This is a genomic window from Aurantivibrio plasticivorans (genome assembly GCF_055392955.1).
This window is the reverse complement of sequence record NZ_AP036020.1, coordinates 4257706-4315024: the sequence shown is the minus strand read 5'-3', so window position 1 is coordinate 4315024 and position 57319 is coordinate 4257706. Positions and strand designations below refer to the sequence as shown.

54 protein-coding genes are annotated in these 57319 nt (G+C 46.1%); 34 read left to right on the top strand and 20 right to left on the bottom strand.

Annotated features, from left to right (window positions below; genetic code table 11):
- Nucleotide 1: 1 nt before the first annotated feature.
- The 11 genes from ACZ5NB_RS19440 to ACZ5NB_RS19390 all read left to right on the top strand — a co-directional run bounded on the left by ACZ5NB_RS19440 (nucleotide 2) and on the right by ACZ5NB_RS19390 (nucleotide 7017).
- Entirely contained in the window at nucleotides 2-631 is a 630-nt protein-coding gene (locus ACZ5NB_RS19440) for an HAD-IA family hydrolase (RefSeq protein ID WP_464107773.1), read from the top strand.
- Nucleotides 632-701: 70 nt separating this feature from the next.
- A complete protein-coding gene (locus tag ACZ5NB_RS19435; RefSeq protein ID WP_464107772.1) occupies nucleotides 702-956 on the top strand; it encodes a hypothetical protein in 255 nt (84 codons plus the stop codon).
- 499 nt (nucleotides 957-1455) lie between these two features.
- Complete coding sequence (locus ACZ5NB_RS19430; RefSeq protein ID WP_464107771.1) at nucleotides 1456-1755, top strand: hypothetical protein; 300 nt, start codon at nucleotides 1456-1458, stop codon at nucleotides 1753-1755.
- Between the two features lie 121 nt (nucleotides 1756-1876).
- Nucleotides 1877-2224, top strand: coding sequence for a hypothetical protein (locus ACZ5NB_RS19425; RefSeq protein ID WP_464107767.1), 348 nt, complete (start codon nucleotides 1877-1879; stop codon nucleotides 2222-2224).
- Nucleotides 2225-3540: 1316 nt separating this feature from the next.
- The gene (locus tag ACZ5NB_RS19420; RefSeq protein ID WP_464107770.1) at nucleotides 3541-3906 is read left to right on the top strand and encodes a DUF6794 domain-containing protein; all 366 of its coding nucleotides are present in this window, start codon (nucleotides 3541-3543) and stop codon (nucleotides 3904-3906) included.
- A gap of 83 nt (nucleotides 3907-3989) precedes the next feature.
- Nucleotides 3990-4229, top strand: coding sequence for a hypothetical protein (locus ACZ5NB_RS19415; RefSeq protein ID WP_464107769.1), 240 nt, complete (start codon nucleotides 3990-3992; stop codon nucleotides 4227-4229).
- 79 nt (nucleotides 4230-4308) lie between these two features.
- Nucleotides 4309-4794 (top strand): hypothetical protein, encoded by a 486-nt coding sequence (locus ACZ5NB_RS19410; RefSeq protein ID WP_464107768.1) that lies wholly within the window; start codon nucleotides 4309-4311, stop codon nucleotides 4792-4794.
- A gap of 80 nt (nucleotides 4795-4874) precedes the next feature.
- The gene (locus ACZ5NB_RS19405) at nucleotides 4875-5222 is read left to right on the top strand and encodes a hypothetical protein (RefSeq protein ID WP_464107767.1); all 348 of its coding nucleotides are present in this window, start codon (nucleotides 4875-4877) and stop codon (nucleotides 5220-5222) included.
- 147 nt (nucleotides 5223-5369) lie between these two features.
- Nucleotides 5370-5888, top strand: a complete 519-nt coding sequence (locus tag ACZ5NB_RS19400) for a hypothetical protein (protein WP_464107766.1) — start codon at nucleotides 5370-5372, stop codon at nucleotides 5886-5888.
- Between the two features lie 116 nt (nucleotides 5889-6004).
- On the top strand, nucleotides 6005-6637 hold the full coding sequence (locus ACZ5NB_RS19395) for a hypothetical protein (protein WP_464107765.1): 633 nt from the start codon (nucleotides 6005-6007) through the stop codon (nucleotides 6635-6637).
- A gap of 65 nt (nucleotides 6638-6702) precedes the next feature.
- Nucleotides 6703-7017, top strand: a complete 315-nt coding sequence (locus tag ACZ5NB_RS19390) for a hypothetical protein (protein WP_464107764.1) — start codon at nucleotides 6703-6705, stop codon at nucleotides 7015-7017.
- A 418-nt stretch (nucleotides 7018-7435) separates the two neighbouring features.
- On the opposite strand, the gene ACZ5NB_RS19385 is transcribed toward ACZ5NB_RS19390, so the two are convergent.
- Entirely contained in the window at nucleotides 7436-8590 is a 1155-nt protein-coding gene (locus tag ACZ5NB_RS19385) for an IS110 family RNA-guided transposase (RefSeq protein ID WP_464107763.1), read from the bottom strand.
- A gap of 133 nt (nucleotides 8591-8723) precedes the next feature.
- On the opposite strand from ACZ5NB_RS19385, the gene ACZ5NB_RS19380 reads away from it, so the two are divergent.
- The 5 genes from ACZ5NB_RS19380 (at nucleotide 8724) to ACZ5NB_RS19360 (ending at nucleotide 11797) form a co-directional block, all read left to right on the top strand.
- On the top strand, nucleotides 8724-8954 hold the full coding sequence (locus tag ACZ5NB_RS19380) for a hypothetical protein (protein WP_464107762.1): 231 nt from the start codon (nucleotides 8724-8726) through the stop codon (nucleotides 8952-8954).
- 83 nt (nucleotides 8955-9037) lie between these two features.
- The gene (locus ACZ5NB_RS19375) at nucleotides 9038-9379 is read left to right on the top strand and encodes a hypothetical protein (RefSeq protein WP_464107761.1); all 342 of its coding nucleotides are present in this window, start codon (nucleotides 9038-9040) and stop codon (nucleotides 9377-9379) included.
- A 562-nt stretch (nucleotides 9380-9941) separates the two neighbouring features.
- Nucleotides 9942-10385, top strand: coding sequence for a hypothetical protein (locus ACZ5NB_RS19370; RefSeq protein ID WP_464107760.1), 444 nt, complete (start codon nucleotides 9942-9944; stop codon nucleotides 10383-10385).
- A gap of 543 nt (nucleotides 10386-10928) precedes the next feature.
- Nucleotides 10929-11126 carry a hypothetical protein gene (locus ACZ5NB_RS19365; RefSeq protein ID WP_464107759.1) on the top strand — a complete coding sequence of 66 codons (198 nt, stop codon included), beginning with the start codon at nucleotides 10929-10931 and terminating at the stop codon, nucleotides 11124-11126.
- Between the two features lie 353 nt (nucleotides 11127-11479).
- The gene (locus ACZ5NB_RS19360) at nucleotides 11480-11797 is read left to right on the top strand and encodes a hypothetical protein (RefSeq protein ID WP_464107758.1); all 318 of its coding nucleotides are present in this window, start codon (nucleotides 11480-11482) and stop codon (nucleotides 11795-11797) included.
- A gap of 100 nt (nucleotides 11798-11897) precedes the next feature.
- On the opposite strand, the gene ACZ5NB_RS19355 is transcribed toward ACZ5NB_RS19360, so the two are convergent.
- Nucleotides 11898-12806, bottom strand: coding sequence for a dienelactone hydrolase family protein (locus tag ACZ5NB_RS19355; RefSeq protein WP_464107757.1), 909 nt, complete (start codon nucleotides 12804-12806; stop codon nucleotides 11898-11900).
- Between the two features lie 419 nt (nucleotides 12807-13225).
- Here ACZ5NB_RS19355 and ACZ5NB_RS19350 point away from each other — a divergent pair, with 419 nt between their 5' ends.
- The 3 genes from ACZ5NB_RS19350 to ACZ5NB_RS19340 all read left to right on the top strand — a co-directional run bounded on the left by ACZ5NB_RS19350 (nucleotide 13226) and on the right by ACZ5NB_RS19340 (nucleotide 16317).
- Entirely contained in the window at nucleotides 13226-14305 is a 1080-nt protein-coding gene (locus ACZ5NB_RS19350) for an endonuclease/exonuclease/phosphatase family protein (protein WP_464107756.1), read from the top strand.
- Nucleotides 14306-14579: 274 nt separating this feature from the next.
- Nucleotides 14580-15545, top strand: a complete 966-nt coding sequence (locus ACZ5NB_RS19345; protein ID WP_464107755.1) for a lipid A deacylase LpxR family protein — start codon at nucleotides 14580-14582, stop codon at nucleotides 15543-15545.
- A gap of 121 nt (nucleotides 15546-15666) precedes the next feature.
- The gene (locus ACZ5NB_RS19340; protein WP_464107754.1) at nucleotides 15667-16317 is read left to right on the top strand and encodes a response regulator; all 651 of its coding nucleotides are present in this window, start codon (nucleotides 15667-15669) and stop codon (nucleotides 16315-16317) included.
- A gap of 13 nt (nucleotides 16318-16330) precedes the next feature.
- On the opposite strand, the gene ACZ5NB_RS19335 is transcribed toward ACZ5NB_RS19340, so the two are convergent.
- Nucleotides 16331-18091, bottom strand: a complete 1761-nt coding sequence (locus ACZ5NB_RS19335; RefSeq protein ID WP_464107753.1) for a sensor histidine kinase — start codon at nucleotides 18089-18091, stop codon at nucleotides 16331-16333.
- Between the two features lie 323 nt (nucleotides 18092-18414).
- Between ACZ5NB_RS19335 and ACZ5NB_RS19330 the strand changes: the two genes are divergently transcribed.
- A complete protein-coding gene (locus tag ACZ5NB_RS19330; protein WP_464107752.1) occupies nucleotides 18415-22194 on the top strand; it encodes a hypothetical protein in 3780 nt (1259 codons plus the stop codon).
- A gap of 440 nt (nucleotides 22195-22634) precedes the next feature.
- Complete coding sequence (locus tag ACZ5NB_RS19325; RefSeq protein WP_464107751.1) at nucleotides 22635-23702, top strand: peptidase M42; 1068 nt, start codon at nucleotides 22635-22637, stop codon at nucleotides 23700-23702.
- A 2-nt stretch (nucleotides 23703-23704) separates the two neighbouring features.
- Here the strand turns inward: ACZ5NB_RS19325 and ACZ5NB_RS19320 are convergent, their stop codons facing one another.
- The 4 genes from ACZ5NB_RS19320 to ACZ5NB_RS19305 all read right to left on the bottom strand — a co-directional run bounded on the left by ACZ5NB_RS19320 (nucleotide 23705) and on the right by ACZ5NB_RS19305 (nucleotide 26661).
- Nucleotides 23705-24292 (bottom strand): DUF938 domain-containing protein, encoded by a 588-nt coding sequence (locus ACZ5NB_RS19320; RefSeq protein ID WP_464107750.1) that lies wholly within the window; start codon nucleotides 24290-24292, stop codon nucleotides 23705-23707.
- A gap of 47 nt (nucleotides 24293-24339) precedes the next feature.
- Nucleotides 24340-25275 carry a response regulator gene (locus ACZ5NB_RS19315; protein ID WP_464107749.1) on the bottom strand — a complete coding sequence of 312 codons (936 nt, stop codon included), beginning with the start codon at nucleotides 25273-25275 and terminating at the stop codon, nucleotides 24340-24342.
- A 76-nt stretch (nucleotides 25276-25351) separates the two neighbouring features.
- Nucleotides 25352-26125, bottom strand: coding sequence for a peroxide stress protein YaaA (gene yaaA, locus ACZ5NB_RS19310; RefSeq protein WP_464107748.1), 774 nt, complete (start codon nucleotides 26123-26125; stop codon nucleotides 25352-25354).
- A gap of 53 nt (nucleotides 26126-26178) precedes the next feature.
- Nucleotides 26179-26661 (bottom strand): DUF4265 domain-containing protein, encoded by a 483-nt coding sequence (locus ACZ5NB_RS19305; RefSeq protein WP_464107747.1) that lies wholly within the window; start codon nucleotides 26659-26661, stop codon nucleotides 26179-26181.
- Between the two features lie 58 nt (nucleotides 26662-26719).
- On the opposite strand from ACZ5NB_RS19305, the gene ACZ5NB_RS19300 reads away from it, so the two are divergent.
- The gene (locus ACZ5NB_RS19300; protein ID WP_464107746.1) at nucleotides 26720-28000 is read left to right on the top strand and encodes a M48 family metalloprotease; all 1281 of its coding nucleotides are present in this window, start codon (nucleotides 26720-26722) and stop codon (nucleotides 27998-28000) included.
- Here the strand turns inward: ACZ5NB_RS19300 and ACZ5NB_RS19295 are convergent.
- The 3 genes from ACZ5NB_RS19295 to ACZ5NB_RS19285 form a co-directional block, all read right to left on the bottom strand.
- The gene (locus tag ACZ5NB_RS19295) at nucleotides 27997-28248 is read right to left on the bottom strand and encodes a hypothetical protein (RefSeq protein ID WP_464107745.1); all 252 of its coding nucleotides are present in this window, start codon (nucleotides 28246-28248) and stop codon (nucleotides 27997-27999) included. The two genes, ACZ5NB_RS19300 and ACZ5NB_RS19295, sit on opposite strands and share 4 nt — an antisense overlap.
- Before the next feature lie 95 nt (nucleotides 28249-28343).
- A complete protein-coding gene (locus ACZ5NB_RS19290) occupies nucleotides 28344-30275 on the bottom strand; it encodes a sensor domain-containing diguanylate cyclase (protein WP_464107744.1) in 1932 nt (643 codons plus the stop codon).
- Nucleotides 30276-30378: 103 nt separating this feature from the next.
- Entirely contained in the window at nucleotides 30379-32319 is a 1941-nt protein-coding gene (locus tag ACZ5NB_RS19285) for a sensor domain-containing diguanylate cyclase (RefSeq protein ID WP_464107743.1), read from the bottom strand.
- Between the two features lie 333 nt (nucleotides 32320-32652).
- Here ACZ5NB_RS19285 and uvrD point away from each other — a divergent pair, with 333 nt between their 5' ends.
- A complete protein-coding gene (gene uvrD, locus ACZ5NB_RS19280) occupies nucleotides 32653-34821 on the top strand; it encodes a DNA helicase II (RefSeq protein ID WP_464107742.1) in 2169 nt (722 codons plus the stop codon).
- Between the two features lie 73 nt (nucleotides 34822-34894).
- Nucleotides 34895-36022, top strand: a complete 1128-nt coding sequence (locus tag ACZ5NB_RS19275) for a TRAP transporter substrate-binding protein (protein ID WP_464107741.1) — start codon at nucleotides 34895-34897, stop codon at nucleotides 36020-36022.
- Nucleotides 36023-36096: 74 nt separating this feature from the next.
- Here ACZ5NB_RS19275 and ACZ5NB_RS19270 read toward each other — a convergent pair whose 3' ends face one another.
- The 3 genes from ACZ5NB_RS19270 to ACZ5NB_RS19260 all read right to left on the bottom strand — a co-directional run bounded on the left by ACZ5NB_RS19270 (nucleotide 36097) and on the right by ACZ5NB_RS19260 (nucleotide 38539).
- Nucleotides 36097-36498, bottom strand: a complete 402-nt coding sequence (locus ACZ5NB_RS19270; RefSeq protein ID WP_464107740.1) for an acyl-CoA thioesterase — start codon at nucleotides 36496-36498, stop codon at nucleotides 36097-36099.
- 138 nt (nucleotides 36499-36636) lie between these two features.
- Nucleotides 36637-37977, bottom strand: coding sequence for a TRAP transporter large permease (locus tag ACZ5NB_RS19265; protein ID WP_464107950.1), 1341 nt, complete (start codon nucleotides 37975-37977; stop codon nucleotides 36637-36639).
- A 73-nt stretch (nucleotides 37978-38050) separates the two neighbouring features.
- The gene (locus tag ACZ5NB_RS19260) at nucleotides 38051-38539 is read right to left on the bottom strand and encodes a TRAP transporter small permease subunit (RefSeq protein WP_460234379.1); all 489 of its coding nucleotides are present in this window, start codon (nucleotides 38537-38539) and stop codon (nucleotides 38051-38053) included.
- A 227-nt stretch (nucleotides 38540-38766) separates the two neighbouring features.
- On the opposite strand from ACZ5NB_RS19260, the gene ACZ5NB_RS19255 reads away from it, so the two are divergent.
- From ACZ5NB_RS19255 to ACZ5NB_RS19215, 9 genes are all read left to right on the top strand, one after another.
- Nucleotides 38767-39810, top strand: a complete 1044-nt coding sequence (locus ACZ5NB_RS19255) for a PstS family phosphate ABC transporter substrate-binding protein (protein ID WP_460234378.1) — start codon at nucleotides 38767-38769, stop codon at nucleotides 39808-39810.
- 160 nt (nucleotides 39811-39970) lie between these two features.
- Nucleotides 39971-41356 (top strand): phosphate ABC transporter permease subunit PstC, encoded by a 1386-nt coding sequence (gene pstC / locus ACZ5NB_RS19250; RefSeq protein ID WP_464107739.1) that lies wholly within the window; start codon nucleotides 39971-39973, stop codon nucleotides 41354-41356.
- A complete protein-coding gene (gene pstA, locus ACZ5NB_RS19245) occupies nucleotides 41349-42635 on the top strand; it encodes a phosphate ABC transporter permease PstA (RefSeq protein WP_464107738.1) in 1287 nt (428 codons plus the stop codon). The genes pstC and pstA overlap by 8 nt, the downstream gene beginning before the upstream one ends.
- 98 nt (nucleotides 42636-42733) lie before the next feature.
- Entirely contained in the window at nucleotides 42734-43585 is an 852-nt protein-coding gene (gene pstB, locus ACZ5NB_RS19240) for a phosphate ABC transporter ATP-binding protein PstB (RefSeq protein WP_460234413.1), read from the top strand.
- Between the two features lie 28 nt (nucleotides 43586-43613).
- Nucleotides 43614-44330, top strand: a complete 717-nt coding sequence (gene phoU / locus ACZ5NB_RS19235; protein WP_460234375.1) for a phosphate signaling complex protein PhoU — start codon at nucleotides 43614-43616, stop codon at nucleotides 44328-44330.
- A 256-nt stretch (nucleotides 44331-44586) separates the two neighbouring features.
- Nucleotides 44587-45612, top strand: coding sequence for a hypothetical protein (locus ACZ5NB_RS19230; RefSeq protein ID WP_464107737.1), 1026 nt, complete (start codon nucleotides 44587-44589; stop codon nucleotides 45610-45612).
- 298 nt (nucleotides 45613-45910) lie between these two features.
- Complete coding sequence (locus tag ACZ5NB_RS19225) at nucleotides 45911-46384, top strand: hypothetical protein (RefSeq protein WP_464107736.1); 474 nt, start codon at nucleotides 45911-45913, stop codon at nucleotides 46382-46384.
- Between the two features lie 316 nt (nucleotides 46385-46700).
- Nucleotides 46701-47174 (top strand): hypothetical protein, encoded by a 474-nt coding sequence (locus ACZ5NB_RS19220; protein ID WP_460234371.1) that lies wholly within the window; start codon nucleotides 46701-46703, stop codon nucleotides 47172-47174.
- Nucleotides 47175-47233: 59 nt separating this feature from the next.
- Entirely contained in the window at nucleotides 47234-47782 is a 549-nt protein-coding gene (locus ACZ5NB_RS19215; RefSeq protein WP_460234369.1) for a DUF2726 domain-containing protein, read from the top strand.
- A 63-nt stretch (nucleotides 47783-47845) separates the two neighbouring features.
- Here the strand turns inward: ACZ5NB_RS19215 and ACZ5NB_RS19210 are convergent, their stop codons facing one another.
- The 4 genes from ACZ5NB_RS19210 to ACZ5NB_RS19195 all read right to left on the bottom strand — a co-directional run bounded on the left by ACZ5NB_RS19210 (nucleotide 47846) and on the right by ACZ5NB_RS19195 (nucleotide 49719).
- Complete coding sequence (locus ACZ5NB_RS19210; protein WP_464107735.1) at nucleotides 47846-48490, bottom strand: hypothetical protein; 645 nt, start codon at nucleotides 48488-48490, stop codon at nucleotides 47846-47848.
- 78 nt (nucleotides 48491-48568) lie between these two features.
- Nucleotides 48569-48943: a hypothetical protein gene (locus tag ACZ5NB_RS19205; RefSeq protein ID WP_464107734.1), complete on the bottom strand. Its 375-nt coding sequence runs from the start codon at nucleotides 48941-48943 to the stop codon at nucleotides 48569-48571.
- Nucleotides 48940-49161: a hypothetical protein gene (locus tag ACZ5NB_RS19200; RefSeq protein WP_460234365.1), complete on the bottom strand. Its 222-nt coding sequence runs from the start codon at nucleotides 49159-49161 to the stop codon at nucleotides 48940-48942. Before ACZ5NB_RS19200 ends, ACZ5NB_RS19205 begins: the two co-directional genes overlap by 4 nt.
- A gap of 435 nt (nucleotides 49162-49596) precedes the next feature.
- Nucleotides 49597-49719 carry a hypothetical protein gene (locus ACZ5NB_RS19195; protein ID WP_464107733.1) on the bottom strand — a complete coding sequence of 41 codons (123 nt, stop codon included), beginning with the start codon at nucleotides 49717-49719 and terminating at the stop codon, nucleotides 49597-49599.
- A 213-nt stretch (nucleotides 49720-49932) separates the two neighbouring features.
- Here ACZ5NB_RS19195 and ACZ5NB_RS19190 point away from each other — a divergent pair, with 213 nt between their 5' ends.
- Nucleotides 49933-52074 (top strand): hypothetical protein, encoded by a 2142-nt coding sequence (locus tag ACZ5NB_RS19190; RefSeq protein ID WP_464107732.1) that lies wholly within the window; start codon nucleotides 49933-49935, stop codon nucleotides 52072-52074.
- Nucleotides 52075-52155: 81 nt separating this feature from the next.
- Here the strand turns inward: ACZ5NB_RS19190 and ACZ5NB_RS19185 are convergent, their stop codons facing one another.
- The 3 genes from ACZ5NB_RS19185 to ACZ5NB_RS19175 all read right to left on the bottom strand — a co-directional run bounded on the left by ACZ5NB_RS19185 (nucleotide 52156) and on the right by ACZ5NB_RS19175 (nucleotide 57275).
- Complete coding sequence (locus ACZ5NB_RS19185) at nucleotides 52156-52788, bottom strand: hypothetical protein (protein WP_464107731.1); 633 nt, start codon at nucleotides 52786-52788, stop codon at nucleotides 52156-52158.
- A gap of 235 nt (nucleotides 52789-53023) precedes the next feature.
- Nucleotides 53024-55267, bottom strand: coding sequence for a TolB family protein (locus ACZ5NB_RS19180; RefSeq protein ID WP_464107730.1), 2244 nt, complete (start codon nucleotides 55265-55267; stop codon nucleotides 53024-53026).
- A gap of 37 nt (nucleotides 55268-55304) precedes the next feature.
- On the bottom strand, nucleotides 55305-57275 hold the full coding sequence (locus ACZ5NB_RS19175) for a hypothetical protein (RefSeq protein WP_464107729.1): 1971 nt from the start codon (nucleotides 57273-57275) through the stop codon (nucleotides 55305-55307).
- Between the last annotated feature and the right edge of the window lie 44 nt (nucleotides 57276-57319).

Sequence of the window (57319 nt, the reverse complement as noted above, 5' to 3'; positions counted from 1 at the left end):
AATGAACTATTTTTTTGACCTTGATGATACCTTAGTTCATACATCTGAAATTGTTTTTCGCTCGATGAATGAATGGTGTGTAGAGAACGCTATCGACATTGGCAAAGCGATAGAGCATGGGAAGGGGCGCCGAACCGAGGATACGGTTGCAATTTTAGCGCCTCACCTAAACGCGAAACTAGAAGCAAAAAAAATAGAAAAGCGCGAAGAGGAACTGTTGCAGTTTATACAACCCTTAAGTGGCGCACTAGAATTCGTTCTAAATCTTCCTGAATCGAACTGGGGAGTTGTTACCTCAAGTTCTCATGATTTGGCAATGCAAAAAATTAGAATTTGTGGTTATCCTATTCCTAAGATCCTAGTATCAGCGGAGAGTGTGGAGAGAGGAAAGCCTAGCCCTGATCCTTATTTAAAGGCAGCTCAATTAATGGGGGTCAATCCAGGCGATTGTTTTGTTTTTGAGGATGCCGAAAGCGGCATTGAATCTGCATTTTATGCCGGTTGTAAGGTTATTGCGGTCGGAGAATACCGTGGAAAATTTGATGAGAACATTTATGGTCGAATAGAAACATTCGATCAGCTTGAATTCGCGCAAGGAGACCTCTTTGGTACTGAAAAGAAAAACACGTAACAAACGCAGGCACACGGACAAAGTTTCCGCTGCGCTTCAACCTTGCCCGTGCTGCGGGCGTTAAATGTATATGAATAATCGAGACTTGATCATAGCCAACCTGGAAGAAGCAATTGAGCAGCTTCAAGAAACCATATCGGAAATCGGTTCTAATAAGGAATATGATGAAGTTGAGCTACGCATTGATATGGAGCATGCGTATCATCATTTGAATTATGCATGGCATATACGCAACGTATCCGCTTCTGAAGCGGAAGAATGCTCTAAAGAAAACTATGTGAAATGGTCAAAGTTTCCTTTGGGCGAAATTCATGAGTATGAATAAAACATTTAACAAGGCGTGGTTGTCGCCTTCGGCTGGGACTGCTGCGCTTTCGCTCCGCAGCCCCAACACTTCGCGTTAGTTGGCCTGCGAAAAAAGAGAGCACCACATTGAGGGATTTTTAGGATAACCCATATAGCTGTATAAACAAACAGCATAAGCGTTATCTTTATGTGAGCGCAAAAGATCTAGAAGGGAGATTGACGAGAGCGCATTTGGTTTTTACAGTAAGAGCACCCCCGTGCGGCTTAGAAACACTCTTGGAGTGTTGTCCAAGTCCGCGGGGGTGCTCTTACTAAAAGCGTATCTCGCCATCTTCATTTCCTTTCTATTTTTTCGCACGCAGATGACCGCGGGGGCTGGATGTCAAACACGCTTGTTGTTCTTCCGAACAAGTCGCTAAGTTTGGCACTATCGTCGTCGCAACTAACAACCCGTTTCAGTTGATCAAGCAAACAACGCATGACAACTGAACTATATTCGTTATGTGTAAGTGAGAAATATGGGGAATTTATTTGAAATTGGCGGATTAATTTTGGGGTTGCTAGTGGTTACTTCTACATTCTTAATCATTTTATTCAAGTTTGCATTTGGTGACAAAAGTAAAATACCGGGCTCAAGCTTTACCGAAAAGAATATGTTTGCGTCAGGATTGAGTGGTAGGGAATATGTACAAAAATGTATTCCTTCCAAACAACAAAAGAAATACCAAATGTTGCTAAACGTGCAAAAATATAGCGCATTGGCACTATTTGCTTATATGGTTTTAGGGTTTTTAATTTACTATGTGGTAAACACATAACAAGCCGGTAAAGTCGGACGCTCAAAGCTCCGTTCCGTTTTTGCAATGGCTACGCCATTTTAATACAAAAACTTCACTCCCGCTTTGGCGCCGCTTACCGGAGCGTTATGTTTAATTGAGTATGAACCCAGAAGAATTCATAAGCGCAGTCGAAGAGTTGGTACTTGGTAACGAAATTCCTGACCCTACTCTCATAGAAAAAGGTGAGTTTCCTACTGGCTGGGTTGAGGCATATACGCTCTTGCTAAAAGAGAATAGGTTGTATTGGCAAAATATAAACACTTGGCCTCGTTCGCTTACAGCTCTTTTTTATAGAGTTGGCTTTAATATTCCGTATGCATATCGAGAGTGGCAGAGGAAAGCAAACCTCTCAAATCCGCAAACGGAAAAGCTATTACATTCTGTACATTTTTGTACAGAGCTATTTCTAAACTGTTCACCATCGGCAGAGTGGCCAAATGAAACATAACAAGTCGCCCAAGTCACTCCGGGCGCTAAAAAACGCGCCCTCCGCGGGACACGCTATGCTTCGCTCCGCGTGCCCCTTGGCTCAGCGTTATGTTTTTGAGTGCCAAATTCCCCGTCTGGTAAATCTGGCTTCGTAGAGCCAAGTCGGGTAAGGTACTTCGTATCCATTAAGGCGGTGCAGGGAAGTGAAAGCCTCATTCCACTATCCATTTTCCTGCATCAAAATATGTGGCTATAGCAGCCCAGTACACCGTCGCATTGTGCCACGAGTGTATGTGCCGGTTTTTGCATAGGCGTACTTAATGTGTATCGTGACATGCGGGTAAACATAACAAGCGTAGGTTGCAACGCCAAAGCTACGCTTTGGCTGGACCTCCCTTTGGTCGGCCGCAACTACGGGCGTTAGTTGGCCTGCGAAAAAAGAGAGCACCACATTGAGGGATTTTTAGGATAACCCATATAGCTGTATAAACAAACAGCATAAGCGTTATCTTTATGTGAGCGCAAAAGATCTAGAAGGGAGATTGACGAGAGCGCATTTGGTTTTTACAGTAAGAGCACCCCCGTGCGGCTTAGAAACACTCTTGGAGTGTTGTCCAAGTCCGCGGGGGTGCTCTTACTAAAAGCGTATCTCGCCATCTTCATTTCCTTTCTATTTTTTCGCACGCAGATGACCGCGGGGGCTGGATGTCAAACACGCTTGTTGTTCTTCCGAACAAGTCGCTAAGTTTGGCACTATCGTCGTCGCAACTAACAACCCGTTTCAGTTGATCAAGCAAACAACGCATGACAACTGAACTATATTCGTTATGAGTAATCACGAGATGATCAACACTGTGCGCTGGGTTCTAACTATACCCTCGGCGATTGCGGGTTTCTTCTTTGCTTTAATGTTGGCAATAGTATGCCATTCGGCTGCGGTTTCTTTTTGTCCTGAGTCGCAAATTATCTCTGGCCTTTGCACCGCTCCGTACATGAAAATAGTAGATGGCTTTGCCGAGGTGTTATTTCCAACAATTGCTGCGATCTTAGTGGTATGGCTCCCGTATTTTTGTGCTCCTAAGCACAAACACATTGTGGTGGTTTCATGTTACATAGTTGGCTCAATAGTGGCATTCGGCTTAGCGTTAAGCACTCAACTCTGGGTTACGTTATTCTCGGTAATCACAAGTGCAGGTCTACTAACCTATGTTTTACTGCGCATACAAAAATACTCATAACAAACGCGCCCATTACGCCGCAAAAAACGCGGCAGGACGCATTCCGCTGCGCTCCATGCGCCCATGGCGCGGGCGTTACATACCCAGAGGTTAGGTAGTGAAAATATTGTACGTGGTTGTTTTAGCGCTGATCATATTTGGGTGTGCATCTAAACAAAAAGAATCGCTTCAAGTTGAGAACGGGCTTCCAACCACTTGTGAAGAAGCAATAAAAGCAATTGCAGAAGGGCTGGACGAAGAAAGTATCACCACGCTGAGGGAAACAAAGAAAGAAGATCTAATAATGTTTCACTTCTCATGGGGCATGGGAAGTCGCAATAGTTATGGGTTATGGTCGGAAAAGTCACCTATTCGAATTTCATGTGCTAAGAGGGTTGGTGAGAAAGATATTCACCCAGACAACGCATCTGGCCTTATCATCGAAGGTGTTTGGGAGCTTGTCCATGAGAATAATGGTATGTAACAAACGCAGGCACACGGACAAAGTTTCCGCTGCGCTTCAACTTTGCCCGTGCTGCGGGCGTTATGTTTTTTTAGGAGAGATAGATGAAGCTATATAAGTCTGTGCCCGTTGGTGAAATAGGTGATGAGTTTGAAACGGAAATTTTATCTGAATCAGATGATATCGGAGCTTTAAAAGCACTCGGTTTTAGTCATGCTGAGGAGTTGGGTATCGAAAATAGGCTATGGATATCAGAACCGGTAATGGGCGACAAGAAAATAAAAGATGCGGGTAGGTGGTTTATGCACCTTCCAAACGAAACAATATTAACCATCTGTGAATAAACATAACAAATCAGGGTTGTCGCCGTTGGCTGGGACGCTCCTGACGTCGCGCCCCAACCTGAGGCGTTAAGCGCTAAATATGCAAAGAACAGAAGAAATAGAAATTTCAAAGATTGGCGATATTGTTAGCGCAGTATTTCAAGAGCCTGCAATAGCATATGAAGATTATTCAGCATTTGATACTGAGCTACAGATATACGATAGCGAGAGCTCTCTAAATAGTGTGATTGAAGAAGCAGTGAAAAACAATGACCATTCGGCTAACTTTGCAATTTACTACCCGGAGGCCAAAGGCTATTTTTTCAAAGAGAGAAAGACATTAAATCCTGAGAAGTGTAATGGGGCCACATTTCGTTTTGTTTCAAGTGGCTGGGGATTGGTCCATTTGCAAATAGATTTACGAAATAAACCAAAAGTAGTGGTGCGTGTTACTGTAAATTCAGCAAAACGCGCCGAAGCATGGTCGCATACGTACCCCGAATTTAAAGAGCCAGAACTCTGGGATTGGAAGTACGTAGAAAAACAAGCAAGACGTATAATTAGGGTGCTAAAGAAATGCGCTTAACAAGTGTAGGCAACATCGCCCCTTCGGGGCTGGACCTCCTTTCAGTCGGCCGTTGCTACAGGCGTTATGTTTAATTGAGTATGAACCCAGAAGAATTCATAAGCGCAGTCGAAGAGTTGGTACTTGGTAACGAAATTCCTGACCCTACTCTCATAGAAAAAGGTGAGTTTCCTACTGGCTGGGTTGAGGCATATACGCTCTTGCTAAAAGAGAATAGGTTGTATTGGCAAAATATAAACACTTGGCCTCGTTCGCTTACAGCTCTTTTTTATAGAGTTGGCTTTAATATTCCGTATGCATATCGAGAGTGGCAGAGGAAAGCAAACCTCTCAAATCCGCAAACGGAAAAGCTATTACATTCTGTACATTTTTGTACAGAGCTATTTCTAAACTGTTCACCATCGGCAGAGTGGCCAAATGAAACATAACAAGTCGCCCAAGTCACTCCGGGCGCTAAAAAACGCGCCCTCCGCGGGACACGCTATGCTTCGCTCCGCGTGCCCCTTGGCTCAGCGTTAGCATTCCAGTGATAAAGATACGATGTAGTTAAATGAATATTTAGGAGGCGGTTTTCTATGAGTGGTAATGAAGAAAATGATGTAAAAACAACCTTTCCAAAAGGTGTCATATTTCTTATTGTAATTTCTAGTATATATGTACTTTATAAAGTGTTTTTGAACTCCATTAGTGGTTGGGTAGAGATTACTGTAACTGCTGCATTTTGCTTATTTATAATATTAGCACTTACTCGGTTCAGAATATTTAGAATCGCAGCGCCAGTATTGTTCGGAATAATATTTTTAGTTCAATCTCCCAATATTTTGATTGTAAATTATACATTTTCTAATCCTCCATTATCAGCAAATATTGAACTAAATGCTATGGAGTCATTTATAATTACTCCAGAAGAGGCGTTGAAGGAGATATTTCCTAAATTTGATATTGATACAATGAAGAAAACCAGTTCTGTGAACTTAAATATGCTATTGCTAATATATCTACCTATAATTTGGTACCTTTGTGATTCGGGAAAAATAAAAAGCAGATACTCGCGGAGCTTTAAAAATAGTAACGAAAATGAAGAATACGCATAGTGCTAACAAGTCAAATCACGCGGACTTGGCTAAGCTGTCACCTTTTTTGTTCCAAAAATGTCGCCAACTTTACCAATCCGGTGTTTGAGGCGTTATGTTTCCGTGAGTTCAGAGCAATGAGTTACATAGATACATTTGATAATGAATTCGTAGGCTTTCTTGCTGGTTACCCTGTATATAGGCCGTTAGTTGTAAATGATTTTCACGATCACGAAGTTGGAGATTTTTCCTGTACGCCAAATGATTTTGTGGTTGGTGGTGGAGGTGGTGAACATCCGGGCGTAGTAGTAAAAAATCCCAATGGAGCAGTTCTTTACTTCTTTTACGAGTGGCTAGAAGAAATTTCAAATTTAGAAAAAAGTGAAATCGAAAGGCTTACATCAGCTCTTCCGGAATATCCGGGAGGAGAGGCACTTCACTTTTGTGGGTGGAAAGTTGACCACTATCATAAATTCTATCAAGCTTGCTCTTCTGCGAGTCTGGTCACTCCCTACAATGAGGAGCGCTTTTGTACTTTAGATCAATGGCTATATACATGCTTCGGTGAGCTAATATTTTTTTCTTATCCGGAGCTCGCCGAAAAAATTATTACGGAGCAGCAAGAGCTTCACAAACTGATTACTCATCCCTTTTTGAACAATATACTTGTACAACCGGCAGGTTTTAAACCCACCGGGGGTAGAATTATTGATTCTTCTGGTAAATTACAATGGGGTTTATCTGCATGGAAAATAAATCGCAGAACATAACAAACACGTCAATTGGGACGCTCGCAAGCTCGCGCCCTTTACGTGGGCGTTAGGTTTACATGGTCATGAAGTTACTTACTGACGAAGAATTCCATAATACGTTTTGTGATCCGATGAGAAATATTACTGGATCACCATTACTGGCTGATATTTGGGATTATGCTGACGAAATTATCGAGTCTGAATATCAAAACTTTTCAGAGTGGGATTGGAATATTCAGTATGTTTATGAAACCGGTGATAAAAAATATCACCATATTTCAATACCTGTTCCAAAAGATAATACCTATTTGGTCATCGTTGTAGACTCACAAGCGAAAAAGTTTGTCGGACATCATATATTAGACCTAAATGAGAAGTACGGATTAAATGAAACCTAACAAGCACATCAAAAATCGCTCCACTTCATTCCGCTGGACCTCCTTACGCTGCGCTCCAGTCGGCCCTTTATGTGGGCGTTGATATGACACCCCCTGTCAATTAAAAACGTAGAAAATCCTACTCAAAAATCCAGAGCATATATTTACATTAGATTGAGTTAATGCAGAGAGATGGAGTCAGTATCTCGTCGGTTTGCTTGCTGATATCCGTGGGTTATCAATAAATACATATTAACCTATCCAACCTTACTTTTTCCGTCGAGGTGCCTGTCTTCTACTCTATGCTCGTGGATCAATAGGCTTACGCCTACTGCCTACCTAACGCCGTCGTGTGTTACACCTCCACCGGGACTCGACCTGCCACTGCATTAACTCAAAACTGTTTATCACGTGTGTTGCCGCTTACTGCTGTGCTGTTTTACACACGTGGCATTCTGACTAACCGGGTTTTAACATCAACCGGCGTGAGGACGACTTCGTTGGCAATGACCCAGATATAGGCCACCATTTCTCGCGCAATGGCTGATACCACCAAGTTGTAATGTTTTCCACGTTTCATTAATCCTTGATAGCGCCGGCACAAGCGTACTTGCGCTTTCCACGCAATATCGACAATGTCTTTTGGCAAACCTTCTTGCCGTTTTTGTAATTCCGTCGAGACATTGGCCGCGTAGCGATAACTGTGCGCACCTTCCGTCAGCAAACGCCTTGCGCGGGTATTTCCGGTTTTAGTGAGACTGCCCACTGTTCTCTTTCCGCCGGTTGAATGTTCACTCGGCACTAAGCCAATGTAGGCCATCAGCTTACGGGGATGATCAAAGCGCGATAGGTCACCTAATTCTGCAATTAACCCAGTGGCCACTAATAAACGTACGCCACGCATCGCCTGAATGGCTTTAACGACAGGATAGTAGCGCCATTGCTTCACTTGATAAGCTAACTCCTCATCAAGGCGCTTTAATCGCGACATACGTTCGGTGATAGTTTGAATCATTTCCTGCAATACAAATTGTTGTGCAGGATGCGGGAGAATTAACTCTGTTAGCCAGCGTAAGTGTTTGAGTGACCAATTAGCCGTGCCACCGTATTGAATGTGATTGCGTAATAGAAACGCTTTAAGCTGATACTTGGCATCGTTCAGATCACGCATAGCACGCTCGCGCGTCCGGGATAAATCACGAATGGATTCATCTTCTGGCTCAGGCACATAGATGGACTTCACATCGCCTGACTTAAGATGTTGAGCCAACATCATGGCGTCGCGGCGATCGGTCTTAATCCGCACGCCAGGCTTTTTAGGTACCAGCGATGGGGCGACCACAAAGCATTGATGGCCTAGCTGTGTTAGCAGTCGATAAATCCAGTAGCCGCAAGGGCCTGCTTCGTAGCAAAAGATGAGTGATGCGCCAGGGAATTTAGACTGCATTTGCCGTGCAAACTTTGTTACCCCTTCCTTGGTGGTTCTAATGCGCCCAATAGGCGATGGTTGAGCCTTAAAGCCGTCCTCAACATACGCCGCTTCTGAGTGTTCTTTAGCTGTGTCTAAGCCTATAAAAATTATGGTATTGTTCATATCGCTAGCCTCCAGTGTTTATATGATTCCAACATATAGTATGGCTCTGGCTTTCTAGCTAACCCACGATAACTGGAGGCTAGCACCCTAGGGGTTGTCATAATGTCTATGAATAAAGGTATCTCAATTGAAAATGTATAAAGTGCTAGACGATGAAGAGTTTGGTCTTTATGTCAATATTCCTGATTATGATATATATGATGAGCTAGAAGATTTTTTTGTAGAGGAGCATGATATTGTTCCTCTAGCGGTGCAAGAGGTGAAATCCAAGCTAGCTACTACTTATAGACTATGGTTCGATCATGGCGCCAATGCCCAAGAAATACAGAACGTGGTGAATCACTATTTTGAAAACAATTCATAACAAAACGGGGTTATTGCCGCAAAAAACGCGGCTGGGACGCTCACTGCGTTCGCGCCCCAACCCTTGGCGTTATACGTAAAAACATGAAATACATCGTACTTACAAAAAGCACTTTTACTTGGGAATTATCAAATGATGATTTTGAAGCTGATGACTACCAAGATAAATTGGATGAATATATTGAGGCTCAGAAAGAGTTGGCTCAAAAGTATGGTATGAGCCATTTATATTCTGAGTCGAATTTCATTCAAAAAGCAAAGCACAGCATTGAAAGATGTTCTTCGTGTAATGAATGGACAATGGATCGTGTAGATAATCCTGTAAAAGAAGATGACTATGAACCGATCCGAGATGGCGCTTCGGTTAAAGGTAAGCTCTTATGCTACGAATGTCTTCCAGAAGGACATAGGTGGTCATGGTCGTAACGTATAACAAACAGCAGCACTTAAGCCCGGCAAAAAGCGCCGGGCCGGACGGCTTACATTACGCTTCGCTTCATTTCAGCCGCCCGTGTGCTGGGCGTTACGTGTACAAATGAGACTGAGCATAATCTTACTAATTACAGTTTTTTGTTCTACGGTTTCCGCCGAAGAAGCAAAGTTATACTGTGGACTCTTATATGGTGACAATATAATCACTCCGTATGGTGGAGTAGCAAGTAAGCTGATCGGCGGTCCCTCGGATATGGCTAAATTGGAGAGTGAGCGAAAGAAGGAAAGGAGCGTCCCTATCTTCGTCAAATTTACGGGCTATAAAAGAGAGTTTCCACGAGCTGCAACTTACCAATATGTATATCAGATTCAGCAACTTATTCTGTATCAAAAGTTTGGGTCGAACCATGAAAATGATGATTGTATTAAATCAATACGTGAGGGTAATACGTAACAAACAGCAGCACGTTAGCCCGGCAAAAAACGCCGGGCCGGACGGCTTACATTACGCTCCGCTACATTTCAGCCGCCCGTGTGCTGGGCGTTAAGCATAAGCATGAAAAATATATCTCTACGTGCGCTAAATATTGTTGTCTTGATCGGTATAGCAGTTTGTTACGCCGAGCTGGTTAAGTACTTTATGAGTATGTATTACCCGCTATTTCAAGAACCGCTACCGAACTTCTACAAAATGTTCGTAACGTTCTCTTCAGCGGTATCTGCTGCCCTAATCGTCTTTACCCTCAACGCTACAGTGGTCAGGCAAAGCATGCTGGCTGTTGGTATCGCGTCTGGTTTAGGGGCTTTCACTTGGTACTACATTGTCAGAGGCTACCCCGATATTTTGAAAAACATAGTAGCAGCCACCATGTCAGTACACAGCCTATTTGCTATGCTCGCATTTATTATGGTTCCGCTTATCTTTGCTTATGCATTGAAATCGCGTTTTAGTTATCGGGGCCTACTGGTTCTTTTAGAATCAAGGAGAGAAAATGCTTAACAAACACGCGCAGCGTGCCGCAAAAAACGCGGCGGGACTGCCTACGTTTCACTTCGGCAGCCCCTGGCGTGGGCGTTGAAACTGTAGAGAAATTAAAATAAATTTTTGTGGCGAGCGATTTTTCGTGCGGAGAGTAGCATCGAATTATTTTTACGGCGATTAAACCAAAAAGATTTGCGAAAACAGTCCTATTTTCTAGTATATAAATTGGACAAAATGGGTTGTTTTAAATTTTCTACAGTCTCGTTAAGTGTCCAAGGATATGCACGAAAAATTATTTAAATTTTATGGGGGTATGCTGCTAGCGGGGTCTATTTATTATCTTAGTTTGCTTTTTCTGGCTTAGTTGGCAAGCTACTATTAGTGGTCGGAACTGCTCTTTTAATCTTTAATAGGTTTTATCATGGGGCTGACACTTAACAAACACGCGCAGCGTGCCGCAAAAAGCGCGACGGGACTGCCTACGTTTCACTTCGGCAGCCCCTGGCGTGGGCGTTACATTTCCAGAGAGATCAGATGTTAATTAATAGAGCAGCTATAATTTTGAAGGCAACACAGACAGCCGTGGACTGGATAAATAATGTTGATCCGTATCCCGATAGTAGCCCGCTGACGCTAGAGCAAGTAAGAGAAGATTGCTTGGTTTATCTCGTGCCGGAAGAAGTTGAAACAGATTCACATGCAAGCATCTGGGCATTGAATAATGCGGAAGTGTTACTTGAAGAGTTCATGCATGGCTGATATCAAGATGATAGTTTATGGCCTAAACAGTATGGCCCCAAACTGTTTGAAAAATGGTTTATCGTTGAGTACCACAGTATGATTATAGATACCATCGATGAGCTAATTCTTAAAGAAGAAATGTAACAAGTCGGGGTTGTCGCCTTGGGACCTGAGGCGTCAGCAAATAGCGGTATGTTTGTACCAACCTACTCCCCTCTTTTTCCAACAACTAACCTTTGCTAAATAGCCATTTCATTTTCTTGTTTTTGACAAGTAATGTAAGTCGGCCGTTCAATTATTGTGCTACGGAAAGAATTGTGCTTTTATAGACAGATACCTCAAAAAATAACGCTAAAAAGTGAAGGTTTGTTATGAAAGTTTTTTCGCTAGCAGCGAAAATTATGCTGCTATCCAGTTTATCGGTTGTCTCTCTTGCAAAGCCTGATGGGAATCCGGATAAAAGCGATAAGTCATCACTCAACTTAGAAAAAGAATCGACGCGAGAAGGCGTGTTGCCGCTGAACTGGGAGCAAAAAGTGGTGGCCGGTGAGTGCTTAGACGATGAACTCTTTGCGCATGGTATTGTGCTTTCTGCGGTCGATGTGGATGATATTGTAAGGATGAAAATTAAAAGAAAGATTTTTCATATAGATACAATAACTCGCGAGATTCTCGACGTATTGCACTAATGCAGTGCCTATTTGTTGAGTTTGCGACAAAAGTCGATTGATAAATACTAAAAAGCCGCGACAGGGTTCGCGGCTTTTTATTGGGTTCCCTAGCTCAGCGCTATGCAAGCGCTTTTTCAAATAGCGCGAGTAGTCTTGCCCACGCTTTTTCCGCCTGTTCTTGATGATATACACGGGAGTCTGGTGGGCACCATCCGTGCATCGCGCCTTCATATACTTCGATTTCTGCCTCTAGGTTCGCTTTTGCGAAGTCTTCTTTTAGTACACCTTTAACGTGCGGTTCCCGCTCGTCGTCGTTGTCCGCCACTGCAATTAGAAAATCCGCTTTCATATCGGGAATGAGACGATGAGGGCTGTTCTCTGCATCGGTCACCAGGCCTCCACCGTGGAATGTCGCGGCTGCCTTAACACGATGCGCCATGCTGGCTGCTGTACGGAATACTATAGGGCCTCCCATACAGTAGCCGGTGGTACCAACGCCACGGCTGGTGTCGACCGCTGCCTGTGCATCGAGAAAATCAATAAAGGCTTTGGCGTCGGTGACATGGGTCTCTGGGGTTAGTTGTCTGGCTAGGCCAATGAGCGTGGTTCGCGTGTCTGGGTCTGAAAAACTCGCGCCAGCCGCGACGACGGGTGCTTTTTTGACACGGTAAAAAGGGTTCACGACGAGCACCGCATAGCCAGATTGCGCGAGTCGTTTACCTATTTCCCGAAAGGCTGGGCGGAGGCCGATAATATCTGGCCATACTAATACCGCTGGGTGTTTACCTTCTGCCGGGTGGACGAAATAGCAGTCAGCATCACCATCGGGCGTAGTGACAGTGACATCGCTCTCGCTGATGGTTAAGGCGTTAGCCACTGGTGGCAGCGCCATCATTAAGCTTGCACTAGCGGCTAAGCCCCCGAATTGGCGGCGAGTAATACCGCTGGAATGGGTGGGGTCTTGATTTGCTTGGGCTTGTCTGTTGAATAATGCTTGGTTTTCTTTTTCGGTTATTTCATCACACATAAGCGTCGCTCCAGGATGCTTGTTATTCTTGAAAAAGGAAGGCTGATATCTTGCCTGTTTATTACCCGCCTTCGCTAGGTGCTTCGTGGTTAAGAAATGTAGTGGCCACAAGATTGCCGTTTTATTGTGCCCTGGTCGGGTTAAACACCAGTCGTTTACAGTGACAGCGGAGACGCCCAATGGTTTGGCCGCTGACCGTTTGCGGGTTGGTTGTTGTTTGTAGGTTATCGTATCCACTAATGAGGCGTGTCGCCAATTCCTTTATTACGGTGTTGTGTCTACTGGCAGGTTGTGGCGGCTAAAAGGCTTTATTATTTTGCAGGCCGAGGCTCGCGAATTACTTCCGAAAACCACTTTTAAATGTTTAATATTGCGCAAACGTGTAGACTGCTGTCAGCTATATTGACTTGGGAATTGTCATGCAGGTTGTCAGCCTTTTCGCCACGGCGTTGATCGTTTTAGTGACGGTAATACCTTTTTCACGCTTAAAGTATTGGTGGGTTCGTGATTTTGACTTTCCACGCTTTCAGTTTTTTACCGTTGCGGTCTTGGTGTTATTGGTACAGTTGGTTTGGCTGGATTTTCAAGACATCACGACCTGGGTTTGCTTTGGGTTAAACGTGTTGTGCTGTCTTTATCATGGGTGGTGGATTTATCCCTACACACCGTTTCATCAGCGCGAAGTTCGTGATGCCTCGCACGGTGCTGACAACACATTAAAAATTATTTCCAGCAATGTATTGATGACGAATCGTGAGGCGCAAAAGCTGCTTGACGTAGTGAACGATATTCAGCCAGATATTTTAGTGACATTAGAGTCTGATCGTTGGTGGGAGGAGCAGTTAGATAGTTTGGGCTTTACGCATAGTGTGAAGTGTCCGCTGGACAATTTATATGGTATGCACGTGTATTCACAACAACCACTCATCGACCCACAATTAGAGTTTTTGGTAGAAGATAATATCCCCTCGGTTCATGCCGCCGTTAAACTGAAAAATGGTCAAGAGGTTTGCTTACACTTTTTACACCCAGCCCCACCTAGCCCAACCGAAAATGACACATCGACAGCGCGTGATGGTGAATTGTTTATCGTTGCGAAAAAAATTGCTGAGACCAACAAGCCAACCATTGTCTGCGGTGATCTGAATGATGTGGCCTGGTCTCTTTCGACACGGCTTTTTCGTAGAACCAGCGGCTTGCTTGACCCTCGTATTGGTCGAGGGATGTTTAATACCTATAACGCAAACTATAAAGTATGCCGGTGGCCTCTGGATCATGTTTTTCACAGCGAACATTTTACCTTGGTTTCATTGCAGCGGCTGCCGCCTATTGGTTCAGACCATTTCCCTCTTTATTCAGCGTTAGCTTTTGAGCCTGTCGCGAAGTATGAGCAGGGCGACAATGGATTAGATCAGGAGGCTGAAAGCAGCAAAAAAGTAGAAGAAGATATCGATAAAGTGCGCGCTAGCAAGGAGGATGTCCCTAGTCCAGCTGAGTAAACTTTATTGGCAGGTGGTGCGTACTACGTAACATCGTAGGTTGTACTTCAGCTGTAAAACCTTCCGTCTCAATGACTTTATAGCGGCTGGCCGAATACGCTTGCTGTGAAATATATAGAACATTCATCATCGCTTTTGGAAGCGTAGTAAAGCCATTTCATTAAAGTTGAGTATCAAAGTGAAATTAAGGTTAAGTAGTCACGTTTTTCAGGCAATCCATAGTTTTAAAGCACAAGCTGCATACCCTTCGCATTTATATTGGAAACCTTACATTATGTGCGGACTGTGCCTTGCATTGTTCAGTACATCACCGGCGTGGTGTTCTGACAGAAAAGGTACATTATCGATCGCGTTAGAAAACGATCTATTCGGCGCGGGCACCGATAAACATTACACGCACGGAACTGAGATATCCTATGTTTCCGATACCTACGTGCCTAAATGGTTAAGGTCGACGGCGGATGTTATCTGGTTTTACCAATCCAATGACGAGACTCGTTTTTCTTGGTCTCTCGGTCAGAAAATTTATACCCCGAATGAAATAACGGAGCCAGAGTTAATCGTTGATGATCGTCCCTACGCTGGTTGGACGTATTTAAGTTTAGGGCTAACAACTAATGACATTGAAGAGACCTACCGAACGGTCGCTTCCTTTGAGCTTATTGCGGGGATCGTTGGCCCCAACTCCGGGGCTGAAGATGCTCAAATTAAAGTGCATGAGCTGATTGGTTCAGATATTCCAGAAGGCTGGTCTAACCAGCTGGATAACGAGTGGACAGCGGATCTACGTTATCGTCGTTCGTGGCTGTTGCCGATATGGCAGGATAACATCGACGTTATTCCCAACCTTGGTTTTACTTTGGGCTCATCCCAGCGCAGAGGTGGCGGTGGTTTTACGTTGCGAGTGGGTTCTGGTCTGGCCTCAGATGATGGGCCACCGTTAATTCGTCCGGCACCTTCTGGCTCTAATTATTTCAAGCCCGATCAAGCTTTCTACTGGTATTTCTTTGTCGGTGCCAATGGCGAGTATGTTGACTACAACATTTTTCTGGATGGTAATCGCGACGGAGCGAGTCACAGCGTCGAGCGCATTGCCGAGCAGGGGAATATTCAGGCTGGATTGGTAATGGGAGGGGGTAATTGGCGTTTGTCATTCACTAACATATACAAAACCCGTGAATTTGAAGATCAGGCCGAGGCCGATGAGTTCGGCTCTATTTCACTCTCTTATCGCTTTTAATCGTGCAGTGTTGTGCGCGGTTTGGCGCTGAGGCATTAAAAGCAAACTGCGACGTCAGACATGTTTTGTTAAACTAGGGTCTTTCAACCCATTCAGAGTCGGTAGCCGCGTCGTGAAAATAATGATAATTGACGATCACCCCTTGGTTGCAGAGGGTATCGCTGGATTGCTTGCAGAGTTCGGCGAAGCGATTACCACCGAAGTGGTAGCGGCTGGGCGTGCTGGAATAGACCATGCCATTGCGGCAAAGCCGGATCTCATTTTGTTGGATTTGCACATGCCTGAGATCGATGGCTTCGCGGCTCTCGAAATCCTTGGGGAAAGCCTTCCGACGACGACCGTGGTAGTCGTATCCGGGTCGCTGCAAAAAAGTGATATGGAACGCGCCATTGGTATGGGCGCCGCAGGTTATATTCCTAAATCGGCATCGCCAAATATCATGCGCAATGCGCTGCAACTGGTCATGTCCGGTGGAATGTATTTGCCGCCAGAAATGCTCAGCTTGTCGATGTCCGCCGATGCTCATGCGCAGACAGCGAGTATTGCTTCAAACTCCGGGCCATCTCTACCGCATAATGTGGTGCTCACGCCTCGGCAGCTCGAAGTGCTAGGCCTGCTCAGTGAAGGCAAAGTTAATAAAGAAATCGCGCGCCTACTAGACTGTGCAGAAACCACCGTTAAAGCTCACATCCGTGCGGTGTTTAAAGAACTCAATGCGCGCAACCGTACCGAAGCTGTGGTCAACGCGAAGAAATTGGGTGTTATTGACTAAGCGATTCGCTCATTCAATTTGCGCCTGCTTCATTTTTTAATTGCTGTACGGTCCGCGTTAAATAGGCGCGCAGTTGCATCGGTTGCAATGGTTTATGCAGTAACAAATAACCGCTGGACTCGGCTTCTCGAATTCGATCAGGTGCCGTATCGCCGGTAATGATTGCGGCGGGAATCGGTGAGCCAATGATGCGGACAATATCGTTAATTGCCTGTACTCCAGTTTTGTCATTCTGCAAGCGATAATCGGCTAATATGATGTCGGGTGCCTGCCCGCCACTGGCTAAATAGCCCAGCGCGCTATCGGCATCGCTAAATGCGTTTGCTTCACAACCCCAAGATGCTAATAAACTTTCCGCGCCTTCTCGGATTGTTTCTTCATCATCAACGATCATAACCCGAATACCCTTAAGGGGAGACATGCGTTGGCTAAGCTCTGCAATACTGGGGTTATGAGTGGGTAGTTGCTCGCCAAGTGGTACGGATAAACTAAAGCACGTTCCCCGCCCTGGCGTCGATTCCAGTGTAAGCTCGTAGCCCAACATATCGACTAGACGTTTAACAATCGCCAAACCTAAGCCGAGGCCTTTATTGCGGTCTCGTTCTGGGTTATGCAACTGCACAAATTCATCAAAAATAATGTCTTGGCTTTCAGCGGGGATACCAGCCCCGGTATCCTGTATGGATAATAGAACGTTGTTTCCTTCACTAGTGCAGCGCACTGTGACTGCACCCACGTCGGTATAGCGCACCGCATTGGATAATAAATTACGTAGGATTCTGCTCAATAAATCGGGATCGGTATGCACTATGGTATCCGGCATATCAATGTGTAAATTGATATTTTTTGCCGACGCTTCTAATGCACATTCGTTATAAATTGGCTGCAAAATTTGGCGCATTGAAACATTGGAAAATTCAGGCGTGAGTGTGCCCGCATCTAACTTTGAGATATCTAGCAACCCGTTAAATAAGCCCTGTAACGCATTAACCGAGCGATCAATGTTGTCGACGGTTTTAATAGAATCAGGCTCACTCACTTTAGTTTTAAGTACGCCTGTGAACAGTGCTAAAGCATGCAAAGGTTGGCGTAAGTCATGACTAGCGGCAGCCAAAAATTTTGACTTGGCAATATTTGCGCGTTCGGCTTCATCTTTTTGTTCCGCCAATTCAAGTCGCAGCCGTAACATTTCTTCAAATCGTTTGTGGCTATCCCGCCCGACAACAAACATCATGCCGACAAAAACAATACTCATAAAGGCGAGTGCGTAAAAAATGGCGCCTTGTAAAATAAAGCAGTTGATAAACACGCACCCCATTGCTGGGATGTAATACGCTTGTCCTAGCAGCGGATAGGTGGTACTGGCGTGTGCTGCACCGATACACATCGCCACAATCACAATCATAAAGACGGCTTCATAGGCGAGGTGATTTGGGTCGGTCAACACGAATAACGACGACCCCCAAATGAGTGCAACACTTGCGACCACTATGGCATACCCGACGCCCCATTTAGGATACTCGCTGAGAGATATGTCTGAGTGACTAAAACGCCACCACAACAGCAAGCGTATAGACGATGCAATGCTCAACGCCATAAACCAAAGGAAGGTTTGGCTGAAACTCACAGCGGGGTTAGGTATAAATAAAATAAACAGACCGATTCCCCAGCTATTGAGGCTGGCCATGACTGCTTGCTCGTAAATACCTTTGACCTGCTCCGATTGGATGATGTCTTGCAGATTGTTGGGGGTGGAAGACAGCATAATGCGCATTAAGTCTCTGTATAGATGAATAAGGTAAGGATAGCGTTGATGCAAAGTCTCGCAATGGACCAAAAGGCGTAGTCCTTTTGATCGCAATGACGCTGATGGTTGTGTTCGCCCCTATCATCGATGCTAGCTGGCATGGGGTCAACTTCTTGGCGAGCTGTGTACTTCATTCTGTGCTCGAGAACATGGCGATTGTGTACGCCTCATGACTTTGGCGTAGTCCTTATAACCGCCGCACTTACGCCTTCTGAGCAATATTCTCTCATCACCACCTCCTCTACTGTAGCTGTATCAAAACATTTATCGAACAGAGGATGGAGGTCGTTATGAGTGGTAATAAGAGAACTAAGTCAGCCGCAACCGTAAAGGTCGCAATGGGAGCTTGCTGCGCCGTGTGGCTAACCGCCTGCGGCGGTGGCGGAGGTGGTGGAGATAGTAGCCCACCGCCCTCTTCCGGCGGTGGGGGTGGTGGAGCAACCAATGTCACCATTAGTGGACAAGCGAGTGGTATCAGTGCGGGCCAGCTGGATATATCGAATAGTGGTGCCGATGAAAAATCCCTCATTAATGACGGCAGCTTTTCGTTTACGGTACCTAGTGGTGGCAGCTACGACATTTTGGTTGAGAAGAATCCCCTTGAGCAAATTTGTACAGTCAACAACGCCAGTGGTAGCAACGTTACTGGCAATGTGAATAACGTTACTGTGAGTTGCGTGCCTGTCAGTCAAGTCACTAGTTGTAGTGGGCTAACCGATAGTGATGACGACACTCTAAGTGATTGCGACGAGTTAACACTTCATTCAACCAACCCTTGGCTCGCGGATACGGATGGCGATAGCTATGACGATGGGCGCGAGGTTACCGACTTCGATCCGAACAACAATCGCTATCACTTTAATCCACGTGTTGCCGATATGGCCAAAATTTCAGTGGAGTTAACCTCGGTACCGGAAGTGGACTTAGCTTTTTCTCAAGGGACAAGTGGCTCTCGCAATGTGTCGACAAGTTATGAAACCTCGGAGAGTAATAGCATCAGTAATACTTGGGGCGGAGAGATTAGTCGACAGCTTGAAGTGGGCCATACACTCAGTTTAGAAACCACCCAAACGGTTGGCGCGGAAGTGAGCGCAAGTTTAACCGACGTCGGCGTGACAGGAAGTTATGAATCCAGCTTGAGTGTGGGTTTTGAATCTTCCGTGAGTCAAACGCGCGGTTCAAGTGTGAACTGGAGCGATAGCGCAACGGCAGAAAACACGCGAGCCTATGGCGAAACCGTCTCTTTGGTTGAAGAGCAAAATAGCACTTATACCAATGGTTTTTTGCGAGTGACAGCACGAGTGGTTAACGATGGTCGCATTCCTTATGATTTAGAAAACCTAACATTAAGTGCCGTGCTGTTTGATCCAAAACGCCCGTTTGATATTGAAAGCATTGGCACCATGGAATTTTCCAGCGGCGGTTTTCCGTTAACGACTGTGTTGCCAGGCGAAAGTGCGCCGTTAAATTTTTCGACTGAACTAACACTCGGTAAAGCGCAAACGCTGCTTCGTGATTCTGAAAATATTGTGGTAACACCCGGCACCTATCGTTTGCTTGATATCGACAATCAGTCACTACTGCTAATTGATCGCGATGTCGCAGTCAGAACGGCGACTGTTATTATCAATTACGGAATTGATGTGGCTCGCGAAGATAAATTTCGCGTAGCGATTAACCAAGGAAATGGTTCGCGCAGTGTGACCATACGCGAGGCGCTACAAGATATTCTAGGCTTGAGCGTCGACGCGGGTACAGGCAGCTGGGTGTTTGGCAATGACAGCTCGGCCTCGGCCACTAACACCGGTTTGCTAGCAGTCGGCAACTATGCGATGTCGGCCGATGATAATCGCTATTGGTTAGTTGCCCACGACCATAATGTCGATAACACCTCGGGTGATCGCGTCACGGATTACTACAACTTGTTACTCGACCCCTACAGTATCGACGACATTCAACTACGAGCTGGTGATAAATTATCGCTGGTGTATGTGGGTGACGATGATCGCGATGGGTTAGGTGATCGAATGGAGCGCGAGCTGGGTACGCTCATTGATGTACTCGATACCGATGGCGATACACTCGGCGATGGGTTGGAAGTCTATGGTTGGTTAACGAACTTAATGGCTCCGCCCTGTGATCAAGGTGACAGCCTAGTGCGCGTGTACAGTAATCCGTTAATTATGGATTCCGATGCCGATGGTAATGATGATGCAGCGGAATACAGCGCGTGTGAAAATCCATCGTTTAATTTTGTTGCTCGTGCCGGAGACAACCAATTCGTTCATCGCGGTGATCTTGTTACCTTGAGTGGTGGCATTGAAGGTATTGCAACGGGAACGCCGGACTACCGATGGGCGTTAATTAGCGGTCCCGATGTTGTTGATGAGTTTGGAGATACAACACGTGAGTTAATGGGACGCCAGCCAATGTTTGAAGCACCAGACGAAGTAACAACGTTGGTGTGGGAACTGTCGGCAACGCTTGACGGTGAGACACAAACGGATCGCACTCATACCCAAGTTCAACTGAATCGATCGGAAGCGATATATGTCGGAGCTCCGGCGGTGGGAAAAACCGCTGATGGTAGTATCGACGCTCCCTACGCTTCGTTAAATGAAGCGCTTGCCAATATCGACTCAGGTGACGACCTGTATGTTATGAGTCAAAGTGGTTATACCTTGGTGAATACCTTCAGCGTTCCAGCCGGGACGAGTATTTTCGGTGGATACGATCAGGACTGGGTACGCGATGTCGAAAGTAATAAAACCTCACTGACATTTACCACTAACTTGGAGCAACCGGCGGTGCAGTTTACCGATGTGTCTGAGCCTACCTACTTCTCCGGTTTTTCTGTTTATGCTGATGGCCGATCTGGGAATGCGGGGAATGATGTTGTGGCACTTGATGTGTTGGCTGACCCTGTATCGTCTAGCACCTTATACATTCGCAATAACAGTATCCAGGCCTCTGATGTGGCGACAGGGACTAATAGTAGCCCAGGTTCTAGTTACGGGTTACGAGTGAACGGTTTGTCGGCATTACGGCTGTTCGGTAATAGCATTATCGCTGGTCGTGGTGGTAATGGGACTGCAGGTACTAATGGTGCAATTGGTGCGGGTGGCAATGACGCAGGTGGCCAGGGTGGTGCTAGTGGAAGACCGGGTGAAAACGGTGGCCGTGGTGGTGACGGTGGCGGTGGCCCCGCTGGCAGCGGTGATCGAGGCGTTGATGGTACTGACTTTAACGCAAGCATCCAAGGCGGTGCGGGCGGTTCAGGTGCCGGAGGCTGCAGCAACGCAACGGACGCTGGTAATCGAGGCGACAATGGAGCACCTGGCGCTCACGGTGGTGGTGCTAGTCAACCAGCCTACGCTAACTTCATTCTTGGCTATGAAATCAGCCGTGGCGGCAATGGAGCAAACGGTACTGATGCAGCCGGTGGCGGTGGCGGTGGTGGCGGCGGTGGCTGCGGTTTTGCTGGTGGCGGCGCAGGTGGCGGCGGCGGTGAAGGCGGTGCTGGCGGTGGCGCGGGTACCGGTGGCTACAGTGCTGGAGCGTCTATCGCGGTATGGCTAAATGCGGTTAACAATGTCGAAGCGCGTGAAAACACCATTCGTGCCTTTGCAGGTGGATCAGCTGGCCGCGGTGGCAATGGCGTTCGAGGCGGCTTTGGTGGCGACGGTGCCAGTGGCCGTGCAGGTGGTGTATTTGGTGTTTGCCCTCTATGTGATCGCGGTGGTGCGGGTTCTAGCGGTGGTGATGGTGGTGACGGCGGCCGTGGCGGCAATGGCGGCGGTGGCGCTGGCGGAGCCTCTTTCGGCATCTTCGTTGCGCCAGACCTCTCCCCCATCTTGATTGGCAATGACATTGCCAGTGGCAATGCAGGTACCGGCGGAACAAGCAGCACTAATGGCGGGCGCGGCGGCGATAGCTTTGCTGTGTTTGATGCTGATACAAGCGATGGTGCTACTCCTGTATTAACCGACAATACCCTGACGCCTGGTTTGCCGGGCAATGGGGGTGGCATTGGTGGTGCTGCGGGTACGGCTGGCGATGTAAATTTCTAGTCTTGTTATATCGATCAATAGTGCACCTTATGTTTTGCAGAGCATAAGGTGCAAAAATTAATTGAAAAAGTTTTGAACTCCTAAGGTTAGAGTCAGTCTATGTACACAACAATTGCACATTGATACATGTTTGATGTTTAGCTGTTGTGGCCTCTTCCCCTGTCGGCACTTGTTTGGATTGTTGAGTTAGCAAGTGTCGATATTATCAGTCTCGACCCGCTCACAGAGCGGGTTTTTTTTGCCTTCAGTTTATACGGTGCTTGAATTTGCTTGTCGCAACGTTGTCTGAATACAGCCCCCTCTTCCGCAGCAATAAACAATCAGACGAATGACACAAAACACGTCGTATTCCTCCCGCTAACTTGTGATATAGAATGCGCGCCAGTGAGCACACGTAATGGCTCATGTGTGCTTAGCCCCCGTTACGAGACCGATGTGAAATGAATGATGATTTTATCGATTTGCTAAAAGCGATTGTGCGTCAACCCAGCGTGGTCGGTGCTGAGCATTCTTTTTTTCGTGTGCTACAGCGAGAGCTTGAAGAACGAGGCGCTAACGTTACGTGGTACGAAGGCCTACTCGTTGCTCAAGGCAGTGATCCGATGAGCGTTATGTTTTCAGCTCATATTGATCGGCATGGATTAATTTGCACAGGGCCGAATGAATTTCAGTATGCCGCGTTTGTTGCGGGAAATCGTACAGACTTGTTGGGAAATTCAGTTTCCGAAGCACTAATGTCTAAAGTGACAGGCCGCTACATAGGAGAAGAAGTTTACGCTTATGAACCCTGGTCAGGCGTTTATCGTGGTAACGGCACGATCAAGCGCGCTTACGTTTGTCAGAATCGTAATAATTTAATATTTGAAGTCGAGGGTTTAGAGGGGGTTGTAGCTGGCACACCTATCGCGTTTAAAGATAAGTTGAGTATCAACAACGGGCGCATTGAAGGCCAGCTAGATAATGTATTGTCGGCGGCTGTGCTAGTACATCTATTCAGTAGTGGCTTCAAAGGTACTGCTTTTTTTACCGCACAAGAAGAAGCGGGTAAAAGTTGGCGTTACTTAATGGAATGGTTTCGTCGATTTGGCGGTAGCACTAATCGACTATTCGTCCTCGATACTAGTCCTTTTCCAAACCTGGAGACCGCGAATGCACAACTGCTCGTGTTGCGGAAAAAAGATGCGAACGCTGCCTTCAATCAGCAAAGCACACAATGCGTTGAAGCGCTATGTAGAGAAAAAGGATTGAGTTACATTTATAAAGACGCCTATGTAGAAAAAGAAAACCAGCGTCTCGAAAAACAAGGTGAAACACCACAGTCACTGGGTAGTACAGAAATGGGAAGAATAATCAGCGCATCCAATGGATTGGTAGGCGGAACGACGATACAGGTGCCTAGCATTGGTTACCACACGATGAAAGAATCGGTATCCATAGCCTCGGTAGAGGCTTATATAGATATTCTAAAAAGCCTGAGCGCTATTCAAGAAGATGAAGTGTCGAATTAATGCTAGCGAGAAAAATATAAAAGGCGATTGTTGGCAGGCATGCCGAAATCGTTTTGCAGCGTCAAACCGATTGACGAAGCCAATGCGCATACTGCTTCGAAGTCGCGAATCGCGCGATGCGGTGCCTGTTCTCCCAGCCATTGGTTGAAGCGCTCGTTGCTCTCGCTAGTGAACTTGCCTTCATAATTAAATGGACCATACACAACCAAACAACCGTTTTCGGTGAGTATCTTATCGAGGTGCTTAAAGAGTTTCTCGACTTCTTGCCAGCTCATGATGTGTAAGGTATTCGCCGTAAATACAGCATCACATGGGTGTATATCCCACCGGCTATCGTTTGCATCAAGCACCATTGGAGCGCGCAGATTGGAGAGGTTGGTATCGCCTATCCAAGCGTTGATGCCTGCGTGATTCTCGGCGAGATCGCTAGTTTGCCAAACGACGTGCGGCAAGTGCTGCGCAAAATGTACGGCATGCTGGCCTGTACCACTACCAATTTCAATGACGTTGGCCTGGTTGGCAAAGCAATCGCGGAGCTTATCGAGTATTGGCTGTTTATTGTTTTCGCAGGCTTGGGAGAACGGTTTCATAGTTGCAGGCTAAACCAAGCCCACAAATTTTTCAATTCACAATGAACCTAGCGACGCTTAGCGATGAATTTCGATAACACCTCAAATTTTTGCGGGTCATCATCGACAAAACGCACAATGATTTTTATATGTTCAGTAGTCACGCGGTTTTCTGCGGCTTGGATGCTGTGGACATAACCATTAATGCGCGCGAGATCCTTGCCATCACCAGTGGCAATATCCACAACGGCTTGATCAAACAATGAAGGAATCTCGTCGCCTCTTTTTATTGTGCCGTTGAGGGCTTGTAGTGACAGGTCTTTTACGTCACATGCACAGGTTAGATTCGGGAATCGAAGTTGAGCTTGTGGCTCACCGCCTCCGCTGTTTGTCGGTTTGTTCGGTTGCGTAGGTGCAGCTTTTTTTACCGGAGCGGTTTTGGTGCTTGCAGACTTTATTGTCGGTGGTGTGTTTCCTAGTAACGCAGAATTATCCGCTTTGGGGATAGGTTTTTTGGCTTTTTGAATAACTTTTTTTTCAGCACCACCCGTCAGTGCATCAATTGAACCAAAGGCATGGCCTTGGTTTGCTGCTGCGGCAGAACCAAAGTTGACGTTGGGGTCTTTACCTGCTTTTTTCAATTGTTTAACGGCTTTCTTTACCAGCTCATCGGGGGTAAATGGTTTTGTTAAATAATCGGAAACGCCTGCTTCCACTGCTTTAACCACATGATCCCGATCCCCCCGGCTGCTAACCATGACAAAGGGGACAGATTTGTAATGATCTTCAGAGCGAACCCAGCGGAGAAATTCTTCGCCCGACATACCAGGCATTTCCCAGTCGGACATGATTAAATCAATGGGGTTGGCTTTGAGTACCGCAATGGCGCGATTACCATCGTTAGCATCGAGTATTTGCGCACCGGGAATTCGGTCCCGCAGATTTTTTTTCATCATGTCGCGGATAAACGTAGCGTCGTCTACCACTAAAATGCGAATCGCCATGGCGAGCTTCCTTAGTTTTCTCTATTAAAGAGTAGACTAATTCAGGTTACTCGGCATGACGTTGTCGGGTGTGATGTTAGGCTTGCTTGCGGGTGAATACGGGTGCGTTGTCTTTCGATAGTTTGGGGTCGTATTGATAGCCATCGAGATCAAAAGAGAGCAGATCGTCACTGGACTTGATTCGGTTTTTGATTAGGTAAGCACTCATCAAGCCGCGCGCTTTTTTGGCGAAGAAACTGATGATTTTATATTGGCCATTCTTCCAGTCCTTAAATACTGGGCTGACGATTTCGCCCTCTAAGTGCTTGGGTTTGACCGCTTTAAAGTATTCATTAGAGGCAAGGTTTACCAATACTGAAGACTTAAGACCCTTCATGTCTTCATTGAGTTGCTGAGTGAGTGTTTCACCCCAAAATTCGTAGAGGTCTTTGCCATAGGAGGTTTTAAATTTGGTGCCCATTTCTAAGCGGTAAGGTTGCATCAAATCCAGCGGACGTAAAAGGCCATATAAGCCTGACAAAATGCGTAGATGTTTTTGTGCAAACTTAAAATCGTTAGCTTTGAATGATTCTGCATCGAGACCGGTGTATACATCGCCTTTAAATGCAAGAATAGCTTGTTTAGCATTTTTCTCGGTGAAGCGAGGCTTCCATTGTTGAAACCGGTCATAGTTTAACACGCCGAGCTTGTCGCTAATGTGCATTAGGTCGCTGATGTCTTGCGGGGCAAGATGTTTTAATTCAGCGATAAGCTTCTTCGAATCATTTACAAATTGCGGCGTAGTGTGATCGGATATTTTTGCTGGTGTCTCGTAATCTAACGTTTTTGCAGGCGAAATAACAATTAACATGCGCGTCTCTATAGTATATGTTTACAATCAATGAATTTGGGTGTTCGTGGTGATTATTGTGGCTTGAGAATCTCGTGCCACCAGTTTAAAGGTGTTGTTCCATCCGTCGGGTCATAGACGTTGCCATACTGCCAAGCACTTTGGCCATCTCGTCCAACATATTGATTCAGGATGGCTTCAATTTTTTCGAAACCGCAGCTGACATGAATCGAAAATACTAACATGCGCTCGGTTTCAGTATCGAGTTGACCGCCGAGCTTTTCTAGCTCCGGAATGAGTTGCTCAGCCAATGTATTAATATCACCGCGTGAAAATACCACAATGGCTAGATTGCCACTGCGTCGCTGGATTTCAAACTGCTTGTCTTCTTTATTGAGTTTAATGACGTCGCCGCCTGCTAAACCTTTGATAAACGCTGGCGAGCGGACAAGTTGGCAGCTGTTATCTTCCAAGACATCTACCTGAAGTTTTTCTACAATAGGCTTCCCGCTGGGGTCGTAGCCCGCTAGTAACTCAATAACGTGTAATGCTTGCATGGAAATGATAACTCGTTGGTGAAAATTGAAGACCGATTACATTCGAACAGGAGGCCGTGTGCGCCCTTTCATTCTGCTTTGTTTGCTTGCCGCTTATTCACTGGCTGGCTGTGTGGTAAATCCAGTTACTGGTGAGTCTGAGTTTACCCTAATGTCGCCGCAGCAGGAGGTTGCCATCGGCGAGCGTAATTATCAACCTAGTCAGCAAGCGCAAGGTGGATTATACGTGGTAGACCCGGAAGTGCCTGCCTATGTGAGGCGTGTCGGTATGGCGCTTGCGCGGCAAAGTCATCGTCCGGAGTTGCCATTTGAGTTCGTGGTACTGAATTCATCTGTGCCCAATGCTTGGGCTATGCCTGGCGGTAAAATTGCGATAAATCGCGGTTTGCTTGTACTTTTAGAAGATGAAGCCCAGCTCGCCGCGGTACTGGGGCATGAAATTGTGCATGTGACCGCCCGCCACGCTGCCAGACAGATGACGCAGGCGCAGCTTCTGGGTGTGGGTGCGCAGGTGCTAGATATCAGTACGCGGGAGTCCGAATACGGTGCGCTGATCAATCAGGGAGCAGGCCTTGGTGTGGCAGCGTGGCAGGCGCACTATAGCCGAGGGAATGAGCTAGAAGCGGATGACGTCGGCATGGAATATATGTCGCAGCTCGGTTATGACCCTCAAGGTGCCGTTGAGCTGCAACAAGTGTTTTTGGCATTAAGTAAAAATCAGAGTACTGATTTGCTGTCGAGCTTTTTTGCGAGTCACCCGCCCTCAGCAGAACGCGTTGCCGCTAATAAGGCGCATGCCCAATCTCTAAGCGGCTCGCTACGTCACCGTGACGACTTCCAAGCGGTGATGAAACAGCTGAAAAAAGACAAACCTGCCTACGATAAACAACAGCAAGCAATTTCCGCATTACAGCAGCAAGATTTGAATACGGCATTACAGTTGGTCGATGATGCGATTCGACTACAGCCAAAAGAAAATAGCTTTTGGGAGACCCGTGCCCATATCTTTGTCTCTCAAGGCAAGGCGAAAGAAGCGCTTCGCGATTTTGATCAAGCCATTGCCCTCAATCCCAAGTATTTTAGTCCATTGCTGGGGAAAGGCAGTTTACTGGTGGCGTCTGGTAACTATGCGGAAGCTGAAAAAAGTCTGATCGCTAGCAAGCAACTGCTCAATACATCGATAGCGAGTTATTTCCTGGGCCAGGTGAAGTTACAACAGGGAAACAAAAACGAAGCCATTGCTTATCTTCAGGAGGCGGCAGCTGGTGGTGGTAAAGTGGGAGCCGCTGCGCGTGAGCAGCTAGCAAAGCTACAACCAGCCGCTACACCTTTGAACTAGCGGCAAATATATAAACCGAGGTCTTTTTTACGGCGTTCACATTCGCGTTGTACGTTTTCGCAGGCTTGTGCTCTTCCGGGAGCGGTAGGTTTTCTGTCTATGCATTCGGCCTGACGCTGCGCTAATTCATAGTCGGACAATTGCCGTACTGCAGAGTTACCATCACAAGCGAACAGCACCGTGGCGGTAGCGATTGTAAAAATTCCAATGATCATTGAACGAAAAGCCTTGTAACCCAAACCGTGCATCGTGCCCTCCTGGTTGCATTATTAAGCTTAGCAGTGGGGGCAGGAACGTCAAATCAATGGTGTCGCGGCGCGAACATATTGGGTGATATTGCAAGTTACGCTTCTAGCGCTCGTAGGCCAGGCTTCGATGTAACGACACGGTTTCGGCCTTGGTCTTTGGCCTGGTAAAGCGCGTCGTCAGCACTCTCAATTAGCGTACAGGGTTGATCGTCTTTGTTAGGTCGCCAGGACGACACACCAAAGGAAGCCGTCACGGCAATTAGTTTCCCTTCGACGGTAAACTGGAGCTGTTCAACCGCTTCTCGGGCGCGTTCAGCCACAACTGATGCAGACTCAGCATCGTTGCCGGGTAGTAAAAAGACAAATTCTTCACCGCCATAACGGGCTAGCAAATCCGCAGGACGGTTTGCGACACTTCGCAATGCATCGGCGACCTGTCTTAAACACGCATCGCCTACCGCATGACCGTAACGATCATTGAACTGTTTGAAGTGATCGATATCTGCAAATACGACGGCGACGTAATCATTTTTCCGATAAGCTCGTTCAAACTCTTTCTCAATCGCTTCATTAAAATAACGACGGTTGGATACTTGCGTTAACGCGTCTGTCATGGAAAGTTGAGTCAGTTCGTCGTTTGCTGCTTCGAGATGTTTCAGCGCCTCGTGCAGTTCTTGTGTCCTGGTCTCCACCTGCTTTTCTAACTCTAGATTAAGGGTTTGTTGCAAGTCGAGGGTTTCTTTTTGAGCTTTTAGCCGCTCCTTTCGTTCCTCACTGACTCGGTGAGTGAGAACGAGGGCTTCTTCGCGTGCTGCGAGTTGTTCTTTTTTAGCGAGGTTGATGCGGTATGCCAATGCAAACGAGAGCAAAATCATCTCCGCTAAAAAGCCCCCCATCTGGGAGTAGGCGGTAAACTGGTTAAAGGGTAATGCGCCATTGAGAGCAAGCATAAAAATAAATGTTGTGACTATCAGAAAGCTCCAAGAGAGCAAATAGATTTTTGCCACCATGACATGCTTATAGAACGACAAATAAAGTGATACTGCAACACCTACAAATGTGGTAAAAAATGCGAGAATATTAATGAGATCCCATATAGATTCTGTAAAAAAAGAACTGAATACGATCAATGCCCAGCAGTAGGCTATGCCAGTATTACTGTGTAAAATCCAGCCGCCGACTGAACGCAGCGCAAGCATCTCTCGAAAAAACAGTGTTGCCGCTAAAAACGTCATTGAAGAAAATACTGGACTGCCGAATTCATTCATCCAGGTGATGTCGTACCAAAAATGCATTGGGCCGAGCCCCGTCACATGCAGCTGATAAATGGCAACAAGTGATATATAGCAGCAATAGACGAAATACAACTTGTCTTTTAACAAAACATAAAGGCATGCGTTGTAAAGTAATAAAGCGCACAAAGCTCCGAAAAATATGCCGAGCATAAGAAGCTCGAACAGTGAATCTTCTTCGAAGATATCTTGTCGAGTAATTGATATGGGAACAGCGATAATATTATCCGCTTGAACTTGCAGGTAGGCGGTATAGGTTTGGTTGGGCTCAAGTGACAATGGAAATGCTAAAAAGCGTGTTTTGAAATAGCGTTCTTCCAGAGGATAGTTTAATCCCATTGATCGGCTGTGCCACCAGTTGTCATTGGTATGGGAATAAACAGACAGGCGCGCATCGCGTATAGAGCCCAAAAAAATCGATAATAGCCAGCTTGCATCGCCAATGCTTTTCGACTGAATATCAAAGCGAAACCAAATCGCGTTGCCACTATTCAGCGAACGAGCGCTACCGGATTGATAGCTAGACCAACGATCTTTAAATCGGTCGGAGGCTATCTCTTCAGCGCTAAACTCGTTTTCTGTTGTCAATAATTCTAATTGATGGACGAAAAAGCGTTTATCGCTGGCTTTTATGTCAACGCTTGATTGGCCGTGTTGGACATCGGCTTGGCTATTGCCCACCAACAATACAACGGTCCAGAACAATAGGGCCTGAATTAATGGGAGTCGACGCATGAGAGGCTCGAAAAGAATACGGAGTGTTACTATTGAGTGTAGCAGTGGCAGGCGAGTTTGCTTCTAGAGGATAGAGCGAGAATGCTAGTGTGCTAGGTATGCACTATGAGGAGAGAGTGCTGCTGTCGGCGGTTAAAGAGGAGACAACGACTTGATTACGGCCTTGGTGTTTGGCTTGGTAGAGGGCGGCATCGGCCGCATCGACAAGCGTCTGGTAGTCATCATCTTTGTTGGGTATCCACGCGGCCACTCCGCAGCTAACGGTAAGTTGAATTGAGTGTCCTTGACTCTCAATATCCAGTTGCGCAACCCTTTTCCTACATTGCTCCGCAATGGCCGCGCCGATATCAACGCCAACTGCAGGCAGTAGTAAGACAAATTCTTCGCCACCATAGCGAGCGAGTATATCCCCGGGGCGTTTTGCTTCTTCAGATAAACTTTTTGCAACGACCTGAATACAGCGATCGCCAACACTATGACCATAGGAATCGTTGACGGATTTGAAATGGTCGATATCGATGAGTATCAGAGCAAGTGGTTGTTTTGATCGATGTGCCCGTCCATACTCCGTTGAAAAAATTGTATCAAAGTAGCGACGATTGTAAGTATTTGACAGTGCATCGGTATTGGATAAGTTGGTGAGTTCGATATTCGCGTGTTCTAGCTTCTCCATGGCGATTTCCAGTTGAATGGTGCGCTCTTTTACCTGTTCCTCTAACTCTTGATTCAGTTTCGTTTGCATGTCGAGGGAATCTTTCTGCGCTTGTAATCGTTGCTCCCGCTCGGTGCTAACTTGAGCCGCTAACACCAAGGCATTTTTTTGCGCCGCATCGCGACGTAACCTGTGAATATTAATGCGATAAGCAAGCGCAAACGATAACAGTGCCATTTCGACAACGAAGCCAAACATTTGTGAATACTGGGTGAAAATAGTGAGGCGCAACTTGCCAAAGATAGCGAGCATAAAGCAGCTGGTCCCAATCATGAGTACAAACCATGAAAGCATAAATATCTTCGCGGAAATGTTGCCACGCAAAGATAGAATAGAGCCAAGAACCAGGCCTGCAAAAAATATCCAGAACGAAATGGCATTGATAGCGTGGGAAAGCCAGCCAGCATGGGTAAAAGGTATTGAAAGGAAAAGGAGCACAATCCAAACCAAGATGGTTATACGGGCGCCGATTCGAACAGGCTTCGAAAAATTTTCAAGATCGAGAAATTTGACAATAAATACAGAGGCCCCTAGAAAGCCTAAGCAGCCAAAAAGGACGAAAGCTTTCTGTTTGAGAAAAAGGCTCGAATCCCACAAATAATAGGTTCCCACACCGCTGGCACTAAGTTGATAGAGTAGGATTGATGCAATAAAAAAACAGTAGTAGTAATAGTTTCGGTCATTCAGCAACGCGGCGAGCGATAGATTGTAAACAAACATAATGGCGAGGCATCCAAAGAGCGCGCCAATCAAAAATTTTTCGGTGGTGTAATGCTTTGTGAGCTGCTTGTCTGTCGATATGAAGAGCGGTACAGACAAAATATTACTCGATTCGATACTCAGGTACACGATGTGTTCGGCATCATCCTCTAAATCGAGGGGAAAATCGAAATATAAGCTATCTCGATAGCGATCACTCAAGTAGTAGCGTGTTCCAACCGGCCGAGTACTTCGCCATATCTTTTGGGTGGTATTAAAAATATGCAGTTGCGCGCGGTTTACCATGCTCCAATTAAGTGAGAGCCACCAGGTTGTATTGGCAGCATCCGTCGCCTGGAGGCTAAAGCGGTACCAGATAGCTTTATATTGGCCTGGTAAAAATGATTCTCTATTCGAATAGCTTTTCCAGGCGGAGGATGCAAGCACAGAGTCTAGTGTGGTGGGTTCTTTGAATGCGACGTAATCTGGGTTGGCAATACGAAGTCGTTGCGACGGATCAAGGACATAGTGAGCAAATACATCAGCCACATCATTCTGCTGTCCGAGCGTCACCCCTGTCACACACAAAGAGACAGCAAATAGCAAACTGGTTATCAAGCGTTGAGACAACATTTAGGTCTAGCATCCTGTAGCCTACCAACGTGCCATCTGTAGCCTAGACTAGTAGCCTGGGTTCGCCTGCGTGACTTGCTCGATACGATGTTTAGTCGGCGGATTGGGACTGTGGTTGGGTAGCGATTGTTGCTTGTTATTTGGTCGATACTACGACTGTGTACCGTATTGTTCAAATGCTAGGCGCGTGATCGGGCGCCAGGGAGACTGAATGGTTAGTCGTGGTTTTCTTTTAAAACCAGTCTGAATCAATGGAGGTATTTTTATGGTGTTTTATCCCCGAATGAGGGCAGGATAGATTCGCTGTTGGATACCTTTTGATACAATGGCGCGATGGACGTATCTGAACTTCTTAATTCCCTTAATGACACCCAGCGTGATGCCGTCGCTGCACCTCCTAGCCATCAATTGATTCTAGCGGGGGCTGGTAGTGGTAAAACACGTGTGTTGGTGCACCGAATCGCTTGGTTAATCCAGGTCGAAAATGCATCACCCTATTCCATCATGGCGGTGACTTTCACCAATAAAGCGGCAAAAGAAATGCGCAGCCGTCTCGAAAGTATTTTGGGACGACCTGTGACTGGTATGTGGGTAGGCACCTTCCATGGGCTGGCCCATCGCTTGCTCAAGGCGCATTGGCGCGAAGCCAATCTACCTGAAAATTTCCAAATCCTCGATAGCGATGATCAGTTGCGCTTGGTCAAACGAATTCACCAAGCGCTAGCCCTCGATGAAAACCGCTGGCCTGCCCGACAATCGCAGTGGTGGATCAATTCGCAGAAAGATGAAGGTCTGCGTGCTCAACACATTCAAGAGAGCGGTGATCCCTTTCTGAGAACCATGTTAAACGTTTACCGAAATTACGAAGACGCCTGTCAACGTGGCGGCATGGTTGATTTTGCTGAGTTGTTGTTGCGTGCACATGAACTGTGGCTGCACAACCCAGAGTTACTCGCGCACTATCAAAAACGTTTCCCATTTATTTTGGTGGACGAATTCCAAGACACCAATGCAGTGCAATATGCATGGTTACGTGTACTAGCCGGGGATCGATCTCATGTCACGGCAGTAGGTGATGATGACCAGTCTATCTATGGTTGGCGTGGTGCAAAAATTGAAAACATCCAGCAGTTTGCGACGGACTTTCCCGGCACGTTAACGACACGTCTGGAGCAAAACTATCGTTCTACCAATGTGATTTTGAAGGCGGCTAATGCCGTCATCGCTAACAACAACAGCCGCCTCGGAAAAGAGCTGTGGTCCGATCGCGATGATGGTGAAAAAATAGATTTGTATGCGGCCTTTAATGAACAAGATGAAGCCCGCTTTATTGTTGAGCGCGTTAAATCGTGGCTACAGCAAGGCAATAGCTATCGTGACTGTGCTGTGTTGTATCGATCCAACGCACAGTCACGTGTCATTGAAGAAGCCATGTTGGTAGAAGGTGTACCCTACCGCATTTACGGCGGACAACGTTTCTACGAACGTTTAGAAATTCGCAATGCGTTGGGCTATCTGCGTTTAGTGTCTAATCGCCATGACGACGCGGCATTTGAGCGCATTATTAACACGCCAACGCGTGGTATCGGCAACAAAACCATTGAAAATATTCGTATGCTGGCCCGTGAAGAAGGCAGCTCGTCGTGGGAAGCTTGCGAGAAAATGTTGCAAAATAATTTGCTCACGGCTCGCGCTGCAAACGCGGTTGTGCAGTTTATGCAGTTGATCAATCGCCTGGATAACGATTCTCATGATTTGGAGCTATCGGAATTTGCTGAGCATGTATTGCAGTCATCCGGTTTGTACGATCACCACAAAAAAGAGAAAGGTGAGAAAGGCCAAGCGCGTGTTGAAAACCTGGAAGAATTAGTTAACGCCTGTAAAGGTTTCAACTTCGACGAAGAAGAAGCTGAACGAGTCAGCGAGTTACAAGCATTTCTCGATACTGTGGCGCTCGACGCGGGCGATACCCAGGCTGAAGAATATGACGATGCGGTGCAAATGATGACCTTGCACTCGGCCAAAGGCTTAGAATTCCCTTTTGTCATTTTAGCCGGAATGGAAGAGGATTTGTTTCCGCACCGTATGTCCGCTGAAGATCCAGAACGCTTAGAAGAAGAACGCCGTTTGTGTTATGTCGGGATAACCCGAGCCATGGAGCGTTTGATTCTCACTCATGCGGAATCGCGTCGTCTCCACGGCAGTGAAAAATTCAATAAGATTTCTCGTTTCGTTCGTGAAATCCCGAGCGAACTTCTCAACGAAGTGCGAGTACGTTCGAGTATTTCTCGTCCAGTGAGCTATCGTCACTATCAGCAACCCATCGCTGAAACGAGTGATTCTGGTTTTCAGCTAGGACAGCGAGTCATGCACCCAATGTTTGGTGAAGGTGTGGTGATGCACTTTGAAGGCCAAGGTGGGTCGGCTCGCGTGCAAGTGAACTTTGATGGTGAAGGCAGTAAGTGGTTGGTGCTTCAATATGCGAAGCTCGAAGCCATCTAGGCATCTCCAAAAAATACTAATTTTTATAGGCGCCTAGTATCTATCGATTGCTAATAATAAAGAAGTTTAATCAATGAACGAACGTCGTATTTTGCCACTAGTCACGCTGGGCTTAATTGCTCTATTGGTGATTGTCTTTGCGTTGTATGTGATGGAACGTGTAGGTAGTGCAAAACCCCTACAGCAGCAAGTGAATTCAACAGTTGATAATCAGCCCCAATATACTTGGACGATGGTGACGTCTTGGCCAAAAGGTTTGCCAGGGCTGGGGGCAGCGGCGGAGAATCTTGCAGAGTATATTCGTAACGCGAGCGGTGGTCGGTTAGTGATTCACGTAGAAGGTGCGGGTGAAATTGTGCCGGCGTTAGGTGTGTTTGATGCGGTCTCGTCCGGCAGCGTGCAGATGGGTCATTCGGGAGCCTATTATTGGAAAGGTAAAATGCCTGCAGCCCAGTTTTTTACCTCAGTACCGTTTGGTATGAATGCGCAAGAAATGAACGGTTGGCTGTTTTACGGTGGCGGTTTAGCGTTGTGGCGTGAACTATATGAGCCCTACAATTTAATTCCTTTCCCTGCAGGCAATACCGGCGTCCAAATGGCTGGCTGGTTTAATAAGGAAATTAATTCGCTCGACGATGTGCAGGGTTTAAAAATGCGCATTCCCGGTATCGGTGGCGAAGTGTTCAATCGTGCAGGCGGTACGTCAGTGACTATTGCTGGTGGTGAGCTATACACAGCGATGCAAACAGGAACCATCGACGCCACCGAATGGGTTGGTCCCTATAATGATATCGCCACGGGTTTGCACGAAGTCGCAAAATATTACTATTACCCTGGTTGGCACGAACCGGGCCCGACGCTTGAATTAATCGTTAATAAACAAGCCTACGAGAGCTTGCCGGAAGATTTGCAACATATTGTGGCGCTCGCGGCGCGCGCCATTAATCAAGATATGCTCGATGATTACACCAGCCAAAATAATGCCGCCTTGCAGCAGCTGTTAAACAATGATGAAATCGAAGTGCGGCGCTTGCCTGATGATGTCATCAATGAGTTTCGTAAAATCTCGATAGAGCTCTATGAGGAAATTGCGGCAGAAGACCCCGTGTTCGATAAAGTATACCGTGCTTACAGCACTTATTCAGAACAGGTGCAAACCTATCACGAGGTCGCGGAAGAAGCTTACTACCGCCTGCGGTAAGCCAGGTAGAAACAAAAAAGCCCTCGCGATCAGCGAGGGCTTTTTAAAGTTCAAGTTATGCAGCGCGATAGAGATTAGTCGAGCGTTTTCTTCAGTGGGCGTGTGCGACCGTGATCATCGATGGCCACAAAAACAAATTCGCCCTCGGTAACTTTCTCAACATCACCGGAGCGGTTAGATTTGATCCACACCTCGACGAGGGTCCGAATAGATGAGCGACCGGTTTCTAGCGCCTGGGCATAGCAACTGACGGTTGCACCGACGGGAACTGGGCGCAAAAAGGTCATACCACCCACAGCAACAGTGGTGACTCGGCCAAGTGCATAATCGTGCGCGAGAATGGCGCCAGCCAAATCCATCTGAGACATCAACCAGCCACCAAAAATATCGCCATTTGCATTCGTGTCGGCAGGCATGGCGAGTGTTTGTAGTGTCAGTGTGCCAGTAGGGGTGGGATCTTCATCTATATCTGTCATGGAGTACGACCTATCTCTAGTTCCAAAAATATGCGACTTAAAAAATTCAGTGTAGCTGCCTTATCTTCATTGTGAAAAGCGGTTCACTAATTTCCGCTGTATCTAGACAGCAAATTGCCTAACTTGCTCCCTAAAGAGTTACCCCAGCGTGGTGGGAAGCCAGGTAGCGAGTGAAGGATAAGCGGCGAGCAGTACGAGTAACAGCAATTGGATCACAATAAATGGCACGACGCCACGATAAATCGTCCCAGTGGTGACACTCTCTGGTGAGACGCCACGTAAATAAAAGAGTGCGAAGCCAAATGGCGGTGTTAAAAAAGAGGTTTGTAGATTGACGGCGAGCATAATCCCTAGCCAAACCGGGTCAATATCCATTGCCAAGAGAATCGGCCCGACGATAGGCACGACCACGAAAGTAATCTCTATAAAGTCCAAAATAAATCCAAGCAGAAAGACCACCAGCATCACTAGCAGCAGCGCTGTCCATTTTCCACCCGGTAGGTCTGCGAAAAACGCTTCGATCAATGCATCACCGCCAAAGCCGCGAAACACCAGCGAGAATAATGAAGCGCCCAATAAAATCATAAACACCATCGCGGTTGTTTCGGTGGTTGAGCGAACCACGCTCCGGAGTGTGTTTATATCGAGTTGCTTATTGATAAAAGCGAGCAGCATGGCTCCCATAGCACCGACGCCAGCGGCTTCGGTTGGGGTTGCGATTCCCATGAGAATCGAGCCAAGCACACACACCATTAACGCGATTGGTGGCAGAAGACTGCGCAGCGTATGGTGCAAAGACACCGTGTTTTTGTCACCGTCGGCCCTGGAGTCCGCGCGAATGGATGGCGCCAAGGATGGTTGGAGTGCGACGCGGGTGACAACGTAGATCCCATAGCAGACAACCAACAGCACACCGGGGATTAATGCCCCAATAAACAAGTCGCCCACCGATACCGTATCAGGGCTAACAATGCCTTGCGCGTTCTGCGCTTGTTGATAGGCCGTTGAGAGCACGTCACCTAGCAAGACCAAGGCAATGGAGGGTGGAATGATCTGGCCGAGCGTGCCGGTTGCGCAAATGATGCCGGTGGCCAGTTGGGGGTCATAGCGGTTATTCAACATCGTGGGCAGCGACATCAGTCCCATCGTCACAACTGTAGCGCCGACGATACCGGTGCTGGCCGCCATCAGCATACCAACGATCAATACGGCAACGGCAAGCCCACCCGGTAGCCTACCGAGCAAACGGGACAAATCAGCCAGTAGCACTTCGGCAATGCGCGACTTTTCGAGCATCACACCCATAAAAACAAATAGCGGTACCGCAACCAAGGTGCCATTGATCATGGTGCCGAAAACCCGCGAGGGATAAGCGAGCAATAAATTGGGGTCGAATACGCCTGAGGCGATGCCAATACCCGCGAAAATTAGCGCGCTCCCCGCCAGGGTAAAAGCCACCGGATAGCCCAACATGAGCATGGCGCAGGTGACGAAGAAAAACAGTAACGGCAATAGCTCAACGACAAGCGAAGGTTCAAACACGAGCTAGCCCCTAATCCGGTTGCATGAGGCGCGCAGTGCAGCGCCCCACTTCGCTGATCGCCTGCAAACCCAGCAGGCCGCTGCTTACCGGGATCAGCGTCTTTAAAAGAAACACAGCCGGGATACCGCCAGGTTCAGTAGAGCCCTCGAGGTTCTGCCAGCTGGTTGTCACGAAGTTGATGCTGATAAACAGCATGAAGAGGCAAAAAGGCAACAGTAGGACGATACCGCCTACCGCATCCACCCAGGCTTGCTGGCGAGCGTTAAAGCGCCGATAGAGGACATCGACTCGCACATGTCCCTGTTGGTGCAGCGTCATGGCAGATCCCAGTAAAAACACCAGGCCATGCATGTAAATGACACTTTCCTGTAACGCAATGGCGTTAACGTTGAAGCCATACCGCGCGACGACCAGTCCCAATGTCACAGCACCCATGACCAGCGTCAGCCAGGCGACGGCTCGGCCCAGAGTTAGGCTAAGTTGGTCCAGGTAGGTCATGATGGAATCGGCAGCTTATTGGGTAAATTGATTTATGCGGGGAAGTATATACGAATCAATGGGTTGCGGCTCTAGTAGGGATACAGGCTACGAAGTGTTACAGCATGTCACAAAACTGTCATATAGCTTTCGCATAATGCGCCCATTCCCTAATCGGGTAATGGTTTCTATTTGTGACATGACATGGGCCGCTTTTCAGGGCTTTTGTTGGGACTTCGGAGAAAAACGTGAAAAAACTTATTAACACTACATTATTAGCAGCAGCTGCATTGACAGCAGCGGGTGCTCAAGCGGAAGGCCGCGATTACATCAGCATCGTCGGTTCTTCTACCGTATACCCTTTCTCGACAGTCGTAGCGGAGCGCTTTGGTCGTAGCACTAACTTCAAAACGCCAAAGGTTGAATCGACAGGTTCTGGCGGTGGTTTAAAGCTGTTCTGTCAGGGCGTTGGCGTAAGTCACCCAGACATCACCAACGCGTCACGTCGCATTAAGTCTTCAGAAGTTGAGATGTGCGCGGAAAACGGCGTTAAAGATATCGTTGAAGTGCTTATTGGTTACGACGGTATCGTCATCGCGAACTCGACTCAAACTGAACAAATTTCGTTGACTCGCCGCGATCTCTTCTTAGCGTTGGCTAAAACCGTTCCAAACCCTGACGGCTCAGAGACATTGGTAGAAAACCCCTATAAAACCTGGAAAGACGTCAATCCTGCGCTTCCTGCAACTGCGATTGAAGTGCTTGGTCCTCCCCCAACGTCGGGCACCCGCGATGCGTTTGCCGAATTGGCACTAGAGGGTGGTTGTAAGACCTTCTCTTGGATCAAAGACATGAAGAAAGTCGACAAGAACAAGTACAAAGCGGTTTGTCATGCGGTACGTGAAGACGGCCCTTACATTGAAGCAGGCGAGAACGATAACCTAATCGTTCAAAAACTAAACGCCAACCCTTCAGCATTAGGTATCTTTGGTTTCAGCTTCCTCGACCAAAACGCCGATAAAGTGCAAGGCTCTAAGGTTGATGGCGAAGACCCAACCTTCGAGACCATCGCTGATGGTAGTTACCCTGTCTCGCGTCCGCTCTACTTCTATGTGAAGAAAGCGCATGTTGGTACAATACCGGGCATCGCAGAATACCTCGCTGAATTTACCAACGAGCGTGCATTTGGTGAAGAAGGATACCTCACTGAAAAAGGCATGATTCCTCTGGGTGAAGAGAAGCGTGCAGCGGTTGCTAAAGCAGTTAAAAATTTAGAACTTCTCAATATGTAATTGAGTTGCAGCGGTGGTGCCCCCCACCCTGCTCTGCGTAATGGATTACGGCAAATAGCCCAGCAAGTTTCTTGCTGGGCTATTTTGCTAAGTACAGTTCGCTAAGCGAACGCTTTTGGTCAGGATTGATGGACAATAGAGCAACTTAAAGAAGAGTGTTATGAACCCCTCCACACTATTACTTGCCCTCGTGATTATTGTTGGCGTCGCCTATATATTGGGGCGTTCTCGCTCTCTCCAGGTCGCTGGCAAACTCGGCGGTGCGCGCTATCTCAATTCACTGCCGTTTTATTACGGTGCATTAACTGCACTGTGGTGTGCGGTACCGTGTCTCATTGTTCTGGCTGGTTGGTTTGCCTTTGATGACATTATTATTCGCAATATTATTTTAGCTGAGCTGCCGGAAAACTTGCGTAATCAAGGCTCCGGTGAAATGGACTTGTTATTAAACAGCGTTAATAACATCGCTGCAGGGAATCACGTGGGTGAGATTGACCCGGCGCTACAAGCGGCAGCCGATCACCTGGTGAGCCTTAAAAGTACCGCGAAGAGCAGTATTACGGTCATTAGCATCTCAGTCGCTATTCTCGGCGGCCTCTGGGGCTGGCGAAAAGTCCATCCAGAATTTAAAGCGCGCATTCAAGTCGAGCAAGTCTTCAAGATTGCTTTGCTGTTATGTTCATGTCTCGCGATTTTTACAACGCTCGGTATTGTCTTGTCAGTGTTATTTGAATCGATTCGATTTTTCCAATCAGTACCCATCACCGATTTTGTCTTTGGCGTCGAGTGGAGTCCGCAGGTTGCAATTCGTGCGGATCAAGTAGGTGGTTCCGGTGCGTTTGGTGCCATCCCATTGTTTACCGGAACCTTGCTTATTTCTGCCATTGCGATGGTGGTTGCGGTGCCCACTGGTTTAATGTCAGCAATTTATCTATCCGAGTACGCGTCTGCACGAGTTCGTTCTATTGTTAAACCCATGCTGGAAGTGCTAGCGGGTATTCCCACCGTGGTGTATGGGTTTTTTGCGGCATTAACTATTGCCCCCTTTATTCGTAACCTCGGTGCCGATATGGGCGTTACGGTTTCGTCAGAGAGCGCTTTGGCAGCGGGTATAGTCATGGGGGTGATGATTATTCCATTCGTCTCATCCCTCTCGGACGATGTCATCAATGCGGTTCCTCAAGCAATGCGTGACGGATCGTTAGGCCTGGGTGCAACTCGATCTGAAACCATCAAACAAGTCGTTATTCCTGCGGCACTACCCGGTATTGTGGGTGGCGTATTGCTGGCGGTATCCCGTGCGATTGGTGAAACCATGATTGTGGTTATGGCGGCTGGTTTGGCAGCAAATCTCACGGCGAATCCGTTGGAAACGGTCACTACAGTCACGGTACAAATTGTCACCCTGTTGGTGGGAGACCAAGAGTTCGATAGTCCAAAAACATTGGCCGCGTTTGCGCTCGGACTCATGCTATTTTTGGTAACGCTCAGCCTGAATTTCCTAGCGCTGCACGTAGTGAAAAAATATCGGGAGCAGTATGAATAAAGCAACTCAACGAACGATTGATATCGTTGAAAAAAATCTCAGCAAGCGTTATCGCGCTGAAAAGCGATTTCGCTTGTACGGATTAATGTCCATCGGCTTTGGCTTATTGTGCTTGGTGGTTTTATTTACCGATATCATTTCCAAAGGTTTACCTGCGTTTAAGCAAACGCGTATTTTATTGCCAATAGAATTTAATCGCGACGATCTAGGCATTTCGGATGCAACAGATCCAGAACAATTGCGCGCTGGTAACTACGAAGCTATTTTGCGCAATGCCATTCGCGGTAAATTTCCGGATGCAAAAAGCCGTCGCGACAAACGCGCCCTAAGCGCAATGTTGAGCAATGCAGCATCATTCCATTTACAGGATACATTGGCCGAGAACCCCGACTTGCTGGGTGAAACGGTATCCACTTGGATTCTGGCGGATGATGATGTTGACGTGTACGTAAAAAGTCTCGATGGTTTCGGAGAGCCTTTTACGGGACGCTTAAGCGAACAACAAATTGGCTGGGTTCAAACGTTAATTGATGATGAAGCGATTCGTACCCAATTTAACACCACTTTCTTTACCGCAAGTGCGTCCCGAGAGCCAGAGCAAGCCGGTATTTTAGGTGCGGCGTTAGGTTCTTTGTTTACCCTCGTTGTGACCTTGCTGTTATCTTTCCCGATTGGTGTTGCCGCTGCGATCTATCTCGAAGAGTACGCGCCTAAAAATAAATTTACCGAACTTATTGAGGTAAATATTAACAACTTGGCCGCAGTACCTTCGATTATTTTTGGGCTTCTCGGACTCGCCATTTTCATCAATATGTTTGGCCTAACGCGCTCTGTACCGTTAGTGGGTGGCCTTGTTCTCACATTGATGACATTGCCAACCATTATTATATCGAGTCGAGCGGCCATTAAATCGGTGCCGCCATCCATTCGAGAAGCCGCTTTAGGCGTTGGTGCATCAAAAATGCAAATGATTTTGCATCATGTGCTACCGCTCGCCATGCCTGGCATGTTGACCGGCACCATTATCGGTATGGCACAAGCACTGGGCGAAACAGCACCGTTACTGATGATTGGTATGGTTGCCTTCATTGTCGACTTGCCAGCAGGTATTACTGACCCGGCAACAGTATTGCCGGTACAGATATTTTTATGGGCCGATAGTCCAGAGCGAGCGTTTGTTGAGCGCACCTCGGCAGCGATCATGGTGCTACTGGCCTTCCTGATTTTTATGAATACTTTGGCCGTTTGGTTACGCAAGCGCCTTGAACGACGCTGGTAGAGAGGTCTAAGATGGATATTGTCACAGAAGAACGCATTGAAAAGAGCAAAGCGACCACAGCGGAATCTGCTGTCTCGCTAAAGAAGGAAAGCAACCCGATGGATTCAACCGTAGAATCTAAGCCCGCAGAAAATGGCCCAGCTGGGGTCGAGCAATACCTAGGTCAAGAGACCATTGGTACCCCTTATTGCGATAATCCCAAAATGACAGCGCGTAACGTCAAAGTTTACTATGGCGAAAAGCAAGTTATGCACGATGTGAGCTTAGATATTGGCGAACATGAAGTCATCGCGATGATTGGGCCATCCGGCTGTGGTAAATCGACCTTTTTACGCTGCCTAAATCGGATGAATGACACGATAGATACCTGCCGCATCGAAGGTGACATCAGCCTCGATGGACAAAACATCTACGATCCTAAGCTCGATGTGGTACCCCTAAGGGCGCGTGTTGGCATGGTATTCCAAAAGCCCAACCCGTTTCCTAAATCGATATACGATAACGTTGCTTATGGTCCTCGTATTCACGGCTTAGTGAATCATCGCGCAGAACTCGACGAAGTTGTTGAAACCAGTTTAAAACGCGCCGGGCTATGGAATGAAGTTAAGGACAGATTGGATCAGCCAGGCACTGGCCTATCGGGTGGTCAACAACAACGCTTATGTATTGCGCGAACCATCGCGGTAAGTCCAGAAGTCATCTTAATGGATGAACCCTGTTCAGCGCTTGACCCTATTGCTACCGCAAAAATCGAAGAGCTGATCGCTGAATTAAGCGAAAACTATACGATCGCCATCGTGACGCACTCAATGCAACAAGCCGCACGCGTATCACATCGCACTGCCTACTTTCATTTAGGTAAATTGATCGAAGCAAACAAAACGGAATTGGTATTTACCAACCCTCAACACGAGATGACCGAGGCCTACATTACAGGTCGATTCGGGTAACAACCACACACGCATTTGGTAACAGACTATGGACAAGCTAAATCTAGATAACCACATCTCGCAACAGTTCAATAGCGATCTTGAAGCGCTAAAAACACAATTGTTGGAAATGGGTGGATTAGTCGAGACTCAAGTATTCAATGCTGTAAAAGCGATTGAAGAAGTTGATAGCGAAATCGCGATGCAAGTCATCGGCGATGAAAACAAAGTTGACCAACAAGAAGTTGATATTGACGAGCAATGCACCTTGGTACTCGCTAAACGACAACCCGCTGCAAGCGACTTGCGTATGGTGCTTACTGTCAGTAAAGCAGTCCGCGATCTTGAGCGCATCGGCGATGAAGCGCATAAAGTGGCTAAAATGGCTATCGCATTATCAGAAGAAGGCGTAGCGCCACACGGTTACACCGAATTACGTCACATCGGCAGCGGTGTGCAGCGTATGCTTCGTAACAGCTTGGACGCCTTTGCTCGTTATGACGTCGAGATGGCAGTTAATGTTGTTAAAGAAGATCGTCTGATCGACCAAGAATATAAAACGGCGATGCGTGAACTTGTCACATACATGATGGAGGATCCACGCTCCATTTCTCGCGCTATGAATGTCCTATGGGCACTTCGCTCAATGGAACGCATCGGTGACCACGCTCGCAACTTGGCCGAGCAATTAATTTATATGGTGAAAGGCAAGGATGTGCGCCACGCCAGCTTGTCTGAAATCGAGCAACACATTAAAGCGAATTAATTCAACGCTGTTTCGCCAAAAGCTCGCGATACTGACTAAAAGCCCGCAATACTGAAAAGTATCGCGGGCTTTTTTGTGGAATGAAGAAGCTGCGTTGACTTTTTGTTTTGCGAAGCCTGCACTTGTTTTCTACCGCTGAATAAATTGAAATAAATAATCCCAATAAATAGCTGGACGACCTAATTCATTTCGTAAGCGCCGCTCAAGGTGCACCTAGCTAACTATCCCTATATTAAACGAAAGGTAAACCACTGTTATGAAAACAGGACCACTAGCGCGCTCTATTGTTCTAAGTAGCTTGGCTCTCTTGTTAACTGCCTGTTCGGATTCCGGCGAGGAGCATGAAGATGCTTTCACCGAGGAAGAAAACTACCCCAATGAATACAGAGCTGATAATGTCGGCGACGTAGCCGACGGCTGGCGCAAGGGTACGTTAGGTATTGAACTACTGGTTAATCAGACGGGAGTCTATAACGAGACGTCGGAAAATACACCAAGTGCTGGGTCGGAGCACAGTAGCAATATTCAATGGTCCTATAATCTAAATGTCAACACATCGCTCGATGTTGAAATACCCGAGGATCTATCGGTATACATGCCAGAAGGATCGGATGGAGAACGCTATGACTATCTCACCTCATCACCTTTTTACGAAACAGGCGATTCCGACAGCGTGCAAACCTTCGGGGAGCTAACCTATCAACTCGACTATTCGATGGAATCTCCAAGTGCTGCTGATGTAAAACAAATGGAAAAACACATCACCGGTACCGGAACAGAATTTTTCTTAAACCTGACGCACATGCAGCCGTCAATATTTGGTCAAGGATACGAGTTTACTCTTAAGTTAGACTACGACTACTCGCAAGAGGGAGCGCTTAAGTCGATCGACAAAAACGGTAATGAAACGACACTGGATCTTGCAGACGTTGGCTCGGAAGAATTTAGGTTTGATGTATTTCCGCAACCCAATGACGATGGCCTCAATGATTACCCCTACCTGTATGAAGAGCGCCAAGTGATGGATCAGCAAAGCTTGCAGCAACTTGAAAAAATCAAATTCGGAGTGCTATCACAATTGCAGGAAATAGCGACAGGACAAGTCGATTTTATCCACCAAATGCACGTTGGTGCCGTCACAACAATGACTGAAGATTTACTGGTTGTTGAATATCACTACGATGGTACAAACGTATTACCGCTGATGGGCGGGCTAGATACTCTCGTGGCAAAGCCTAAAACGAGCGAGATCAACATTGTCATTACGTTGAAGCCTCAATGATGGTCTACCCGTAGTATACTAAATCAAGTAAGTAAGAATCGTCTCAAGAAAAGCCCGCGATACCGCAAATATCGCGGGCTATTTTGTGTTTCTCAACAATGTAGTGTATCAGTCGATTTCGCACATTAGCGCATAGCTAGACATCTTTGCAGTAATGTGGATACTTAGCCTACATCTATTGCTGTATTAAGCATGGCGATACAACTGCTTGCTTATAAAAGAGATTCATTAGTATTTTTCCGAATCCCTAAATAGCCAAAAACACAATAAATAATAACGCTAAACAAGGTAGAGATTGATGAATAACCCATACTCGACGCCTGAAGCCAATCTTGAAACATCAGATGGCAATGAGCTCTATTTACAATTACCACGATTTTCCTGCTGGGGCGTGTTTGGATTAACGTTTATTACCGCAGGCATATATTATATGTATTGGCTGTACAAGCGGACGGAAATGCTCAATGCTGTTGCCATTAAGCCTATTCCCAAATGGCTGATCGTTACTACTATGATTAGCTATGTCATCTATTTCCCTGTTTCCTACATGCCTGAGTCAATGCTGTCGGAGATTTTGTATCTGAATATATTGATAGGCGCTACCATAGTATATTTCGTTTTCTATTATTGGTGGGTGTTTGCATTTAAGAATCAACTAAAACTACTATCGGTAGGTAGTAACGTTAAGATAGGCGGCTTTCTCACATTTCTATTACAAGTCATTTATTTGCAATACAAAATTAATGAGCTCCATGATTTGAAGAATGCATAGTTCTACCTAAGGCGAGCTTTCTTAAAAAAGCATGCCCAGATGGTTAAGGGGTTAGCTCGTGCGCGTTGACGGTAATCCATTTCAGAAGTGATGCTGTCGACTACTACAGAAAGCCCGCGATACTGAAGGTGTCGCGGGCTTATTTGTTACTAAGGCTTGTTTGAATATTCAGCGTAGTGGCAGAGTAACTGACAAACACAATAAATTTGAATATTAATTAGTCTATAAAAATACGGTTCGTAATATATAGACTTATGTACCTAGATGTGGATACTTGATGCCCAAATTAAATTGTTGACCAAAGAAAGGGAAAAGTATGAGGGCTTTTTTATTACTATTCGTAGCATTTCTAGCTTCTTGTGATGCTAAAGAAGGATTTATATCTGGTTTCAGTATTGGTGCTGACACTGATATTAGTATTTTGTGCTCGAGACAAAATCAGATTCTATCTGCGAGTGTTGTGGAGGAAACTGATGAATCTGTATTCGTTGAGGTGGAGTATTTCTACGATAATTCTTTTGGAGATAATGCCAGCATTCATATTGAACCATTGGCCGACTTATATTGGACACATCAATCCATAAAGCCAATGTTGGGGCAACATAAAGTAATAATAAAGTTGAATCACCCAAACTTTGGAAATAGCCCGGATGTAATTGAAGTAAAAAAGGCAGAGGTTATGTTTCGAATAAAAGAGTACGACGAGCAACGAAAATCCTATCTGTCATCGAAGCTTACATCCCACTTCTTCGCACTAGAAAAAACTTTTTACAAGAAAAATTCTGACTAAAAATACGTTTATGGACAGGCAGCTACCTAGCTGCCACTCAATACGGATTTGCAAGTACAATGAACATATTGAAGCTGCTTTGGGAAATAATCGCCTCTATATTCAAAGGTTCTCATATTGAGGCGAAAGAAAATACTCGTAGAGAGAGAAGTTTCACAAGCTCCGGCTTCGAAAGAGATCATCAAGACAGGCAAACACAAACAATTAAGCGAAATAGCTATACATCTCAAAGGCTCCTAAATAAAGGGGAAGAGACTCTTTATTGGTCTCTTATTAAGCACCTTAAAAGAGAATATTATGTCCACTCACAAGTGAGTTTAGGTGAGCTTCTTGCTTGTGGTGATGAGAGTGGCTACAGAGCTATAAATTCAAAAAGAGCAGACTTTTGTATAACTAACAAAAGATTTAACCCATTGTTGGTTATTGAATTCCATGGAAAAGGCCACTTTCAGGGCAATGCAAAAAAACGTGACCATAACAAAAAGCTGGCACTTGAAAAAGCTAATATTATTTATCACGAAGTATATGATTCGGAGCTAATATCGATTGATCAACATATAAAAAATAGAATATTGCCTATGTTAGAAACTGCCAACAAGTGCATTTAGGGGAGCTGCACCTTAATTGTCTTTACATTAATAGATGCAACCGGGTTCGAAAGCATTGGATTGTTAGTCGATTATACTCAATCCAGGAATGCAATCATCAACACCGGATAACTTACCCCATTTTAAAATAACTGAAAGAGCCGTATTAAATCCCGAAACTGCTGATTTAGAATTAATACTATTCACAAAGGATGGTTCAAATCTTTTAGGTTTTGCCATAAAATCGATAGTAGATATAGCCCCACCATCTTCAAGCTGTGTATGCTTAATAGGTGGCATAATCAGCTTTCCCGCAGTATCGCTCAATTTATAGTGGACTAAGTTATTTCTATAATTCGCTAGTTTGATAATTTGTTGGGTGAGTTGTTTTTCTAGTTTATAGTTGAATTTCTTATCAAACATTATCCGTAATTTTGCACAAACAGATCCCTCACCCTTTTCCATTTTGTAGGGCGACCGAAGTCTTATGAAGTCATTCAGTTCATCCTTTTCTAAAATATCTACTGAAATCTCGTTTACGAATGCTTCTATGGCCATAGTAGAGAACATAACCGATGTGATGCTTGCAACTAGTTCATCACCAGGATCAGCGGAAATAGAAGCTCTCGCATTATCATGAGCTTGGTCTAAATACAATCGAACTAACGATATATGAAAATATCTTACGGTATTCGAACCATCGAAACTCGCTTCATATACTGTCGGCATTTAATCTCCGTCTTTGGGGCGCTACATTAGGCGTCCCGCCGAGTTTTTTAGCGGCGAATAACAGCCGCTTGTGATCGCTCACACAACAAACTCTACAGGGTCTTTAGACACCCATGTTTTTTTACGCATAATAGTAATTACAATATTTTCTTGATGTCGCCCATTGATATTAACGCTTTTCTTATTTACTGCGCAGGGCATATTTATATGTGACGTAACGCACCGTATGTTGAAGGTGTCGTTGTGTTTAAGTGCTGCAATGCGTGATTTATGTAACGCGTTGATACGGTTAAAGATACTTTGCAACTCTCGTAGTTTGATCATTGGATCATTTCGTTTATCGTTCACTCTATCTCGGGTAAAGTGAACTGAAAGTTTAAATGACATGTTGTCGTCATAAAGCATTGCATTGACAGAGTCTTCAAGCGTTCTCAATTCTCCTTCAGTGATCATTGCCCGCCTCCAACAAACTCCAAATAGAGGGACTCGAGCATTTCATTAAGTTCTTCATCGCTTTTAGCGGTTAACTCACCAGCTGCAGTAGACTCTTCAAGGTTGCCTATACGCACTTCGAATGTTTCGTTGTCGAAACTATCAACGAAGATGTGCCTATCTCTACTTTCATCATAAAATGACGCATAATTTTCCTTGATTGTCATATTAAACTTCATTTGTTTTCCTTACTTTGATGACATGTGTGTTAATCGCATATCTAGCTACCTGGTCTTCTTGCCTTGGACAGTATGTAAAAGATACAGTGCTGTCAAATGCGAGGGTGGTGGGAAAAACGTCTTTAGATCAACAGCTTAATAAAGATGAAGAAAAATCCATGTTCTTTGCAAGCAGCAGTCTGATTTAGGAGGCACCTGGACCAGCTGGCTGTTACAGGCGTTCAGCATTTGAAGGATATGCTGCAACGCATTTCCCCTACTCCCCCAAGGCGAGAAGCAACCACCCAATGAGGATTACCTGTAAGGCGGGCTAGACAGGACCTTCTGAGGCAGGGCAGACAATTGCTCCTGCATTGTCTGCATACATACCGTCCATGGCAATAACGCCGAAGAGAGCTGCATGGATGCATTCACGCGTGTCCTGGCTGGCCCGCCTTACAGGTAAACCGTGCCAAGCACTCCGATACCCAGCTCTTCAACTGACGCTATCCCCGCAAACGCACTCTTGGCTAATAAACAAACCAAATCAACAATAGTGCGTGGCGCCAATTTAATCATTATTGGCGCTCAAATATTCTTTGCGGATTGTCTCCACAAGCAAACTAACCCCCACCAAAAAAATTCCAAATTTTTTATCCCCAACCGCAACTTTTCAAAAAACCACCCGTATGCCCTTTCGACTGGATTAATTGCTTCTCGCATTAAACCCGCACCCGACACACAAAGTGTCACCAACTCTAGAAAAGTATTACAAAGAAGGAGAATGATCCGATGTTAAATCACACGACGTTAACGGATTACAAAAACACACTCGCCGCAGGTGTATTGATGGCCGCCGCGCTAAGCACAAACTTACAGGCTCAAGAGGTGCTGGATGTCTCGCACCTCAACGTTTCCTATTTATCGGCAAGCTCATCAAGCGAGCTGCTTTTTCGGGCACAAAACAAAGGGCAGGATTTTTTAAATAAAGTTGAATCACAAAGTTCCCCAGGGTTTTGTGACAAACAAGTCCAAGGCGGACTTAAAGTACTTGAAAGCCTGATAAAGCTAGTTCCTGGATCAGGCATCCTGTCTGACCTTCTTAAGATAGGGGGCGGCGCAGGGGTAGCCTCTACGTGTAATGGAGCTAGTGGTCTGACGTTTACCTGGGAAGAGATTATGCGCGAAGTGGATAGAAAAATTGACCTTGCGCTGACAGATCTTCAACGCCAACAAATGCGCGATTTGTTTGGTTACTTCTCGCTTGAATTTGAATCGCGAACTGATCGGTTATTGCTAGCGGAACAAGGCGAGTTAAGCCAAACAGATTTGCTTATCCTAATTACCGAGCTAAGTAATATCGTCGGTGATATCGAGCAAGCAGAAACCTTGTTCAGTGCCGGCAACGAATGGACGCAAGTGTCATTCTTACCACACCTCTATGCTCTTAAATACAATATTCATCTCGTGCTTGTGGAGCTATACGGTCTACATGATGATTTAGACCAAACCGCGTTTGACCACCTCAACTTGCAAATAGAACAGTCTCGTATTCGCGCAATACAAGGTATTGTTAGAGCGAATGATCATTTTGCTGAGTTTGTATCCTCTCGTGATCTTGCGACTGCTAAATACAAGTTCACTAAAAAAGTTGACAATGGGTTTATCTCAACATGGAATCGTTCATATCGAATCACATTCACTGATGCGGATAATAATACCGGAGTCTATGAAAGCCGATGTAAGGGTAACCCCTGTAACGGTATTTCCGCAAATACGTGGTACGCCAGAAGAGATCGCAATTTGCGGGCAACGGCCGAGCGCTACGAAGAAATGTGGCAAGGTTTATTTGAATCCCGTGATGAGAGTTACCGTGACTTTGTCGATAGTGTGAATTACTTTAAAGGGCAGCAATTGTTTTTGGTAGCGGCTGAACTTTACAACCATACAACCGACCTCAATACCGCGTACTGCTTGCAACCCTCGCTCGAGTTCGAGGGCGACACGGCGTTGACGACAGAGCCCTGTAGCTTTGGTAAATACGAACGTAATGGTGTTGCAGTTGTGGAGCGAGAAAGTGCAATTGATAGTTGGAGAGTACATGACAAAACCGGGATTGTGATTAACGAAGCTACCGGCTTGTGTTTGGATCTAGCCGAGAATAAAACCGACCTGCATTTATCCGCATGTAAATACGACCTCGACCTCGAACGCGACGAGCGAAGCACGCAAGAGTGGGCCATGCTCGAGCAGGGCTTAATCGTCAACCGTAATACGGGAGAATGTTTAATTACGCCGGAAGAATTGCGACGATCTCATACAGATTGGAGCTCGACGTTACAGATGAAAGCCTGTGATACAAAAAGCATTAAAGATGTGAAGGTTGATCTCGGTGTAGTCCGGTATTCTCGTGACATTAAACAAATGTGGGAGTTGTTTACACTAGAGAATTGTATTGAAGAAGGTGTGTGTACGACCACAGATGCCGTTTCCTTCGATTTTCCAACGCGTCGCGTGGAAGCCAAAAAACGCCATGTGCTTCCCGCCGACACGATCGATCAATTTAATCAACAAGCATCTTTGGAGTCCGCCGTACCAGGCTTTACCGATACTGGGTTTCTAAGCTTCTCCGCCCGCAATGACCGCGCTAAATGGGAAGACCTTGAGATTATTGCAGGCAAATACAGGCTTACCATTGTCTACCAAGGTGTTGAGTATAACGAGCCAGTCAATTCGCGATTAAAATTGGAAGTGAATGATCAACCTGTATTCGACAGAATCAACTTGCCACCGATTAACGCCGGTGAAAAAGGCAAGGTAGAGTATGACATTAACCTACCCAACTTTAGCCGAATGCTAGCGTTGCGCTCCATTGGTAGCGAGGGTAACTACTTAATTGATAAATTGGTATTGACGCCGATAAGTGAAGACTAAGGGAAAAGTAAAAGCGCTTGTAAAACGTGGCGAGTAAATGAATTGTGGGGCATAAAGCCCCACAAGACTCATGTAATAAAACTAATCAGCACAGGGGACGTCTCGTCCATATTTATCCACGCAGTAACTGCCTAGTTCTACGCAAACGCCGTCGCCGTCACAATCCCATACCAGACATTTGGCTTGATCTTGATTGGTCCACGTGCAATCGGTCTCAAAAACTCCCTGCTTAATATCGTCGCCTTTAAAACCCGTAAATTGAGATGGTAAGGGTTTAGCGTCAGGTTTATCGAGTGCGGCCTTGAGTGAACGCCCATCATCGCTTTCAATAATACGATAGGACGAAACGCTGAGCTGAGGTGTTTTACGTCCTTTGCCGCTACCATCGTAGGTTATCTTACCAATGCCTGACGTGCAGGGTGTGGTAATGATTTGATAGTTGGGAATAATGGGGTCCCAGCTAATAACGGTATTGTTGCGGCAGTTTTGAAAGCTCTGAGAAACAACATTGATAACACCAATCTCACCCCCATAATCGACCGCCACCGTCACCGCAGAAAAGCCATCACTGTCGAATACATCACACTCAACAGCGAGTGGGATAGAACATTGTATTTGCGGTGCGGCAATGGCTGTGTGTGAACCACAGAACGTCCCAAGAAAGACAAATATTGCAGAAAAGAAAGAAAAACGATTGATAAATATAGTTAACATAGTTAAGTCCTTTTAGTGATGAATGACGTATTACCGTCGGGATATTGTAATCATCGATCATGGTTACAATTTGTTGTTTGGCGCCGGTCCTCAAATTAATCAACGCCAAATGTCTTTTAATACCTAATATCCGCTGGTCTCTAAGGCCCCTATTAGCGCCAGTTCTTATATTGTCCTATTACCTTTGATGTCTAGTGCCTTTCAAAGCCAGGTGCAGTCCAATGCAATGCTTTTGTCAGTGAACTTCAACGTTATCAATGGTCTCATTGTCCGAAAATAGCTCATGTAACGCCTGGTTTTCTCCATCAAATTCGCCAAGAAAAAACTGTAGAGGATCTATGGCCGAAATGCGCGCTTCATAAATTAGTGCATTACTACTCGGAGACCACCAATACTCGCGTAAAAAACCGGTCTCAAGAAGAGGCACGCTGACTCTGGTACTCACAGTCCCATCAAGGGATCGGATGTATAAGGCTTTACTCTCGTATGCAACTTCAGTGTCGTTGTCACGGTAGGCCAAATATTGACCGTCCGGCGAAAAAGAGGGACTGATGGTGTAGAACTTTCTTACATTGTCGACATCAAGGTCCATTAGCGTATAGGTGTTTGAACCATCCTTAGAAAAGTATTCGACGCTAGCGAATTCTATCGAACCATCTAATGGTGAAACATTTTGAATTAGCGCTAAAATTCCTTCGCCGTCAGGTGTCCACATAAAATCAGTTATGTAATTCAACTCGTTTCGTAAATTAATTAGTAGCGTTGTGTTGTTATCGATTGTCGCTGTCGATTCATCGAAAACATCATCAATGGTGGTTACCCATAAGCTGGTGAAGTAGTCGGAATCTGACATTGCCGGTGTTAACCCTCTAACATAAGCTATTTCATCGCCAGAGTTTGACCATTGTAAATTTTGAACAAAATAGTCATCGATTAGTGGGCGTGGATAGGCCAAACGCTCTTGCGGTAGCTCATGGCCTTTTCGATAATTATGATAGAGGTATAGCTGGCCAGGAATTTCGTCACCGAGTAATTGCCCGAGAGCGGCATCAGGATTGTTAGTGTGACGATGGCGTTCAGTATTCTCGCTGGCAAACGCTAAATGTGGTTCGGCTGGAGACCAGGCTGCTGCAAGCACTTGTTCCGCCTCAATAGAGGGGAATGTATCTATCTCTTCCAAATCAATTACGGGGCGACTGACGAGTAGTACATGATCTATGGCGCCACCGTTTCGTTCTATTTGACCAATAAAAGAGTAATGGCCAGCGACCGATGTATCATGGCTGTGTGGCGCAATAATAGTGTTGTCCATTAACACCAATGGTACGTTAAATTTTGGATAAAGCGCGCAGGTGCCATAATCCGGAGCGTCTGATGTGCACTCTTGACGCGCATCGGAATGATCAGTGAACTCTTCATCCGTTAAAAAATCTCGGTATTCGATCAAACTAAAATCTCGGAATAGCCAGTTAGTATCGCCGTGAACGGAGGCGATATACGTGTGATCTTCCCCATCATTCGAGTGGTACACTTCCAGCGCGACGCCATTATTGTTGCCTAACCAGGTCAGTCTGCTGGTATCGGGGTCGTCAATTAATTCAACACCATAGGGGTTGCCGCCGCCAATGATTGGATACAAATCGTTTTCCGGCCAAAAGCCGCTGCTGAGATCATTGCTGCCATAATTAAGATACGAGGTTGAGTTTGCGCTTAGGTCATACACATAATGCTGCAATTCCCCTTCACCGAAATCACCAAGATACGCAATTTTCTCACTATTTAGCGACCAATTAATATTGCGCGTCAGCGCTCCATTGCCATCGATATTTAGTGGGCTGACATCAGTGATTTCGAGGGTTTCTATATCCACCATGTGCAGCGCATCACATGATGTGTCGAGTAGACCGCCAGGTTCGTTGATGTTGTAGGCAACATGTTGACCAGACGGGCTGATGCGAAAGCTACAAATTTCCATACCTTCGGGTGCCGTGGCTAGAGAAATAATATTATTTGAAGGTAAGAGGCTGTTAGTTGTTGTAGAAAAGTATTGTAGATAAAGGGATTCTTCTTCACTGACGGTATCGTCCACCTGAAAAACGGCATAGTGCCGATTGAGTAGCGTGACGACTACAATATCCATCTCAGAATCATCGGTGGCGCCGACGGGTTGTACTTCAAATTCAGCGACAACGTTTTCTGTCAGCACCCAAGGCATTGTGAGCTGATAAATTCCGTCGGAAATAGGTTCAACGTTTATCGTAGGCCCGTTTAGTTGTTGCCATTCTACATCGGTTGCGTCGATGCCAAGATCTATCTCAATACGGCTGCCCTCAAAGGCGCTGACCTCGATAACAGTTGGTTCGTTCGGGTTTGCAACCAGGTTGCCCGATCCGCTGTTACCTCCTCCTCCACCGCCGCACGCACTTAAACCAATTAGCAGTGGGAAAAAATAAGGCCGCTTTACATAGGGAAAAATCATAGTAACTCCTTTTACTGTTGCCCTATAAATACGCCGATTACTCTTCGACGCTTATGTTTGCTACGTTACTGTTTTGGTTGACTGGAATCAGGCCAGGCGTTGCTGATTCCATAAAGCTGTAAATGACATCGTAATCGCCAACCACAACATGTCTTTCAATTGGATCGAGGTTAGTTACATTAGTCAGTATTCGATCTGTTTCACTGGTGCCTATATGAATATGCGCAAATGTGTAGGGAGAGTTGCTAAATGCCGCGTTGTTAAGAGTTGGGGTAATACGAATGTTTTGCGTGATAAAGTCATAGGTGATCGTTTGGTCTGACTCAATCTCGGCACCAGAAATAAATTCAAAGTTTGAATTGTAAGGCACGTCGCCTGTTGATTCGCGAAGGCGATAGTAAAAACTATAGGTGCCAGGGATGACCCGAATGCTGCTTGAATTTACGTTATAAGTTTCACTCCAATAGAACGCTTCTTCGCTATCAGTATTCGCGAGATAAATATGCCCATAGTTATAAGCGCTTAGTGGAAAGTCATCGCCATTGAGTGTGAGGTTCGACGAAATTGTGACAACCGGTAGATCGACATCCACAGTACGAGTAGTGAGGATCTCTAATCCACGCTGAAAAATGGCTGAAGGGTTATGCGGCATAACACCATTGATCTCACGACGCTCGTATTCAAGATCATATACGCCGGTAACGACTAAGAGAGGCGAATAGCTAACCTCGTAGGTGTTGCCGATCATGAGCTTGGAGCCAGTACGGCTATCGACTAAATAAATGCGGCCATAGTCGTAGGCGCTGACAGGTGGTGTTGTACCATTGACAAAAAATGAGCCTGAAATTTGAACGGCCTCTACGTCAAGGCTCAGTGATAAACTACCATTTTCAACAACAATGTCCTCTCTAATAATGGCGTTTTTGTTTTGCGGTGCTTCACTTTGGAATTCTCGGCCTTGGTAGTGTGCATTATAAGTGCCGTTGATAACTTGTACTGACGTCAAGCCCTCGTAGCTGCGGCCAAGAAAAACACTGTCTTGTTGCTCGGAATCTCTTAGGTAAAAGTGTCCATAATCATAGGCGCTATTAGGGAAACTCTCGCCATTGACAAGAAATTCACTGCGTACCGTTGACGATTCTATCGCAATGTTGAGTTCTTCAGAGCTTGTCAGCACAACGTTGTTCGCGATGACCTTGTAGGTATTTGTTGGAATCTGGTTGCCAGACACATAGCGGTAAATAATGGTGTATTCACCGGGAATAATCTTGAGTGGGTTTGTAAGTGTGTTGGTTGCACCTAAATCGATGAGTGTTTCCGAATTGGTTGATTGTAAATAGAGATGAGCAACCTCTTGTGGTGCGGTCGGAAAGCTTTGACCATTCAGGGTAAAAACGGGTGATATTTCAACTGTGCTTACATCGATGTTTTCGAAGTGATTTTGCGTCACGGAAAATGAATTATCTTCGAGCGACTCGGCATAGTTCAACGGCAATGTGTTATCGGTGACAGTGGTTGATAGTGTAAAGCGTGGTGTATTTGGGCTTGCCGTGCCGACAAACTGTATCGGTAACGCGTTGACTTCATTCGTTTCTGCCAACAGGTTGGGCTGAAAAGGTGTCAGTGTTGCAGTTTCATAACTGTACTCGGGCACGTAGCTTTTATTAATTACCGAGACTTCGAAGCTAGCGTCGGAAAAATAGCCTAGAAAAACTTCTTCAACCCGGTTCGGCTGGCTCATCAGCCGAATTGAAGCGTTTTCTAAAAATACGGCACTATTTGCGTTTGGGTTGGTGTAGGGCTCCCCATCAAGTAAATAATCGCCGGAAATTGCGGCCGCTTCGATGTTAAGCGCAAACGTTGTGGCGGGGGCTTCCTGTTCAACGACAGGCGGTGTCTCAACAAAGGACTGACTCGAAGAGCTGTCTGAGTCATCACCGCCGCAAGCGCTTAAACACAAAGCGCCAAACAGGCTTATGAATAGGCGGTGGGTTGGGGTGATTGCCATTGCTCTAAACTCCGCAGCATCCGTTCTTTGGGTTGAATTGTCTG

Excerpts from the sequence above, each read along its gene's own strand:
- ACZ5NB_RS19440 (WP_464107773.1), top strand. The coding sequence starts at position 2 with ATGAACTATTTTTTTGACCTTGATGATACCTTAGTTCATACATCTGAA.
- ACZ5NB_RS19435 (WP_464107772.1), top strand. The coding sequence starts at position 702 with ATGAATAATCGAGACTTGATCATAGCCAACCTGGAAGAAGCAATTGAG.
- ACZ5NB_RS19430 (WP_464107771.1), top strand. The coding sequence starts at position 1,456 with ATGGGGAATTTATTTGAAATTGGCGGATTAATTTTGGGGTTGCTAGTG.
- ACZ5NB_RS19425 (WP_464107767.1), top strand. The coding sequence starts at position 1,877 with ATGAACCCAGAAGAATTCATAAGCGCAGTCGAAGAGTTGGTACTTGGT.
- ACZ5NB_RS19415 (WP_464107769.1), top strand. The coding sequence starts at position 3,990 with ATGAAGCTATATAAGTCTGTGCCCGTTGGTGAAATAGGTGATGAGTTT.
- ACZ5NB_RS19410 (WP_464107768.1), top strand. The coding sequence starts at position 4,309 with ATGCAAAGAACAGAAGAAATAGAAATTTCAAAGATTGGCGATATTGTT.
- ACZ5NB_RS19405 (WP_464107767.1), top strand. The coding sequence starts at position 4,875 with ATGAACCCAGAAGAATTCATAAGCGCAGTCGAAGAGTTGGTACTTGGT.
- ACZ5NB_RS19400 (WP_464107766.1), top strand. The coding sequence starts at position 5,370 with ATGAGTGGTAATGAAGAAAATGATGTAAAAACAACCTTTCCAAAAGGT.
- ACZ5NB_RS19395 (WP_464107765.1), top strand. The coding sequence starts at position 6,005 with ATGAGTTACATAGATACATTTGATAATGAATTCGTAGGCTTTCTTGCT.
- ACZ5NB_RS19390 (WP_464107764.1), top strand. The coding sequence starts at position 6,703 with ATGAAGTTACTTACTGACGAAGAATTCCATAATACGTTTTGTGATCCG.
- ACZ5NB_RS19385 (WP_464107763.1), bottom strand. The coding sequence starts at position 8,590 with ATGAACAATACCATAATTTTTATAGGCTTAGACACAGCTAAAGAACAC.
- ACZ5NB_RS19380 (WP_464107762.1), top strand. The coding sequence starts at position 8,724 with ATGTATAAAGTGCTAGACGATGAAGAGTTTGGTCTTTATGTCAATATT.
- ACZ5NB_RS19375 (WP_464107761.1), top strand. The coding sequence starts at position 9,038 with ATGAAATACATCGTACTTACAAAAAGCACTTTTACTTGGGAATTATCA.
- ACZ5NB_RS19370 (WP_464107760.1), top strand. The coding sequence starts at position 9,942 with ATGAAAAATATATCTCTACGTGCGCTAAATATTGTTGTCTTGATCGGT.
- ACZ5NB_RS19360 (WP_464107758.1), top strand. The coding sequence starts at position 11,480 with ATGAAAGTTTTTTCGCTAGCAGCGAAAATTATGCTGCTATCCAGTTTA.
- ACZ5NB_RS19355 (WP_464107757.1), bottom strand. The coding sequence starts at position 12,806 with ATGTGTGATGAAATAACCGAAAAAGAAAACCAAGCATTATTCAACAGA.
- ACZ5NB_RS19350 (WP_464107756.1), top strand. The coding sequence starts at position 13,226 with ATGCAGGTTGTCAGCCTTTTCGCCACGGCGTTGATCGTTTTAGTGACG.
- ACZ5NB_RS19345 (WP_464107755.1), top strand. The coding sequence starts at position 14,580 with ATGTGCGGACTGTGCCTTGCATTGTTCAGTACATCACCGGCGTGGTGT.
- ACZ5NB_RS19340 (WP_464107754.1), top strand. The coding sequence starts at position 15,667 with ATGATAATTGACGATCACCCCTTGGTTGCAGAGGGTATCGCTGGATTG.
- ACZ5NB_RS19335 (WP_464107753.1), bottom strand. The coding sequence starts at position 18,091 with ATGCGCATTATGCTGTCTTCCACCCCCAACAATCTGCAAGACATCATC.
- ACZ5NB_RS19330 (WP_464107752.1), top strand. The coding sequence starts at position 18,415 with ATGAGTGGTAATAAGAGAACTAAGTCAGCCGCAACCGTAAAGGTCGCA.
- ACZ5NB_RS19325 (WP_464107751.1), top strand. The coding sequence starts at position 22,635 with ATGAATGATGATTTTATCGATTTGCTAAAAGCGATTGTGCGTCAACCC.
- ACZ5NB_RS19320 (WP_464107750.1), bottom strand. The coding sequence starts at position 24,292 with ATGAAACCGTTCTCCCAAGCCTGCGAAAACAATAAACAGCCAATACTC.
- ACZ5NB_RS19315 (WP_464107749.1), bottom strand. The coding sequence starts at position 25,275 with ATGGCGATTCGCATTTTAGTGGTAGACGACGCTACGTTTATCCGCGAC.
- yaaA (WP_464107748.1), bottom strand. The coding sequence starts at position 26,125 with ATGTTAATTGTTATTTCGCCTGCAAAAACGTTAGATTACGAGACACCA.
- ACZ5NB_RS19305 (WP_464107747.1), bottom strand. The coding sequence starts at position 26,661 with ATGCAAGCATTACACGTTATTGAGTTACTAGCGGGCTACGACCCCAGC.
- ACZ5NB_RS19295 (WP_464107745.1), bottom strand. The coding sequence starts at position 28,248 with ATGCACGGTTTGGGTTACAAGGCTTTTCGTTCAATGATCATTGGAATT.
- ACZ5NB_RS19290 (WP_464107744.1), bottom strand. The coding sequence starts at position 30,275 with ATGCGTCGACTCCCATTAATTCAGGCCCTATTGTTCTGGACCGTTGTA.
- ACZ5NB_RS19285 (WP_464107743.1), bottom strand. The coding sequence starts at position 32,319 with ATGTTGTCTCAACGCTTGATAACCAGTTTGCTATTTGCTGTCTCTTTG.
- uvrD (WP_464107742.1), top strand. The coding sequence starts at position 32,653 with ATGGACGTATCTGAACTTCTTAATTCCCTTAATGACACCCAGCGTGAT.
- ACZ5NB_RS19275 (WP_464107741.1), top strand. The coding sequence starts at position 34,895 with ATGAACGAACGTCGTATTTTGCCACTAGTCACGCTGGGCTTAATTGCT.
- ACZ5NB_RS19270 (WP_464107740.1), bottom strand. The coding sequence starts at position 36,498 with ATGACAGATATAGATGAAGATCCCACCCCTACTGGCACACTGACACTA.
- ACZ5NB_RS19265 (WP_464107950.1), bottom strand. The coding sequence starts at position 37,977 with ATGCTCATGTTGGGCTATCCGGTGGCTTTTACCCTGGCGGGGAGCGCG.
- ACZ5NB_RS19260 (WP_460234379.1), bottom strand. The coding sequence starts at position 38,539 with ATGACCTACCTGGACCAACTTAGCCTAACTCTGGGCCGAGCCGTCGCC.
- pstC (WP_464107739.1), top strand. The coding sequence starts at position 39,971 with ATGAACCCCTCCACACTATTACTTGCCCTCGTGATTATTGTTGGCGTC.
- pstA (WP_464107738.1), top strand. The coding sequence starts at position 41,349 with ATGAATAAAGCAACTCAACGAACGATTGATATCGTTGAAAAAAATCTC.
- pstB (WP_460234413.1), top strand. The coding sequence starts at position 42,734 with ATGGATTCAACCGTAGAATCTAAGCCCGCAGAAAATGGCCCAGCTGGG.
- phoU (WP_460234375.1), top strand. The coding sequence starts at position 43,614 with ATGGACAAGCTAAATCTAGATAACCACATCTCGCAACAGTTCAATAGC.
- ACZ5NB_RS19230 (WP_464107737.1), top strand. The coding sequence starts at position 44,587 with ATGAAAACAGGACCACTAGCGCGCTCTATTGTTCTAAGTAGCTTGGCT.
- ACZ5NB_RS19225 (WP_464107736.1), top strand. The coding sequence starts at position 45,911 with ATGAATAACCCATACTCGACGCCTGAAGCCAATCTTGAAACATCAGAT.
- ACZ5NB_RS19220 (WP_460234371.1), top strand. The coding sequence starts at position 46,701 with ATGAGGGCTTTTTTATTACTATTCGTAGCATTTCTAGCTTCTTGTGAT.
- ACZ5NB_RS19215 (WP_460234369.1), top strand. The coding sequence starts at position 47,234 with ATGAACATATTGAAGCTGCTTTGGGAAATAATCGCCTCTATATTCAAA.
- ACZ5NB_RS19210 (WP_464107735.1), bottom strand. The coding sequence starts at position 48,490 with ATGCCGACAGTATATGAAGCGAGTTTCGATGGTTCGAATACCGTAAGA.
- ACZ5NB_RS19205 (WP_464107734.1), bottom strand. The coding sequence starts at position 48,943 with ATGATCACTGAAGGAGAATTGAGAACGCTTGAAGACTCTGTCAATGCA.
- ACZ5NB_RS19200 (WP_460234365.1), bottom strand. The coding sequence starts at position 49,161 with ATGAAGTTTAATATGACAATCAAGGAAAATTATGCGTCATTTTATGAT.
- ACZ5NB_RS19195 (WP_464107733.1), bottom strand. The coding sequence starts at position 49,719 with ATGATTAAATTGGCGCCACGCACTATTGTTGATTTGGTTTGTTTATTA.
- ACZ5NB_RS19190 (WP_464107732.1), top strand. The coding sequence starts at position 49,933 with ATGTTAAATCACACGACGTTAACGGATTACAAAAACACACTCGCCGCA.
- ACZ5NB_RS19185 (WP_464107731.1), bottom strand. The coding sequence starts at position 52,788 with ATGTTAACTATATTTATCAATCGTTTTTCTTTCTTTTCTGCAATATTT.
- ACZ5NB_RS19180 (WP_464107730.1), bottom strand. The coding sequence starts at position 55,267 with ATGATTTTTCCCTATGTAAAGCGGCCTTATTTTTTCCCACTGCTAATT.
- ACZ5NB_RS19175 (WP_464107729.1), bottom strand. The coding sequence starts at position 57,275 with ATGGCAATCACCCCAACCCACCGCCTATTCATAAGCCTGTTTGGCGCT.